Below are 56956 nucleotides of genomic sequence, written 5' to 3' on the forward strand. Positions count from 1 at the left end.
ACGACTACGACTCCGCGTGCGCCCTCGCCGACGTCCTGCTCTCGGACGACTTCGGTCCGGCGGACGTACGGGCCCTGCAGACCCGGCTCGCGGAGGAGGGGCTGCCGGTCGTGGCCGGGCAGTTCGTCGGGGACCCGTTCGTACGGACCCTGCTGCTGCTCCGGCTGCACCACCTGGACGCCGACCACGCCCGCTGGCGGCACGCGCACGAGACGCTGATCCGGCACTACGCGCCCGACCGCGACGATGCCGTGCGGGCCGGTTACCGGCTGCACCACCAGCTCGCCCTCGGGGCCGACGCGTCGGCGATCGGTTATCTCCGCGACGCGTTCCCGGTCCTGGACACCCGGACGTGGCTCGCCACCCTCCGCTTCGTCGCATCCGCGCCCTACTTCCACGCCCACGACGCCCAGGGCCGCGACTTCACCGGGCAGGGCGACCGACGGGCGGCGGTCGCGCTCGGGCGGACCGACGCGGCGCACACCGTGCCGGACGGAGCGGACCCGGCGCTGCATCTGCGGGTACGGCGGCTGCTGCACGCGGTGTGGCAGCTGTCCGACCCGCTGGTGCTGCCCGACGCCACGGTCTGCGACCGGCTGCGGTTCGAGCTGGAGCAGCTGTCCAATCTGCGGCCGGCGGCCAACGAGCTGCTGTGGCGGGCTTCCCGGGAGTGGCCCAAGGACGCCCTCGCCGGACGGCCGCTGCGGCTGCCGGTGGACGACGACGACCAGAACGCTGGGGGTGCGTGATGCGACGCGGATTCTGGGTCTGGCTGCGGGAGCACGTCTGGGAGATCCCGCTGCGCCGGTATCTCGCCCTGCTGCTCGCCGCCGCGCTGGTGGCCGGGCTGACCGTCGGCATCCGCACGGCCATGCGCGAGGACAGGTCCTGCGCGCCCGGGGTCGAACGCCTCGAAGACAGCGACGAGTGCGTGGGCGTGTCGACGACGGCGTACGACTTCGGGCAGCCGCGGCTGCGCGAGACGCTGCGGGCCATCGAACGGGAGAACCGTTCCCTCAAGGCGGGCACCTACGTCACCGTCGCCCTCTTCGAGCCGTTCACCGCGACCGACCGCGACACCGTCAACCACGTCCTCCACCAGCTCCAGGGGTCGTATCTCGCGCAGTACCAGGCCAACCACTCGGCCAACGGGCAGACCCCGGCGATCCGGCTGGTGCTCGCCAATCCGGGGGCGACCGGGGAGCACTGGGATCACACCGTCGACGAGCTGGAGCGCCTGGCGAAGGGCCCGGAGCGGCTGCGGGCGGTGACGGGGATCGGGCAGAGCACCGACAACACCAAGAAGGCCGTACTGGAACTGACCCAGCGCGGAATCCCCGTGATCGGCTCGTCCATCACCGCCGACGACCTCGCCAACGGGAAGCACGGCACCGACCCGTTCCCCGGCCTGGCCCGGGTCGCCCCCACCAACACCGACGAGGCCCGTGCGCTCGCCTCCTTCGCCAAGGTGACGGCGGGGCGGGCGCTGCTGGTCTACGACAAGCCGGGCGACCCGTACACGCGCACGCTCCAGGAGTCGTTCGCGCGGCTCATCGAGGGCTCGCCGTACGAGCCGCAGCCGTTCACCCCGCCCGCCGACCGCAGCCAGGAAGGCACCACGGCCAACACCTTCCGGCAGATCACCCACCTGGTGTGCGACACCTCCCGGGAGACCGACACCATCCTGTTCGCCGGCCGCCACACCCAGCTGCGGCAGTTCGTCAACGCGCTCGGCCAGCGCGGCTGCCAGGACCGGAAGTTCACCGTCCTCACCGGCGACGAGGGCTCCTACCTCACCGGCGACCACGACCTCGACCGCGGCGCCCTGCGCAACCTCTCCGTGCGCTACACCGCCCTCGCCCACCCGGACGCCTTCACCGAGGACCCGGTGAAGAGCGGCGGCTCGGCGGCCGACACGAAAGCGCTGAACGGGCTGCTCGCGAGCAGCAAGCGGGAGCCCGTCGGGCCGATCGGTCCGATCACGCTGGAGGACGGTCAGCTGATCATCGCCTACGACGCGATGCGGCTCGCGATCCACGGCATCCGCGAGGCCACGCCGGACGGACGCACCGACCCTCCCCTGACGGACGTGGGGCTCCAGTGGCCGCAGGTGAAGGGCTCACTGCGGGTGAACGGGGCCAGCGGGTGGATCTGCCTGGACGTGCACGGCAACCCGTACGACAAGGCCGTACCGATCGTCGAGCTGACGCCGCAGGGGCAGGCGGAGTTCGTGAAGATCGCGTGGCCGGAGGGGAAGCCGCCGGGGAAGGAGTGTCTGCCGCCGTCGTAGTCACGGGGACGACTGCAGATATTCGATCAGCCGTTCGAAGCGGACCCGCCAGCGTGACTCCGACTCCCCCTCGCCCTCGAACTCGTGGGTGAAGCGGAGCACGCTGGCCTCGTCGCCGTCCCGCTCCAGATGGAAACGGATCCGGCCGGCGCCCTCCACCGTGTACTCGGCGACCCGGTCCACGTCCCACGCGGTCACCCTCCCGGACCCCAGCTCACGGAGGGTGACCGCCCCGCCGAGCCGGTGTTCCAGCTCGTCGGCGGGGGTGAACCAGGCCGCGAGCCCCTCCGGGGTGGAGAACGCGGCCCAGACCGACTCCATGGCCATCGGGAGCCGCACCAGGAAATGCAGGATGTGCGTGTTCCCGTGGGTCTGGCTGGTGCCCTGTTCGATGGATCCGGTCTTTCCGGTCATGACACCAGCGTGGCCCCTGGCGGGGGGATGTGCACGTGGTCAGGGGCGTTGCCCCGGCTCGTCGACGACGGCGCGACGCAGCACGGCCGTATCACTGAGGACCGTGCCCTTCTTCACGTCCGAGAAGTCCTCGCTGGCCACGCTCCGCTCACCCAGGAACTCGTGGGTCTCCTTGTCGAAGATCCACTCGTCCCGGCTGGGGTTGTCGGGGTCCTCCCGGGCGATCGCGACGCCCTTGCGGCCGGCGGCGTCGACCGCGTTCTCGATCACCGTCACGCCGGGGATCCTGGCAACCGCGCGGTAGAGCGCCGCGCTCTGCTCCGGCGGGACGATCGCATGCCGGATCAGGTCGCCGACGAACACGAACATGGCCTGGTAGGGCTCCTGATCGCTGTCGCGGGAACTGACCTCGCGCAGCCAGTCGTACATCTCGTCGGGGTCGGTGGGCAGGGTCGCCAGGTGCTTGTAGTTGGGGGCGTACTCGTAACCCCGCTCGCCGGGCTGGGCGTCGGGGTCCCGCGGCCACTCGCCGCGGCCCGTCTCCCGCATCAGCCCCTCGCGCGTGCCGTCCGCGGAATGCCATACCTCCAGCCGGTGCAGCGGCTGGATCTTCGTCTTCATACCCTCCCCGGTCTGGGAGTAGGAGACCTTGCTGTCGGTGTACACGAACTGGTCGTCCCGGATCTCGCCGTACCGCCCGTCCTGATGCTCCGCCGCCAGCGCGATGTCCTCCAGCAGCGCCACCGCCTCCTTCGACGGGGGTGGGGCGGACTCGCCGGACGGCGTGGCGAGGGTGAGGGTGACCGCGGTGACGGCTGCCACGGTCCCGGCGATCAGTGCGGGGCGCAGCCATGGCCTGCGAACGGATCGTTCCTGCCGGATCTCGGTCATCAGATGCTCCTTGAGCAGTCGGTGACGGCCCGGCGGAAGGTCTCGTTCGGGAAGCTGGTTCATCGGTTTCCCTCCCTGATGGGCCTGACCGCGGTGGTGCGGTCACCCTTCATCTGTCCGCGCCCCGAAGGCGGTTCCATATGTTTCGCGAGCTTTGTTCGGGCACGGGAGAGCCGCGACCGTACGGTCCCCACCGGCACCCCCAGCGCCTCCGCCGCCGCCCGGTAATCCAGCCCCGCCCACACGCACAGCGCCAGCACCTCCCGCTCGGCCCGCCGCAGCTTCGACAAGGCTGTGCGTACGGCGGCCAGCTGTACGGCGTCGTCCAGTCGCCCGGCGACCTCGTCGGCGAAGTCCCGCACCGCCTCCTCGCGCGGCAGCCGCGCCATCGCCGCCGCGTGTCGTCGCGCGGCACGGCGGGTGTTGCGGGCCACGTTGGTGGCGATGCCCAGCAGCCAGGGACGTGGCGAACCGCCGTCCTCGTCCAACCGCTCCCGCAGCCGCCAGGCGTCCAGGAAGGTCAGCGAGACGACGTCCTCGGCGACCGTCCAGTCCGCCGTGAGCCGGTAGGCGTGGTTGTAGACGGAGCGTGCGTATGCGTCGAAGAGTTCGCCGAAGGCGTCGTGGTCCCCCGCGCGGATGCGTTTCCGCAGATTCGTGTCCACGTCTCTGTGCCTGTCCGTACGACGAAGGCCGGTTCCCGTGACTCAGGTCACAGGAACCGGCCTTTCACCGTACGGGAGTTCAGAACCCGGCGGACCGCAGGACGCCCAGGCCGACGTCGGCGTAGGAGTGCTTGCCGGAGACGAAGATGTTCACGCCGTAGTAGTTGAACAGCCAGCAGCCGAAGGCGAGCAGGGCCAGGTAGGCGGCCTTGCGGCCCTTCCAGCCGGCGGTGGCGCGGGCGTGCAGGTAGCCGGCGTAGGCGACCCAGGTGATGAAGGACCAGACCTCCTTGGGGTCCCAGCCCCAGTAGCGGCCCCATGCGTCGCCCGCCCAGATGGCGCCCGCGACGATGGTGAACGTCCACAGCGGGAAGGCGGCCGCGTTGATGCGGTAGGAGAACTTGTCCAGCGAGGCCGCGGCGGGCATCCGCTCCAGGACGGAGGTCGCGAAGCGGCCGGGCTTGCCGCCGCGGGCCAGCTTGTTCTCGTAGGAGTCGCGGAAGAGATAGAGGACCGTGCTGACCGCGGCCAGGTAGAACACCGCGCCGCAGAAGATCGCGGTGGAGACGTGGATGTACAGCCAGTACGAGTGGAGGGCGGGAACCAACTGGTCGCTGGCGGTGTACAAGACGGTGACGGCGAGACCGAGGTCGAGGAGGACCGTGGTGATCAGGAACAGCCCGATCCAGCGGACGTTCTTCTTCAGCGCCAGCAGCAGGAGGTACACACCGACGGCGACGGTGGAGAAGGTGATGTTGAACTCGTACATGTTGCCCCACGGCGCCCGCTCCACCGAGAGGGCCCGCGAGAGCACCCCGCCGAACTCGAGCAGAAAGGCGAGCACGGTGAGGGAGATGGCGATACGGCCGTAGAGGTCGCCCTTCTCGGTCCCCCCGTGCGCCCCGGGACCGTCCGGCACGTCCCGCGCCCCGGCCTGCGCCCGCACCGTGACCTGCGGCCGCTCGAGGACGGCGGTGCCGCCGGCCTTCTTGACGGTCACGGCCGGGCCGCCCGCCTTGGCCGCCGCCGTCTTGGCGGGGGTGAGCGCGGCGGCGGTGCGGGCGACCTTGCTGCGGCTGCCGAAGAGCCATTCGGCGATGTACGCGAAGAAGGCCAGGGTGTAGACGGCCATCGCGGAGTAGATCAGCGTGTTGCTGAGATTCGCGAGGCTTTCGTTCGTCGCGGCGGCGAGAGTCACTTCGGGTCAGACCCTTCGGCAGGTACGGGGGATTCTGAGGGGTCGTCGGCATCGGGCGCACCCGGTGCCTTCTCGTAGAGGATCGCGGCGAGGTCGCCCAGCTCCTCGGGCACCTTGGCGGACTCGCTGCGGCCGAGCCCGGCCATCTCCACCACGGTGACGCCGTCCGGGCCCTCGGTGGCCCGCACCCACACCCGTCGGCGCTGCACGAACAGGGAGGCGGACAGACCCAGGATCGCCACGACGGAACCGGCGAGCGCCCACAGGCCGCCCGGCTCCTGCACGACCTGGAATCCGGCCCACTCCCTGACCTCCCGCTCGAAGGTGATCGAGCCGGCGCCGTTCGGCAGCGTCAGGGTGTCGCCGGGCCTCAGCTGCTTCTTCAGCAGCTCGCCCTTGGCGTTCTTGAACTCCTTGAGGTGGGTCTTGTCCAGCTGGTACACGCTCTGCGGGAGTCCGGAGTTCACGCCGAGGTCGCCGTGGTAGGCGGAGACCGCGAGCACCGGGTTCACCAGCGCGGGGAACTGCGACAGCATCGTGCCGCCGCCGTAGGTCGGCAGGAAGAACAGGTTGAAGCCGAGCTGCTCGCTCTTGCCCTTGGCGTTCTTGTAGCCGTCCATCACCTTGACCACACCGGAGGAGGTGACGTTGCCGTCGAGCGGCAGGAGGGGCACGGCGTCCTGGTAGACGATCTCGCCCTTGCCGTCCCGGACGGTGACGACGGGTGCGTAGCCGTGGCTGACCAGGTAGACCTTGGCGTCGCCGATCTCCAGCGGCTCGTTGACCTCGACGGTGGTCCGGCGCTCCTTGCCGTAGGCGCCGATGCTGTAGGTCAGGTCGGCCTGGTAGGTGCGCGGGGTGCCCCGGTTGGGGCCGGAGGTCTCGTAGGTGCCGGTGAAGTTCTTCAGGTCGAAGCTGAACGGCTCCAGGTCGTCGTTGCTGAAGAGGCTGCCGGACTTGAAGTCGTCGTACATGGGGAGCGCGTTGGAGAACCCGTCCCCCTCCACCATCAGCCTGTTGCCCTCGGACTTGAACAGCTGGCCCCAGCCGAAGGCGATGAGCAGCACGATCAGCGCGATGTGGAAGGCGAGGTTGCCGGCCTCGCGCAGATAGCCCTTCTCGGCGGCGACCGCGTCACCGGCGACATGGGCGCGGAAGCGGCGGCCCTTGAGCAGCGCGAGCGCGGCCTCGCGGACCTCCTCCGGCTTCGCCTCCGTACGCCAGGTGGTGTGGGCGGGCAGCCGGGTCAGCCGCTTGGGGGCGGCCGGCGGGCGGCTGCGCAGCTGGCCGACGAACTGCCAGGTGCGCGGGACGATACAGCCGATGAGGGAGACGAACAGCAGGATGTAGATCGCGGAGAACCACACCGAGCTGTAGACGTTGAAGAGGCCGAGCTTGTCGTAGAGCGGCGCGAGGGTGGTGTGCTGCTCGCGGAAGTCCTCGACCTTGGTGGCGTCGATGCCGGTCTGCGGGATCAGCGAGCCGGGGATCGCCGCGAGCGACAGCAGCAGAAGCAGCAGAAGCGCCACCCGCATCGAGGTGAGCTGCCGCCAGAACCAGCGGAACCAGCCGATCACGCCCAGCGCGGGCAGGTTCGGGGCCTCCTCGCGGGGCGCGGTGGACAGCCGGGCACCGGCGGCACCGTGGTCCTGGACCTGGTCGTCCTGGCCTTTGTCCCGGCCCTTGTCCTGGCCCTCGGGGGCGCTGGTTGTCGTCTTGCTCATGGATCAGATCCCCACAACGAAGCCGTCGGACCAGACCTGCATCTCCTGGACGATGCGGTCCCACGCGCCGGTCAGCAGCAGCACACCGGTCGCGATCATCATGGTGCCGCCGATGCGCATCACCCAGACATAGTGGCGCTTGATCCAGCCGAAGGCGCCGAGGGCCTTGCGGAAGGCGACCGCGGCGAGCACGAAGGGCAGGCCGAGACCGAGGCAGTAGGCGACGGTCAGCAGGGCGCCGCGGCCCGCGCTCGCCTGCTGCATCGCCAGCGCCTGCGCCGAGGCGAGGGTCGGGCCGATGCACGGCGTCCAGCCGATGCCGAACAGCGCGCCCAGCACGGGCGCCCCCGCGAGCCCGGTCACCGGCCGCTTGTGGAAGCGGAACTCGCGCTGGGTGAGCCAGGGCATCAGGCCCATGAAGAAGACACCCAGGACGATCATGAGGACGCCGAGCACCCGGGTCAGGACGGTCTGCTGCTCCCGCAGGCTCTCGCCGAAGTAGCCGAACAGCGCCCCGCCGGAGACGAAGACGGCGGTGAAGCCCAGCACGAACAGCGAGGCACCGGCGACCATCCGGCCGCGCCGGGCCTCGGCGAGATCGGTGCCGGTGACTCCGGTGACGTACGACAGATAGCCGGGGACGAGCGGCAGGACGCACGGGGAGAAGAAGGAGACGAGTCCGCCGAGGACGGCGATCGGCAGGGCGAGCAGCAGCGCCCCGTTCAGCACGGTCTGGTTCGGGTCGGTGACCGCGGCGAGAGTGGCGGTCACGTCACTTCTCCGCCAGGACCGGCTCGATCATGCTGCGCAGCTTCTCTTCGCTCAGCGCCTGCAGAGCCCGCGCCGCGATCTTCCCCTCGCGGTCGACGACCAGCGTGGAGGGGACGAGCTGCGGGTTGAGCGTGCCCTTCTCGAAGCGCAGCAGCAGCTTGCCCGTGGGGTCGTAGAGGCTGGGGTAGGTGATCCCCTGCTCCTTCTCGAAGGCGACCGCGGGGGTGGTGCTGGTGTCGCGGGTGTTGATGCCGACGAACTCGACGCCCTGGTCCTTGACGTCCTTGTAGACCTTCTCGAAGTGCTTGGCCTCGACCCGGCAGGGCCCGCACCAGGAGCCCCACACGTTCAGCACGAGCACCTTGCCCTTGAAGTCGGCGGTGCTGAGCGGGTCACCGTGGATGGTCTTGCCGGACAGCTCGGGCGCCTGGCCGCGCTCGCCCTTCGCGGCCTTGGCGATGCCGTCGTTCCCGGTGACGAAGTTGGTGTTGCCGCCGCCGCCCGAGGTTCCCCCGGACGTACAGGCGGACAGCGTCAGCGCGGTGACGACGGCACCGGCGGCGAGCAGGGTGGTACGGCTGACGGCACTCATGTGAAAAGTTTCGCATGCCCGTTCAGGGGATCTTGGGCACCCCCCTTACTGACGCAAACCCCCATTTCAGAACCGCTTCCAGCCCCCGGCCGGCGCCTGCCCCACCTCCAGCGTGCGCAGCTTGGCCAGCACCTCGGGCCGCTGCACGTCCAGCCAGTCCGTGAACTGCCGGAAGGAGACCAGCCGTACGTCCTCGCCCTTCTCCTTCTCCCGGGCGATGTGCTTCAGCGCCTCCTCGACGGCGTCCATGTAGATGCCGCCGTTCCACTGCTCGAAGTGGTTGCCGATGAAGAAGGGTGCGCGATTTGTCTCGTACGCCCGCTTGAATCCCTGTATGTACGCCTGCGCCGACTGCTCCCGCCAGCCCGGGTAGTTGTGGGCGGGCGCGTTCGTGGAGTTCAGGGACTGGTTGGCGAGCATGTTGTAGTCCATGGACAGGACCTCGAACGAGCGCCCGGGGAAAGGTATCTGCTGGAGCGGAAGGTCCCAGATGCCCTGCTTCTTCACCGGCCAGACCTGACGCCCGCCGGGCGAGGAGGCGTCATAGCGCCAGCCCAGCTCCCGCGCGACCGGCAGCAGCCGCTCCTGCCCCAGCAGACAGGGCGTACGGCCGCCGACCAGCTCCTTGTCGTAGTCGAAGGGCAGCGGCGGCAGATCGGTCCACCCGCTGTTGGTCTTCCACTCCTTCACGAACGCCTTCGCCTGGTCGATCTCGCTGCGCCACTGTTGCGACGTCCAGTGGGCGACCGAGCCGTGGCCCTCACCGCAGAAGTGGCCGTTGAAGTGGGTGCCGATCTCGTGCCCCTCGAGCCAGGCGCGGCGGACGTTCTTCAGCGTGTCCTTGATGTGGTCGTCGGTGAGATAGCCGATGTCGGAGGCGCCGCGCGGGTTGTTCGGCGGGTCGTAGAGCCGCTTCTTCGACTCGGGCAGCAGATACAGCCCGGAGAGGAAGAAGGTCATGTGCGCGCCGTGCTCCTTCGCCAGGTCGAGGAAGCGCGGGAAGAGCCCGTTGCCGACCTCGCCGGCCCCGTCCCAGGAGAAGACGACGAACTGCGGCGGGGTCTGCCCCGGCTCCAGGGGCTCCGGGGCCGGGGGCTGGTGGGGCTGCTTGCCGGTGTAGGCGGTGGAGCCGTCGCCGATGGGGCGGACGGGCGGGGAACTCGGCTTGTTTCCGCCCTTGCCGGAACCCCCGGCATGCCCGACCCCCTCTGAGGGGGTGTGGTTGATCCCGCATCCGGCGATGCCGAGCGCGGCGGCGGCCCCCGCCCCGAGTCCGATCGCTCCCCTGCGGCTGATGTGACGCATGCCATCCCCGTCCGTCGTGCGCTGTGGTGGTCACCCACTCAGAGGGCATGACGAACGGGGAGGTTGCCCCGGATTATCCGCTTTTCGTAACGCTTTCCGTCACAGGGAGTCTGCCGACAAGAGGCCATACGCCCCGAAGACCTACGCCCCGAAAGCCTTGTCCTTCCCCTTCACCGGCTTGGCACCGGCGAGGAGATGGGCGGGCACGAGATCGCGGGCGGGCTCGGAGTACCCGACGGAGACGATCCGGTCGCCCTCGTAGGTGAAGGACGTCAGCGAGGCGAGGGTGCACTGCCGGCGGCGCGGGTCGTGCCACAGCCGCCGCCGCTCGACGTACGATCGCACGATCCAGATCGGCAGCTGATGGCTGACCAGCACGGCCTCGTGCCCGCGGGCGGCGTCCTTGGCGGCGTCCAGCGCGCCCATCATCCGCACGACCTGGTCGATGTACGGCTCGCCCCACGACGGCTTGAACGGGTTGACCAGGTGCTTCCAGTTCTCGGGCCGCTTGAGGGCGCCGTCCCCGACACCGAAGGTCTTGCCCTGGAAGACGTTGTCGGCCTCGATCAGCCGCGCGTCGGTGGCGATGTCCAGTCCGTGCGCCTTGGCGATCGGCTGCGCGGTCTCCTGCGCCCGCTCCAGCGGCGAGGAGCAGACGTAGGTGATGTCCCGGGAGGCCAGGTGCTCCGCGACCCGGTCGGCCATCCGCCGCCCGAGGTCGGACAGGTGGTACCCGGGCAGCCGCCCGTACAGGATCCCGTCCGGATTGGCGACCTCGCCGTGGCGCATCAGATGGACGACGGTGATCTCACTCATCGCTCGGTCGCCTCCGCCGCCGCTCGGGCCGCCGCCGGAAGGGCGTCGGCGATCCGCTGGACGGCCCGCTCGTCGTGGGCCGTGGACACGAACCAGGACTCGAAGGAGGACGGCGGCAGGTAGACGCCGTTCGCCAGCATCGCGTGGAAGAACGCGGTGAAGCGGAACGACTCCTGCGCCTTGGCGTCGTCGTAGTTGCGCACCGGGCGGTCGGTGAAGAAGACGGAGAACATGTTGGAGGCGTTCTGCAGCGTGTGCGCGACGCCCTCCTTCGTCAGCGCCTCGCTCACCAGCGCCTGGATGTGCTGCGAGACGGCGTCGACCTTGGCGTACGCCGCGTCGTCGAGCAGCCGCAGCTGGGCGAGGCCCGCGGCGGTGGCGACCGGGTTCCCGGAGAGGGTGCCGGCCTGGTAGACGGGCCCGGCGGGCGCGAGATGCGCCATGACGTCGGCTCGGCCGCCGAAGGCGGCGGCGGGGAACCCACCGCCCATGACCTTCCCGAAGGTCATGAGGTCGGGGACCACCCCGTCGACCCCGAACCAGCCGGCGCGGCTGGTCCGGAACCCGGTCATGACCTCGTCGGAGATGTAGAGAGCACCGTTCTCGGCACAGACGTCCTTGAGGCCCTGGTTGAACCCGGGCATGGGCGGCACGACGCCCATGTTGCCGGGCGAGGCCTCGGTGATGACGCAGGCGATCTCACCGGGGTGGGCGCGGAAGGCCTCCCGTACGGCGTCGAGATCGTTGTACGGCAGCACGATGGTGTCCCCGGCCTGCGCACCGGTGACCCCGGGCGTGTCGGGCAGCGCGAAGGTGGCGAGCCCGGACCCGGCGGAGGCGAGCAGCGCGTCGACGTGCCCGTGGTAGCACCCGGCGAACTTGATCACCTTGGACCGCCCGGTGAACCCACGGGCGAGCCGGATGGCCGACATGGTCGCCTCGGTCCCACTGGAAACGAGCCGCACCTGCTCGACGGGAGCGACCCGTGCGACGATCTCCTCGGCGAGCGCGACCTCGCCCTCACCCGGCGTACCGAAGGAGGTACCGCGGGCGACGGCCTCCTGCACGGCGGCGATGACCTCGGGGTGCGAGTGCCCGAGGATCATCGGCCCCCAGGAGCACACGAGGTCCACGTACTCGCGCCCGTCCGCGTCCGTCAGATACGGCCCCCTGCCGGACACCATGAACCGGGGCGTCCCGCCCACGGCCCGGAAGGCGCGCACCGGGGAGTTCACGCCGCCGGGCGTGACGGCCGCCGCACGGTCGAACAGGGCCTGCGAGACAGGCGCTTCGTATGAATAAGGCAGTTCGCTCATGACCTGCGACTTCCCCGACTTCTCGGTCTCCGGTTGCTGGGTGACCTCCTCAGGGTAGGCGGCGGGAGAACCGAGCGTCCGCCCCACCCATCTGCGAGACTGGGCATGGCTTGGTCAGAGGGGCCGACTCCCGCCGCGAGGAACCTGGGGACTGGTGTTTCCCCGCACGTTTCGGCGCGCGGCCGTGGGGGAGGTCACTGACACGATGATCGGGTTGCGCGGCGGGGGCCACGCGTCCTAGAAAAGCAGTCGGGTGGAGATATGCATCGCGGTGGCGGACTGGGCGAGGGGACTGATGACCTGGGTCCTCGACGTGCCCGGCGGGGAAGGCACCGACGCGACGCGGAGGACACGACCGAAGCACGTCAGCAGGCGCGGGATCTACCGAGTGAACCAGAGCGGGTCGACCGCCGTATGGACGGACGGATCGACCGCCTCCGGGCGGGGAGCAGGAATGGTGGTCGGGTGGGGGTGACGTACAAGTACTTCGGCGCGCCGGACGGCGCGACCGCGGCCCGCGTCCCGATCTCGATGCGCCCCGAGGAACTCGGCGGCGACGAGCTCGGCATGAACGGCATGTTCACCAAGATCAAGCCGGAGACCATGGCCGCGATGGTCCTCACGGGCATCGAAGGCGTCCCGCTCCACAAGGTCCCGCCCCTGGAACTGGTGGTCCTCCACCCCGACTACGCGGTCGTGAAACTCCCCATGACGGTCGTCGACCCGCTGCGCGGCATCGGCGAGGAGGCGGTCGGCGCGGCGGCCTTCATCTGGTCGACGGTCCCGGACCGGGGCGGACCGCGGGACGCGTTCAACGTGTACCAGCTGCTGCACGAGTGGCAGGACTTCTCACACCGGCTGCACGAGGCGGGGCATCAGCCGTACTGCCTGGTGTGGCCCTGACCTGCGGTTTTCTCGGTCGGCGGGCGGGGTTTCCGGACCCCGCCTTCGTCATGTGCCGGGAGGGGCCGTCAGGCCGCCAGGGCACATTGAGGGCACGGGTCGAACCGTGCAGGAGCTTCAGCGCTACACCCTGCTGGAGACCGTCTACCGCCCGACGCAGGTGATCAGGGTCGTGCGCCAGCTGCGGGATGCAGGCACTGTGACGACCGAACCCCGTTCCATAAGCGCCAAGACACGGGTGTCAGCGGCGGTGAACCCGCCAAAGGCCGGCAAGACAGCAGAGCAGGGCGCCCTCTGGTGAACCGGTCCGCCAGGCCACCCTGGTCGGGTCTCACCGGATGTGCTTCGCCGGCTTGGTGCCGGCGTTGAGCAGGTACTCCAGGGGGCCGCGGCGGAAGAAGCGGGACCAGATCGCGGCGAACACGATCGCCCCGAGGATGAACATGAGCAGCGGCACCCAGGACTGCTGGGTGCTGGTCCCGGCGGGCACGGACAGCGCGGACTGTGCGAGGAAGTGGCCGACGTAGGCGGTCAGGGACATGGTGCCCACGGCGATGACCGGTTTGGCCAGCCGGCGCAGTCGCGGCAGGCGGTCCATCGCCACCGTTGCCCCGACGATCACGAGGATCGCGACCCCGACGCTGCCGATGATGTCGAACGTGGTGCCGCTGTGCGGCCCGGCCGTCAGGAGCATCGACGCCGGCATGTCGGGGAACGACCCGCTGTCGAGGGGTACCGATCCGCTGTCGAGGGGCATGGAACCGGAGCCGCCGGATGATGACCCGTCTTCGGCCGTGCTCCGCAACGCGTCCTTGCCGGCGAGCAGCAAGGACATGCCGTACGCGGTGACGGTGAGGGTGGCACCGAGCGCGGCCAGGCGGCGCTGGACAGTGCCGGAGGACAGGTCGAGGCGGCCCAGTGCCATGCCCGCGGTCACGAACGACATCCACGTGAGCGCCGGGTAGAAGCCGGTGAGCAGCAGATCGAGCACTCCCACCTCGCTGAGGCGGCGGAGCGGGTCGTAGGCGTTGATGCTCTGCTGGACCGACTCGCTCAGCAGCGAGGTCAGGGCGAAAGCCAGCTGCGGTGTGACGAGGGCGAACGCAGCCGCGATGATCGCGAGGGTCCTGGCGCGCAGTCGCACCAGGGGCAGGGCGAGGAGGAAGTAGACGCCGTAGAAGCCGAGGATGATCACTCCCCCGTACTCCATCGCCATCACGGTGCCCAGCGCCAGCAGGACGACGGCGCGGATCGCGATCCGGGCTTTCGCCTGCCGGCCGGCCAGACCGGTCTTGGGCTCGAGGCGGCCGGCGAGCAGCATCAGTGAGAACCCGGCGAGGGTGGCGAACAGGACCGACGAGTGACCGTCCGCCAGGTACCGGATCCAGCTGGCGACGCCGTCCGTGGCCGACAGCGGGGGGCCGATGTGCACGACGTACATGCCGAACACCGCCAGCGCGCGGGCCAGGTCCACCCCGACGAGGCGTCCCATGGAGGCACCGGGCGAGGCCGGCGCGGCGGACTCGAGGGAGGTTCGGGACGGCGGAGGCGAGTTCTCCTGCGGAGCTGATGTCTCCTGCGGCGCTGATGTCTCGTGCGGCGGCTGTGTCTGTGTCATACGGAGAACTTCGCGTGCACGTCAGGGGGCGGACCATCCGGCGGTCTTCGGTGAGGCCCCCGCCGATCGGCGGGTACCGCCCTGCCGACCGGCGGAGTCTCGGTCCCCGGCCGGTCCGGTACGACCGGACGGCTGTCTTCTTCAGCCACTCGGCGGGGATGGACCCGACGGTTGCCGGATGGGCGCGGGGCGGACGGGCTTCCAGGCTGGAGGCATGGCACACCGTGCGCGACGCAACGAGCGCGAGGACGTCCTCGGATCATCGGCCGACGTGACGGACCGTGACGCCGCCCCTGCGGGACCGCTGATGTGGTGCCCGGCACACTGCAGAAGAAAGGAATGTCGTGAACACCGCATCCGCCCCGACGACGGATGGAACTCCCCTGTCCACCCGAGAGACGATCAAGGCCCTGTACGCGTACGTCCGGCCGCACCGGTGGGCCGTCGCCCTCGGCCTGCTGTGCGCCCTCGTCGGGGCCGCCGGGGGGCTGCTGCAGCCGCTGGCCACGAAGACACTGGTGGACCGGCTCGCCTCCGGTGAGACCATCACCGGAATACTGATCGCGCTCACCGTCCTGGTCCTCCTGGGCACGGCGGTCGAGGCGTTCGGCGCGTACGTGCTGGAGCGGACGGCGGAGTCGGTGGTCCTGGCCGCGCGGCGCACCCTGGTGGGGCGGTTGCTGCGGTTGCGGATCGCGGAGTGGGAGCGGGTCCCGCCGGGTGATCTGATGTCCCGGGTCACCTCGGACACGACGTTGCTGCGGGCGGTCAGCACCCAGGCGGTCGTCTCCGCGGCCACCGGCGCGGTGGCCTTCGTGGCGGCGATCGTGATGATGGCGTTCCTGGACGTCGTACTCCTGGTTGTGACGCTCGGTGTGGTCGTGCTGGTCGGCGGGGCCACCGCGCTGGTGATGCCACACATCGCACGCGCCACCGAGCGGGCGCAGGAGGCGGTCGGGGAGATCTCCGTCGCGCTGGAGCGGTCCCTCGGGGCGTTCCGCACGGTGAAGGCGTCCGGTGCCGAGGAGCGGGAGACCGCCCGGGTGGAGGCGGCGGCGCGGCGGGCGTGGCGGCACGGCGTGAAGAGCGCGAAGTGGGAGGCCGTGGCGGGCTCGGCGGACGAACTCGCCGTCCAGCTGGCCTTCCTGGCAGTGCTCGGGGTCGGCGGGGCGCGGGTGGCGTCCGGGGAGATTCCCGTGTCCACCCTCATCGCCTTCCTGCTGTACCTCTTCTACCTGATCGAGCCGGTGTCCAAGCTGGTCGACGCCGTGTCCCACTATCAGGAGGGGGCCGCCGCGATCTCCCGGATCGCGCAGGTGGAACACCTGTCGACAGAGCCGGCCGGCCGCCGGACGGGCACCCTGCCCCGGCAGATGGCAACGGTGTCGGGTCCGGCGTCGGTCCGCTTCGAGGACGTGTCCTTCCGCTACCGTCCGGGCCTGCCGTACACCCATCGGCAGGTGAGCTTCGATGTGCCGCGCACCGGGATGACGGCCTTCGTCGGCCCCTCGGGCGCGGGTAAGTCGACGGTGTTCGCGCTCATCGAGCGGTTCCACGAGGCCACCGGCGGCCGAATCCTGGTCGACGGAAAGGACGTGCGGGACTGGTCCCTGGCCGAGCTGCGGTCCGCCATCGGGTACGTGGAACAGGACGCCCCGGTGCTGGCCGGCACACTCAGGGAGAACCTGGTCTTCGCCGCGCCCGCCGCGACGGACGACGACATCCGCGACGTCCTGGCCCGGACGAAGCTCGACGCCCTCGTCGAGCGCCTGCCCCACGGCCTGGACACCCCGGTCGGGCACCGCGGCTCGAAGCTGTCGGGTGGCGAGCGGCAGCGCGTCGCCATCGCCCGCGCCCTGCTGCGGAGGCCCCGGCTGCTGCTCCTGGACGAGGCGACCTCGCAGCTGGACGCCGTCAACGAGCTCGCGCTGCGGGACGTCGTCACGGAGGTGGCCCGGGAGACCACCGTGCTGGTGGTGGCCCACCGCCTGTCGACGGTGACCGGCGCCGACCGGATCGTCGTCATGGAATCCGGCCGGGTCCGCTCGGTGGGCACCCATGAGGAACTGGTGGCCCAGGACCGGCTGTACGCGCGGCTGGCGGCCACCCAGCTCCTGACCCCCGCGCGATGACCCACCAGAACAGCAGGAAGTTCCGGTCGGTCAGTCCGCGCCGAGCGGGATCCGCAGCCGCACCCGGTAGCCGCCCTCGGCTGTCGCGCCCGACTCCAGGGTTCCGTGCAGGATGTCGGCCCGTTCCCGCAGGCCGATCAGGCCCTGCTGCGAGCCGGGCAGGGACAGGGAGGGACGCGTGGGCGCGGTGTTGGTGACAGTCACCCCGACGTCGTCGCCGTCCTGCCACAGTTCGACGCGGGCCGCGGCGCCGGGGGCGTGCTTGCGTACGTTGGTCAGCGCCTCCTGGACCGTGCGGTAGATGGCTCGTTGGGCGGGGGTGCCCACGGCGGGCGGGAGCTCGCCGGTCAGTTCCGCGTGAGTGCCGCTTGATTCCACCAGTTTGTGGAGGTCGGCGAGAGTGGGCTGAGGCGTCAGCTCGGTGGCGCGACCGCCGGAGGCGCGCAACAGCGTGACCATGGTGCGCAGTTCGTCGAGCGTGGTGACGCTCAGCGAACGGATCGTGCGGGCGGCCTCCTTGGCGTCCGCGTCCTTGGTGGCGACCTGGAGGGCTCCGGCCCGTACGGCGATCAGGCTGACCTGGTGGGAGACCACGTCGTGCATCTCCCGGGCCAGCTGGGCGCGTTCACGGGCGAGCACGGCCTGGGCGTGCAGGGCCCGCTCGTGTTCCCTGGCCTCCTCGATCTCGTCCAGCCGCCGCGCCAGGTCCCGTTGTGCCTGGAGGAGCTGGCCGAAGAGGACCGGGGCGGCGGAGGTCGCCAGGCCGTACACGAAGAAGACCAGCGTCATGGTCCGGTCGGCCTCGGCCAAGGGCCACGGGGTACTGCCCGCGACGGCGGCCAGGGCGACGCACACCGCGAGGAGACGGCGGTTGCGGGAGCGCTCGGCCAGGGTGAACAGCGCCACGAGCACAGCGACGGCGACATCCTGCATCAGCGCGATGGGCAGGGTGAGCAGGAACACGGCGAGCGGGAACCGGCGCCGGAAAGCCAACGCTGCGCAGCCGACCGCGGCCAGCGAGACCCCGAGGCCCGTGTGCTCCCACATGTTCAGCCATACGTCCACGGCCGCCACCGCCACCAGAAGGACGTCGACGACCGGAGTGGGAACCCGCTTCCCAGCAGCTGCGGCGCGGCTCATCGTCCGGCCTGCGACTGCGGGCGCTCGTCGAGCAGTCCGGCCTGCGACTGCGGGCGGTCGTCGAGCAGTCCGGCCCGCTGCGCCAGCAGCGCGGCCTGCACCCGGCTCGTCACCCGCAGCTTCGTGAGGATCGCGCTGACGTGGTCCTTGACCGTACCGGCGCTCAAGTGGATGCGCGCCCCGATGTCCGCGTTCGACAGGCCCTCAGCCACCAGGACAAGGACATCGCGTTCCCGGGCGGTGAGCAGCCGGACGCGGGCCGCCTCCTCGTCGACGGCCGCCCCGCCGGGGTGGTTGCGCAGCAGTGTCCGCGACGCCTTGGGGGACAGCACGATGCCGCCCGCGGCAAGGGTGCGCACCAGGTGGGCGAGCTGCTCCGGCTCGGTGTCCTTGAGGAGGAAACCGGCTGCCCCGGAGTGCAGCGCGGTCAGGATGTACTCGTCGGCGTCGAACGTGGTCAGCATCGCCACCACCGGCGGATCCGGCATCGCGCGCAGCTCGCGCAGGACGGTGAGCCCGTCGACGTCCGGCATCCGGATGTCCAGCAGGACCACGTCGGGCCGCTCCCGGCGCACGGTTTCCACGGCACCGCCCCCGCCGGCGGTCGCGACGACCTCGATGTCCTCGGCCGCGCCCAGAATGAGTTCGAAGCCGGAACGGACCAGTGCCTCGTCGTCCACCACCACTACCCGGATCACGCGCTCCGCCTCATCTTCGTCCATGCTGCCCGGCCCATGCCGACTCGACCCTAAAGCCACTGCACAGACCCGACAGCCAGACAGACGGCAGCCCCAGCCACCCGGCGGGGCAGCTCCCTCCAATCGGCAGGGACATCACAGCCTTCTGCCGGCTCATCAAGGCCCCATGGGCGCCAAATCCGGGCATGAATACCTGCCCCGGCACGTGTCCCGAGGGCACATCCAGGGCACATGAGCCCGGGAAACTGCGTTGACCGGTGAGAACCACCGAGAGGAGTTTCGGCAGGTCAACGCCGTTCCACCCGAGAAACCCCAGGTCAGCACCTCGCCCGTCCCACTCGCTGCACGAGTGGCAGGACTTCTCGCACCGGCTGCATGAGGCGGGGCATCAGCCGTACTGCCTGGTGTGGCCCTGAGCCGGGTGCACGCTTCGTCGCGCCGCGCAGGCGGCGTTCTTCGGACGGGCTAATCCGGCGCGCCGGAACCGCCGCTGCCGCAGAGGCTGAGGGCTAGGGCCTGTCTTCCGGATCAGGCCGGCTGCAAGAAGCGGTGCGTCTTGGCCGACCCGAGCGGGGTCTGGTGCGTGCAGCTGCAAGGCGGAGGAGGGAGTCGACGCGGAGCGTCGGCGACCGACGACAACGCGGCAGATGCACGTGCCAGGGCCCGCGACGCCGGTCTGATCCGGAAGACAGGCCCTAGGGCCCGCGACGCCGGGCCGATCCGAACGACAGGGCCCAGGTCCCCGCGCGAGATCGGAGTCCGTGCCTGTGAGTACCGCAGTCCTGCGCATCGCGGTCGTCGGCGACTGCCCCCTCGTCCGGCACGGCATCTCGCATCTGATCGACACCGCTCCCGACCTCCAGCTGGTCGCCACCGCGTCGTCGGTCCAGGACGCGGACGGCAGTCTGACGGGCGCCGACGTGGTCCTCATGGACCTTCTGCAACCGCGGAGGCGGCTCGCCGCGACCGTGGCGGAGCTGCGGAAGCGGGGGCACGCGGTCATCGTCGCGTCGTCCTCCGCGGAGATCGACGCGGTGGAGATCATCCGGGCCGGTGCCGGCGGATGTCTGGGCCGGCAGGCCGAGGGGGACGAGTTGCTGACCGCGATCCGGGTCGTGGGGTCGGGCCGTACATACGTGTCCGCCGGGGTCGACGCCCTGCTGAAAGAGACCCCTCGTCTCACCGACCGCGAGCAGGAAGTGCTGCGGCTGCTCGCGCGGGGCTGGACCGATCAGGAGATCGCCGCGGAACTCCGTATCAGCAAGCACACCGTGCATTCGCATCTCGACCGGATCGGCGAGAAGACGGGCACCCGACGCCGGTCCGACCTCACCCGGCTCGCCCTGGAGCAGGGCCTCACCGAGAGGGCGTAGACCTGCGCTGACGTGCTGCTTTGTGGGTAGTCCTACCCACCCTGGCGTGGGTAGGTGTCCCCCTTGACCCACGCACGTCAAAGCCACAGGTTGGTGAGGTAAGTCACACCACCGCGTCCCTCCGCATTCCGATCGCGGCGTGCGGCGCGGGACCGAAAGCTGGAGACATCATGCGCAAGCGCGCCACCATCATCGCCATCGCAGCGGCATTCCCCCTGACAGTCGGCAGCGCTCTCGCGGGGGCGGGCCCGGCCGCGGCCGACCCGGCCAAGGCGACAGTCACGGTCACGGGAGAGGTCGAAGACTGCGCTAACGGCAACTCCCCGAACCGGGTGACGATCGAGACGGAGGACGGCGACGAAACCCGCACGGACAAGAGCGGCGTAGCCGAGACGAACGAGTACTCGGTCAAGTTCACGAAGATCTCCAAGAAGGGCGACGCGGCGGTGGCCACCGTCACGTGCAAGGGCGGCGGCACCTACACGGACGAGTTCACGATCAAGCGCCCGAAGGGCACGGGTACCACCCAGACAAGGGACCTCGAGGCGCCGTAGAGCCCCCGGGACCCGGCCCGCCGCGCGCGTCAGCAGGAGCGCCTGTTTCACCGTTCGTCGATATCCCGCAGTCGCCACCTTGGCACCTGCTTCGACGAGTGTGAATATGGACGCATGTCGTCCACGGAAGTTCCCGCAGCGCCGATCCCCGTCGCCCCGTGCTGCCCGCCCCTCACCGAGCGCCCCTTCACCGCCGAGGAGGCCGAGACCGCCGCGCGGATGTTCAAGGCCCTCGGTGACCCGGTGCGGCTGCGGCTGTTCTCCTCGGTCGCCTCGCACCCCGGCGGCGAGGCGTGCGTGTGCGACATCTCCGACGTCGGCGTCTCCCAGCCGACCGTCTCGCACCACCTGAAGAAGCTGAAGGAGGCCGGCCTGCTCACCTCCGAGCGGCGCGGCACCTGGGTCTACTACCGGGTCGAGCCGTCCGTCCTCGCGGCCATGGGCAAGCTGCTCGTCGTCGCGCCCGTCGCCGCCTGATGCCCCGCCCGAGCAGCGTCACGGTCGCGCCCATGACCGACGCACACGCCGACGCCGTCCTCGCCATCTACCAGGCCGGGATCGACGAGGGGAACGCCACCTTCGAGACCACCGCGCCGACCTGGCAGGAGTTCGACAGCGCGAAGCTGCCCGAGCACCGCTTCGTCGCCCTCGACGAGCGCGGCGCGGTGCTCGGCTGGGTCGCCGCCACCCGCGTCTCCGACCGGTGCGCGTACGCCGGGGTCGTGGAGCATTCGGTGTACGTCGACCCCGGCGCCCGGGGGCGCGGAGTCGCCTCCACGCTGCTGAAGGCCCTCGTCGACTCCACCGAGGCGGCCGGCGTCTGGACCATCCAGTCCGGCGTCTTCCCGGAGAACACCGCCAGCCTCGCCCTCCACGAACGCGCCGGCTTCCGCGTCATCGGCACCCGCGAGCGCATCGGCCGCCACCACGGCCGCTGGCGCGACGTCGTCCTCCTGGAGCGCCGCAGCCCCCTGGTCGACTGAGCGTTCAGGCACCGCCCGCGGCGACCACCGTGAAGCCGATCACCGACCCGCCCCCGTCCCGCGCTCGCGCGAACGGCGTGCCCCCGTGCGCCATCGCCACCTCGCGGACGATGGACAGGCCCAGCCCGGAGCCGGGCAGCGACCGCGCGTCGGCCGCGCGGTAGAAGCGGTCGAAGATGCGGTCGAGGTCGGTGTCGCTGATGCCGGGGCCGCGGTCGAGAACCTCGACCCGGACCGGGCCGGCACAGCCCTGACCGGGGCCGGACAGCACCAGCTCGATGGGGGCCGTCCCCGCCCGGTCGAACTTCGCCGCGTTCTCCACCAGGTTGGACATGGCCCGGGTCAGCATCCCCGGCCGCCCCTCCACCGTCGTGTCACCGCCGACCCGCAGCGTGATCTCCCGGCCGGTACGGCGCCGGGCCAGCCCCACCACGTCCTCGGCGAGGTCGGCCAGGTCCACCCGCTGCGGCGGCTCGGTGTCGGACTGGCCGGCCGCGAGATCGACCAGCTCGTTGACCAGGTCGGTCAGTTCCCGGGCCTCCTGGCCGAGGTCGGCGACCAGTTCGGCGCGGGTGGCGGGCGGGAGTTCGTCGATCCGGCGGAGCAGGGAGATGTTCGTCCGCAGGGACGTGAGGGGCGTACGGAGTTCGTGGCCCGCGTCCTGGACCAGGCGGCGCTGGTCCTCCTCGGACTGGGCGAGCCGGCCGAGCATCCGGTCGAAGGCGCGGCCGAGCCGCCCCACCTCGTCGTGCCCGGTGACGGGCACCTCGATGCCGAGCCGCCGGGTGCGGGCGACGGCCTCGGCGGCGTCGGTGAGGATGACCAGGCGCCGGGTGATCCGCCGGGCCAGCCACCACCCGAACAGCCCGGCCCCGACGACCACGGCCGCCATCAGCAGCACCGTCCGCTGCTGGAGCGCCCGCAGCAGATCCTCGGTGTCACTGAACTCCTGCGCCACCTGCACCGCGCCCCGCCCGCCCCCGAGCGCGACGGTGGCGACGCGGTACACGTCGTCGCCGACGTCGACGTCCTCGTGCACGACGAGCTGCCCGGCGGTGCGCGCGGCGGCGACCTCCCGGTCGGAGCCCGTCACCGGCAGCCCCGGGTTGCCCTTGTCGACGATGCCGCCGTCCGGGCCCAGCACCTGTACGTCCGTACGGGCAGGGCGTACGAGGTCATGGCCCGGCGCCGAGGAGGAGAAGTCCGCCGGGCTCATCCGGTACTGCCGCACCTCGCCCCGCAGATCCCGCACGACCTCGTCGAACACCGACACCTGGTCGACCCGGACCAGCCGGGCGGCGGCGGTGTAGGAGAGGAACCCGACCAGGACGGTCACCACGGCCGTGACCGTCGCGAAGGACACCGCGAACGTGGTGCGCAGCGACACCAGCCGCGGCCGCCACCCCACTCAGTCCTCCCGCAGCACGTAACCCACGCCGCGCACCGTGTGGATCAGCTGCGGCGCGCCGGGCTGGTCGAGCTTGCGGCGCAGATAGCCGACGTAGACGGCGAGGTTCTTCGAGCCGGGCCCGAAGTCGTAGCCCCAGATGCGGTCGTAGATCGTGGCGTGGTCGAGGACGACCCCCGCGTTGCGCACCAGCAGTTCCAGCAGCTCGAACTCGGTGCGGGTCAGCTCCAGTTCGCGCTCGCCCCGCCAGGCGCGCCGCGCCCGCGGGTCCATCCGCAGCCCGGCGCCCTCGATCAGCCGACCCGCCTCGGGGGCCTTCACCGGCGGGGGAGGCGGATCGGCCGGCCCGTCGGTCTGCGGGGCGGTGCGGCGCAGCAGGGCGCGCAGCCGGGCGAAGACCTCCTCGACGTCGAAGGGCTTCACCACGTAGTCGTCGGCGCCGGCGTCCAGGCCCGCGATCCGGTCCGCGGTCTCCACCAGCGCCGTCAGCATCAGGATCGGCGTCCGGTCGCCCTCGGCGCGCAGCACCCGGCACACCTGGAGTCCGTCGATCCCCGGCATCATCACGTCCAGGACCAGCACGTCCGGCGGGGTGCGGTGCGCCTGCGCCAGTGCCTCGACGCCGTCGGCGACCGCGGTGACCCGGTACCCCTCCAGGGTCAGGGCCCGCTCCAGGGCGTGCCGGATCGCGCGGTCGTCTTCGGCGAGCAGAACAGTCGGGGCCACGCGTCCCAGTGTGGCAAAGCCGTACGGCCGTACGACCGGACGGCCGACGCCCGGCCCCGCTTCTTACCGCCCTCTCACCCGGCCCGCCGCAGCGCGGCCAGCTGCTCCTCGAACGGCACGACGGTCAGCCCGTCACCGCCCTGCTGCCTCGGCACCGCCGGAGCCCCGGCGCCCACCGCGCCCATCAGCGCCGCCAGCTCCCCCGCGGCCCGCTCGATCCGCCCGTCCAGGCCTTCCGCTCCCCAGTCCTCCGAGGCGGCGTAGACCCCGGTCGGGACGACCACGGCCCGCAGGTAGGCGAAGAGCGGACGCAGGGCGTGCTCCAGCACCAGCGAGTGCCGGGCGGTGCCGCCGGTCGCGGCGATCAGCACCGGCTTCCCGGCCAGCGCGTCCTTGTCGATCACGTCGAAGAACGACTTGAACAGTCCGCTGTACGAGGCGGAGAAGACGGGCGTGACCACGATCAGTCCGTCCGCCCCGGTCACGGCGTCGATCGCGGCGGCCAGCTTCCGCCCCGGGAAGCCGTTGGTGAAGTGGTGCGCGATCTCCACGGCGAGATCGCGCAGCTCCACGACCTCCACCTCCGCCGAGGTCCGCTCGGCGGTGGCCGCCGCCAGCCGGTCGGCCAGCAGCCGGGTGGACGACGGGACGCTCAGCCCCGCCGAGACGATGACGAGCTTCATGCCAGGACCTCCTTCTTGGCGGCGGCGAGCAGGGACTGGTGGGTCGGCGCCTCCGGCACGCCCGCCGGCCGCCGGGCGGCGAACTCCTTGCGCAGCACGGGCACGACCTCCTCGCCCAGCATGTCGATCTGCTCCAGCACGGTCTTCAGCGGCAGCCCCGCGTGGTCGACCAGGAACAGCTGGCGCTGGTAGTCGCCGGCGTACTCGCGGAAGGTCAGCGTCTTCTCGATCACCTGCTCCGGCGTGCCGACGGTCAGCGGGGTCTGGTCGGTGAAGTCCTCCAGGGAGGGCCCGTGCCCGTAGACCGGCGCGTTGTCGAAGTACGGCCGGAACTCGCGCACCGCGTCCTGCGAGTTGCGCCGCATGAACACCTGGCCGCCGAGGCCGACGATCGCCTGCTCGGGGGTGCCGTGCCCGTAGTGGGCGTACCGCTCCCGGTACAGCTCGACCATCCGCTTGGTGTGGTCGGCCGGCCAGAAGATGTTGTTGTGGAAGAAGCCGTCGCCGTAGTACGCGGCCTGCTCGGCGATCTCCGGCGAGCGGATCGAGCCGTGCCAGACGAAGGGCGGTACGCCGTCCAGCGGGCGGGGCGTGGACGTGAAGCCCTGCAGGGGCGTACGGAACTTCCCCTCCCAGTTCACGACGTCCTCGCGCCACAGGCGGTGCAGCAGGGCGTAGTTCTCGATGGCGAGGTTGATGCCCTGCCGGATGTCCTGCCCGAACCACGGATAGACGGGTCCGGTGTTCCCGCGCCCCATCATCAGGTCCACGCGCCCGTCGGCCAGGTGCTGGAGCATCGCGAAGTCCTCGGCGATCTTCACCGGGTCGTTGGTGGTGATCAGCGTCGTGGACGTGGACAGGATCAGCCGCTCGGTACGGGCCGCTATGTAGCCGAGCATGGTCGTCGGCGACGACGGCACGAACGGCGGGTTGTGGTGCTCACCGGTCGCGAAGACGTCGAGCCCGGCCTCCTCCGCCTTCAACGCGATGGCGACCATGGCCTTGATCCGCTCGCGCTCGGTCGGCGTACGCCCGGTGGTCGGGTCCGGCGTGACATCCCCGACACTGAAGATCCCGAACTGCATGGCCGCTCACCCTCCAAGTGGTTGACCGTTCAACTATACGCACAGAACGGCAACGGAGGGCCCCCTATTCCCCACGTCGAGGGGCTCCGGCAGAGGGGCGCGGGGCTGTGTCGATATGCGGCTCCGCCGCGTGGGCCCGACCAGCCCCCGACCACCCGCACCCGGCAACGAACGTCAGAAGTAGTACGCATCCCCCGTATCCAGCACCAGCACCCGCTGCCGGTCGTTCTCCCGGTTCCGGTCCACCGTGCCGCCACCCCACACCGTGTCGAACTCCATCAGCACCTCGGCCGGCGCCCCGCTCAGCCGCACCCGCAGCCGCACCTGCTCCCCCAGCTCATCCGCCGCCAGCGCGGCGACCTCGCACATCACCCCCCGCGGCCCCGACCGCGCACACCCCTCCGGCAGCTCCTGCCGGTCCTCCAGCGCCGCCGACCAGCGCAGCCGTACGGTCGCCTCCGGTACGGCGGACGGCCCGTGGTTGCGCGGCACGAACCGCACATCGAGCCGCCCGCCCGTCAGCTCGGCCGCACCGTGATACGCCAGATCGGCCTCGCCCTTGTGCGCCCGAGCCTCGCCCTTGTGCGCCCCGGCCGCGCCCGGCGCCGCACCGAACAGCAGCGCCAGCACCGCCGTACCCGTCACGAACCCTCGCCTGCGCACGCCACCACTCCTCACACACCGCCCTGCGCGTCCCCCAGCGCATGTATCCCCCGAAGCCCGCCCGGCAGGCGCCGTCCATCAGGTGACAGCGCACCGATGCCCGCGTGCGAGGCTGACCGGCATGACGATCCTCCGCTCCGCCGCCCTGTTCGTCGTCGCCGCCCTCTTCGAGATCGGCGGCGCCTGGCTGGTCTGGCAGGGACTGCGGGAACACCGCGGCTGGCTGTGGGTGACCGGCGGCGTGCTGGCCCTGGGCGCCTACGGCTTCGTCGCCACGTTCCAGCCGGACGCCCACTTCGGCCGCGTCCTCGCCGCGTACGGCGGGATCTTCGTCGCCGGGTCGATCCTCTGGGGCGTGATCGCGGACGGGTACCGGCCCGACCGCTGGGACATCACCGGCGCGCTGATCTGCCTCGCCGGCATGGCGGTGATCATGTGGGCGCCGCGCGGCAACTGACCGCCCACACCCGCACCGCCGCCCCGTCCACGCCACGGAACTCCACGCCGCGGGCGCACCCCCGCCACGTACCCTGACGGGAGCCCGACCGCACGAACGCCAGACCGAGGAGCAGCCCCATGGCCACCGCCGCCCCGTCCGCCGCGTCCCGCATCGCCGTCGTCACCGGTGCGAGCAGCGGAATCGGCGCCGCCACCGCCCGCCGGCTCGCCGCGGCCGGGTACCGCGTCGTCCTCACCGCCCGCCGCAAGGACCGGATCGAGGCGCTGGCCGAGGAGATCAACGCGGCGGGCCACTCCGCGGCCGCCTACCCGCTGGACGTCACCGACCGCGCGGCGGTCGACGAGTTCGCCACCGCCTTCAAGACCGTCGGCGTGCTGGTCAACAACGCGGGCGGCGCCCTCGGCCTCGACCCGGTGGAGAGCGGCGACCCCGCCGACTGGCGGCAGATGTACGAGACCAACGTCATCGGCACCCTCAACCTCACCCAGGCCCTGCTGCCCAAGCTGGAGGCGAGCGGCGACGGCACGGTGGTCGTCGTCTCCTCCACCGCCGGGCACGGCACCTACGAGGGCGGCGCGGGCTATGTCGCCGCCAAGCACGGCGCCCACGTCCTCGCCGAGACGCTCCGCCTGGAGATCGTCGGCCGTCCGGTGCGGGTGATCGAGGTCGCGCCCGGCCTGGTGAAGACCGACGAGTTCGCGCTGACCCGGTTCGGCGGCGACGCCGAGCGGGCGGCGAAGGTGTACGAGGGCGTGCCGGACCCGCTGACCGCCGACGACGTGGCCGACACCATCACCTGGGCGGTGACCCGCCCCAGCCACGTCAACATCGACCTGCTGGTGGTGCGCCCGCGCGCCCAGGCCTCCAACACCAAGCTGCACCGGGAAACACCGTGACGGACACGGGTCCGGCACCCGAGTCGGAGCAGCAGCGGGCGGCCCGCCGGGCCCGCGAGAAGTACGGCGAGCGCCACATGTGGATGTGGCTCGCCTACTTCCTCTTCGGCATCCACTTCATCGCCTTCGTCATGATCTACGCGGTGACGCACGCCCCGAACAAATAGGCCGACCCGTAGGCTCGACGACCGTGGACAGACACATACCCTTCGCCGGTCTGCACAACTTCCGCGACCTGGGCGGCTATCCGACCACCGACGGCCTCCGCGTCCGCCCGGGACGCCTGTACCGCTCGGACTCCCTCGGCAAGCTCGCACCCGGCACCCCCGACTGGGACCGCTTCCTGTCCCTGGGCATCGGCACGGTGATCGACCTGCGCCACCCCTGGGAGATCGACGCCCGCGGCCGTGTCCCCGAGCACCCGTCCGTCACGTACCACAACCTCAGCATCGAGCACCGCCCGTACAACCAGGCCGCGTTGACCCCGGACATCGACCCCGGCCCCTATCTCGCCGAGCGCTTCATGGAGGTCGCCGAGGACGGCACGAAGGAGATCCGCCAAGCGCTGGAACTGATCACCGAAGCGGCCCGCTCCGGCACCCCCCTGGTCTTCCACTGCGCCTCGGGCAAGGACCGCACGGGCGAACTGGCGGCGCTGGTCCTCGGCCTGCTCGGCGTCGACGAACCGACGATCGTCGAGGACTTCAGCCTCACGGAGCTGGCGACCCCCGCCCTGCTGCGGGAGTGGTCGGCCCGCAACGACGGCCGCACCCCGACCTGGCCGGCCTTCGGCCGCGCCCCGGAATCGGTGATGCGCCTGTTCCTGACGGCCCTGAAGGCCCGCTACGGCTCGGTCGAGGGCTACGTCGAGCAAGCCCTCGAGATGAACGCGAAGGAACTGGCGGCGACCCTCCGCACCCACCTCCTCGACAACCGCCCGACCACCAGCCCGCCCCTCACCTACCACCAGGCCACCGAGACGGACGCCCCCGCCCTCGTCCGCCTCCGCGACACGGCGGCCCTCTGGCAACTGGCCCGGGGCATCGACCAGTGGAAGCCCGGCGAGAAGGACGAGGCCCACTTCCGCACCCGCATCCGCGAGGGCGAGGTCTGGCTGGCGTACGCCGACGGCCACCTGGCGGGCGCCTACGAACTGTGGTGGACCGACCCGGCGGCCTGGGGCCCCCGCCCCCCGGACGCGGGCTACATCCACCGCCTGATGACGGTCCCCCACACCGCCCCACCCGGCACCGGCCGCGCCCTCCTCACCCACGCCGAGTCCCGCATCGAGGCGTCCACCCGCCCATACAGCCGCCTGGACTGCCTGACCACCAACCCCCGCCTGCGCGCGTACTACGAGTCGGCGGGCTACACGGTCGTCGGCGAACAACAGGCCAAGACGGACGGCTCGGGCAGCCCGTACGCGGTGACGCTCCTGGAGAAGCGGCTCGGCTAGCCCTTCACGCAGACGACCTGCTTGAGCTTCGCGACGACCTCGACGAGGTCCCGCTGCTGGTCGATGACCTGCTCGATCGGCTTGTAGGCACCCGGGATCTCGTCCACGACGCCGGAGTCCTTACGGCACTCCACGCCCCGTGTCTGCTCCTCCAGGTCCTTCGTGGTGAACCGGCGCTTGGCCGCGTTGCGGCTCATGCGCCGGCCCGCGCCGTGGGACGCGGAGTTGAAGGACATCTCGTTGCCGAGGCCCTTCACGATGTACGAGCCCGTGCCCATCGAGCCCGGGATGATCCCGTACTCGCCGGAGCCGGCCCGGATCGCGCCCTTGCGGGTCACGAGCAGGTCCATGCCCTCGTACCGCTCCTCCGCCACGTAGTTGTGGTGGCAGCTGATCTCCTGCTCGAAGGTCGGCTTGGCCTTCTTGAACTCCTTGCGGATCACGTCCTTCAGGAGCGCCATCATGATCGAGCGGTTGTACTTCGCGTACTCCTGCGCCCAGAACAGGTCGTTGTGGTAGGCGGCCATCTGCGGGGTGTCCGCGATGAAGACCGCCAGGTCGCGGTCGACCAGGCCCTGGTTGTGCGGGAGCTTCTGGGCTATGCCGATGTGGTGCTCGGCGAGTTCCTTGCCGATGTTGCGGGATCCGGAGTGCAGCATGAGCCAGAGAGCGCCGGTCGAATCGAGACAGACTTCGACAAAGTGGTTGCCGCTTCCAAGCGTTCCCATCTGCTTGGCGGCCCGCTCCTCACGGAACTTCACCGCGTCCGCGACACCGTCGAACCGCCCCCAGAAGTCGGACCACCCGGCCGTGCCGAACCCATGCAGCCGCCCCGGATCGACCGGATCGTCATGCATGCCCCGCCCCACCGGAATCGCCTGCTCGATCTTCGAGCGCAGCCGGGACAGGTCCCCCGGGAGGTCGTTGGCGGTCAGCGACGTCTTCACCGCCGACATGCCGCACCCGATGTCGACCCCGACCGCCGCCGGGCACACCGCGCCCCGCATGGCGATGACGGAGCCGACGGTCGCGCCCTTGCCGTAGTGGACGTCCGGCATGACCGCCAGGCCCTTGATCCACGGCAGGGTCGCGACGTTGCGGAGCTGCTGGAGGGCGCCCTCCTCGACCGTCGCCGGGTCGGTCCACATCCGGATCGGCACCTTCGCGCCCGGCATCTCCACGTACGACATACGCCTCATCCCCCGTAAAACGGAACGAACACAACGGAATTCTCGAATCGCAAAAACCGGTGCCAAGGTTGATGAACAGGGCAACGAACCGGCATCCACGGCTGCGCGTGCGATACACATTGTGTCCAGGGCAGTCATCGGCCCGCCAACCGATTTACCACCGTCGAGAGGAGCCTGACCGTGCAGCGGAAGGCGTACGTACCCGGCACCGCCGCGCTCCTCGCGGCCCTGCTGGCCGGCTGCACCGGCGGCTCCGACGGCGGCGGCACCACGGACGGCACCAACCCCGACGGCGGCGGCACCGCCACGGCGGCCGCCGAGCCCGGCCGCTACCGCTCCCTGCCGGACGCCTGCGGCGCGGTCAGCCAGGACACCCTCGACTCCCTGCTGCCCGGCATCCCGCAACTCGCCGACGAGGAGCAGCGCGAGAAGGCCTACGAGGGCGAGGCCATGCCCACCTTCGACAACGACCGCAAGGTCGGCTGCCGCTGGAAGGTGTCCTCCGCGACGGCCACGAACCATCTGTTCGTGGACCTGGAGCGGGTGGTGTCGTACGACACCACGGTCAGCGACGACACCCAGGCGCAGCAGCTGTTCGCCGCGCAGCAGGTGGAGGCGGATCTGCCGGAGCCGGCGGCGTCCGTGTCGGAGGCTTCCGGGACATCCGGCGCGTCCGGGGCATCCGGGGACTCCGAGGGCTCCGAGGACTCCGGGGCGTCCAAGGCCTCGGGCAGTCCGTCGGGCCGTCCCTCCGGCGGTCCGTCCGGCAGCCCTTCCCAGGGTGCGTCACGCGCTCCGAGCGGTTCCCCCTCCGCCTCCGCGTCCGGCTCCCCCAGCGCCACCCCCACCGGCCTCCAGCCCCGCACCCTCGACGACCTCGGTGACGAGGCGTTCCTCGACGACGAGCTGAGCAGCAGCGGTTCGACGGCCAAGCAGCGCACGGTGACTGTGGCGTTCCGCACGTCGAACGTCATCGTCACCATCCAGTACGAGGAGCAGGCGGCCACCGTCGGCATGGTCCCGGACAGCGAGGAAATGCAGGACAGGGCCCGGAAACTGGCCTCCCAACTGGCCGACTCGCTGGCCGGTTGACGCCCCGTCCCGCCCATCGGCACATCCGCCGAACCGGAACCGCACGGTTCCTTCACCGCGTACCGTGGCCCCTCGGACCCGATCCGACCGCAGGAACACGAGCGTCATGAGTGAAGGAACCATGCAGCTACGAGCACAGCGAGCCGACCGGAGTGACCAGCGTGAGCAGCGTGATGGGCGAGCCGGGCGGCGCGGCCGCGTCCTTGTCTCCGCGGCCGCCGTCCCCGTGATCCTGCTCGCCGCCGGCTGTTCCTCGGACTCCGGCTCCGACGACGAGGCCAAGGCGTCCGCGAGCCCGAGCGCGACCGCGAGCCCGTCGCCGACGGTGCAGGCGGCGGCGTACCGGACGCTCCCGGAGCCGTGTGACGTGCTGTCGAAGAAGACGCTGGGCGAACTCGTGCCGAAGGGCACGAAGTCGGGCAAGGAAGGCAACTCCGACGACACCGCGTCGCGCGGCAGCTGCTCCTGGAACAGCCTCGACAACAACGGTGTGGACGGCTCCCAGTTCCGCTGGCTGAACGTCTCCCTGCTCCGCTTCGAGTCCGACGTGACGCGCGGTTCGGGCGAGGAGCTGGCCCAGGAGTACTACGAGAAGCAGGTCACCGACGCCCGCTCGGTCACCGGTGCGAAGAACACCAAGTCCGAGCCGCTGACCGGCACGGGCGACCAGGCGACCGCGGTGCGCTACGACCTGAAGAAGAAGGAGGGCTCCTTCAGGCAGCAGACGATCGTGGCGCGCGTCGAGAACGTGGTCGTCACCCTCGACTACAACGGGGCGGGCCTGGCCGGCGAGAAGTCCCCGGACTCCGACGACCTGATGAAGGACGCGCGGAAGGCCGCCAAGGAGGTGGTCGCCGCGGTGGCCGAGGCGAACGAGGAGGACACCTCGGCGAAGGCTCCGGGCACGGGTTCGTCCACGGGTTCCTCCACGCCCCCGAAGACGACCAAGTCGCCCTCCAAGTCGTCCACTTCGTCGAAGACTCCGGCCAGGAAGAGCTGACCCGGCGGGTCACGAAAGCGCAGCCCCACCCGGACCGGCCACCCGTTCTCCACACACGTGTGCCACTCTGTTGCGCGCAACAACACGCAGTGGGAGGGGAGTACGGGTGGCCGCGCCCATACAGCTGACACGGATGCACCGCGTTCTCATCGGCGTGGTCGTGACCGGTGCCGTGATCATCGCGGGCATCGGTTTCGCCGGTTCGTACGCCGCCGTGCGCGAGCTCGCCCTCAAGAAGGGCTTCGGGGACTTCAGTTACGTCTTCCCCATCGGTATCGACGCGGGCATCTGTGTCCTGCTCGCCCTGGATCTGCTCCTGACGTGGATCCGCATCCCGTTCCCGCTGCTCCGGCAGACGGCCTGGCTCCTGACGGCCGCGACGATCGCCTTCAACGGCGCGGCGGCCTGGCCGGACCCGCTGGGTGTGGGCATGCACGCGGTGATCCCGGTCCTGTTCGTGGTGGCGGTCGAGGCCGCCCGCCACGCGATCGGCCGCATCGCCGACATCACGGCCGACAAACACATGGAGGGCGTCCGCCTCACCCGCTGGCTGCTCTCCCCCGTCCCGACCTTCTTGCTGTGGCGCCGCATGAAGCTCTGGGAACTGCGCTCCTACGACCAGGTCATCAAGCTGGAGCAGGAACGCCTCGTCTACCAGGCCCGCCTCCGCTCCCGCTTCGGCCGCAGCTGGCGCCGCAAGGCCCCGGTGGAGTCCCTGATGCCCCTCCGCCTGGCCCGCTACGGCGTCCCGCTGGCGGAAACGGCTCCCGCGGGCCTGGCAGCGGCAGGCATAGAACCGGCGCTGATCCCGCCAGCCCCGCAACTCGAAGCCGCCGGCGGCGGCACCGACGTAGCAGCGGGCAGCCATGCCGACGTAGCTGCGGGCAGTCGTGCCGCTGGGGCGGCACGGGTGAGCGCAGCCGCACCCCTCAGCGGGCAGCGCCCCGAGCTGGTCAGCAACCCCGACGCGCCTGTACCCGACCAGAACCCCTGGCTACACGCCCGAGACCCGCAAGCCGTCCAGTACCACGGCGGCTACGACCCCAACTACGACCCGGACGCCGCCTACGCCCAGTGGTACGAGGAGCAGCGCCAGGCCGAGGAGTACGAGGACCAGTACCAGGAGGAGCCGGAACCCCTGCCCTCCCCGGAGGACACCGGCAGCTTCCCCATCCCGGTCGGCCCGAACCGCACCCGCGAGCTGGGCGAGGGCGGCGGCACCCCGGAGCCGGACGAGGAGGCGTACTACCAGGTCTTCCGTCAGTCGATAGACGGCAGCTTCCCCACCCCCGGCGTCCTCGGCGACAACATCGAGGCGACGTACGGCACGAAACTCTCCCCGAGTGCCCTGAAGGCCCTCTCGGACCGCTTCCAGAAGCGCTTCAACGCGGAACTGGAAGAGGACCACATCGCCTAGCAACGCACGAAAAAAAGGGGCCCTCGCCAGAGGGCCCCTTTTGTTGCCGTTACTCGCCGAGCAAGCGCCGCACCCGCTCCTGCCCCACCGCCAGCAGCAGCGTGGGCAGCCGCGGACCGGTGTCCCGGCCCACCAGCAGGTGGTAGAGCAGCGCGAAGAACGACCGCTGAGCGGTCTTGATCTCCGGCGGCAGCTCCTTCGGCGTCGCGTCGGCGGAGAACCCGGCCTGGACCTTCGGCACGCCGTAGACGAGGTGGGTGAGCCCGTCCAGCGACCAGTGGTCGGCGAGCCCGTCGAGCAGCAGCCGGATGGACTGCTGCGCCTGCTCGTCGAGCGACTTCAGCAGCTCGGCGTCGGGCTCGTCCCGCACGATGGTCCGCTGGTCGGCGGGGACGTGGGTGTTGATCCACGCCTCGGCCTTGTCGTACCGGGGCCGGGCCTCGTCCAGCGAGCCGAGCGGCCGGGACGGGTCCAGCTCGCTGAGGATGCGCAGCGCCTGGTCCTCGTGGCCGGCGGTGATGTCGGCGACGGACGCGAGGGTCCGGTACGGCATCGGCCGCGGCGTCGTCGGCAGCTCACCGGCGGCGGTGCGCACCGCGCGGGAGTGCGCGGCGACGTCGGCGGGCAGCGCGGTGCCGTCGGCGACCTTGGCGTCGAGCTTGTCCCACTCGTCGTAGAGCCGCTGGATCTCCTGGTCGAAGGCGATCTTGAAGGACTGGTTCGGCTTGCGCCGGGCGTACAGCCAGCGCAGCAGCTGCGGCTCCATGATCTTCAGCGCGTCGGACGGGGTGGGCACGCCACCCTTGGACGACGACATCTTGGCCATGCCGGAGATACCGACGAAGGCGTACATCGGGCCGATCGGCTGCTTGCCGCCGAAGATCCCGACGATCTGCCCGCCGACCTGGAACGACGACCCGGGCGACGAGTGGTCGACGCCGGAGGGCTCGAAAATGACGCCCTCATACGCCCAGCGCATCGGCCAGTCGACCTTCCAGACCAGCTTGCCGCGGTTGAACTCGTTCAGCCGGACGGTCTCGGAGAAGCCGCACGTGGTGCAGGCGTACGTCAGCTCGGTGGTGATGTCGTCGTAGGAGGCGACGGTGGTGAAGTCCTTCTCGCAGTTGCCGCAGTACGGCTTGTACGGGAAGTACCCGGCGGAGCCGGAGCTGCCGTCGTCCTCGGACGCGGCGCCGGAGCCCTCGGCGGCCTCCAGCTCGGCCTCGTCGACCGGCTTCTGCCCCTGCTTCTTCGCGGCCTTGGGCTTGGTCCGGTACTGCGCGAGGACCGCGTCGATGTCACCGCGGTGCTTCATGGCGTGCAGGATCTGCTCCCGGTACGCCCCCGAGGTGTACTGCTCGGTCTGGCTGATCCCGTCGAACTCGACGCCCAGCTCGCCCAGCGCCTCGATCATGGCCGCCTTGAAGTGCTCGGCCCAGTTCGGGTACGGCGAGCCCTTCGGCGCCGGGACCGAGGTCAGCGGCTTGCCGATGTGCTCCGCCCAGGACTCGTCGATGCCGGTGACGCCGGCGGGCACCTTGCGGTACCGGTCGTAGTCGTCCCAGGAGATCAGATGCCGGACCTGGTACCCGCGCCGCCGGATCTCGTCGGCGACCAGGTGCGGGGTCATGACCTCGCGCAGGTTCCCCAGGTGGATCGGGCCGGAGGGCGACAGCCCGGACGCGACGACGACCGGTTTGCCCGGGGCCCGACGCTCCGACTCCTCGATGACCTCATCCGCGAAACGGGAGACCCAGTCGGTGGTCTCGGTGCTCTGAGCCACGATCGGCACGTCCTCTTTTGCTGAAGGCTTGATGGTGAACCCATTCTCCCAGACCCCCTCGTGCCCGGGAAAACCGCTTTACCCCCATGGGATACTGGCCGTGTCTATCCATCCCCACGAGGAGAACGGCACCCTTACCTATGGCCTCGGTCACGTCCCTCAGCGACTCCGTCCAGCAGCACCTCGCCGACGCTCTCGCTTCCGCCCTCCCGGAAGCCGACGGAGTCGACCCGCTGCTGCGACGAAGCGACCGGGCCGACTTCCAGGCCAACGGCATCCTGGCCCTGGCCAAGAAGGCGAAGGCGAACCCGCGGGAGCTGGCGACGCAGGTCGTCTCCCAGGTCGCCACCGGTGACGTGATCCAGGACGTCGAGGTCTCCGGCCCCGGCTTCCTCAACATCACGATCGCCGACAAGGCGATCACGGAGAACCTGGCCGCGCGGTACGCGGACGAGACGGGCCGCCTCGGTGTGCCGTACGCCGACACCCCCGGCACCACGGTGGTCGACTACGCCCAGCCGAACGTGGCGAAGGAGATGCACGTCGGCCACCTGCGTTCCGCGGTGATCGGCGACTCGGTGGTGCAGCTGCTGGAGTTCACCGGCGAGAACGTGGTCCGGCGCCACCACATCGGCGACTGGGGCACCCAGTTCGGCATGCTGATCCAGTACCTGGACGAGCACCCGCACGAGCTGGACCACAAGGCGAGCGACGACCTCCAGGCCTCCGGCGAGGAGGCCATGTCGAACCTCGACCGGCTCTACAAGGCGGCGCGGAAGAAGTTCGACTCCGACGAGGAGTTCAAGACGCGCGCCCGGCGCCGGGTGGTCGACCTCCAGGCCGGGGACCCGCACACGCTCGCCATGTGGCAGAAGTTCGTCGACGAGTCGAAGATCTACTTCTTCTCCGTCTTCGACAAGCTGGACATGGAGATCCGCGACCCCGACATCGTCGGCGAGTCCGGGTACAACGACATGCTCGCGGAGACCTGCCGGCTCCTGGAGGAGTCGGGCGTGGCCGTCCGCTCCGAGGGTGCCCTCTGCGTCTTCTTCGACGACATCAAGGGCCCGGACGGCAACCCGGTCCCGCTGATCGTCCAGAAGTCGGACGGCGGCTACGGCTACGCGGCGACCGACCTGTCCGCCATCCGGGACCGCGTCTTCAACCTGAAGGCGACCTCCCTCGTCTACGTCGTCGACGCCCGGCAGTCCCTGCACTTCAAGATGGTCTTCGAGACCGCCCGCCGGGCCGGCTGGCTGAACGACGACGTGAAGGCGTACCAGCTGGCCTTCGGCACGGTCCTCGGCAAGGACGGCAAGCCGTTCAAGACGCGTGAGGGCGAGACGGTCCGGCTGGTGGACCTCCTGGACGAGGCGGTCGACCGCGCGTCGACCGTCGTACGGGAGAAGGCGCAGGACCTGTCCGAGGAGGAGATCGCCGAGCGGGGCGCCCAGGTGGGCATCGGCGCGGTGAAGTACGCGGACCTGTCGACGTCGGCGAACCGGGACTACAAGTTCGACCTGGACCAGATGGTCTCGCTGAACGGCGACACGTCCGTCTACCTCCAGTACGCGTACGCCCGGATCCAGTCCATCCTCCGCAAGGCCGGCGAGGTCCGCCCCGCCGCCCGCCCGGAGCTGGAGCTGCACGCGGCGGAGCGGGCGCTGGGCCTGCACCTGGACGCGTTCGCGGAGACGGTGGACGAGGCGGCGACGGAGTACGCCCCGCACAAGCTGGCGGCGTACCTCTACCAGCTCGCCTCGCTCTACACCTCCTTCTACGACAAGTGCCCGGTGCTGAAGGCCGAGAGCCCCGAGCAGGTCGAGAACCGCCTGTTCCTGTGCGACCTCACGGCCCGCACCCTCCACCGGGGCATGGCCCTGCTGGGCATCCGCACGCCGGAGCGCCTGTAACACCCCGGGGGCCCGGGGCCTACGCCGCTCCGAGCCCCCGCGCAAGCCTGCGCAGCCCCTCCCCGATCTCCTCCGGCGTCTGCGTCACGAAGCACAGCCGGAGGGTCGAGCGGTCGGGCTCGCCGGCGTGGAAGGGGGCGCCGGGCACGTAGGCGACGTTGTGCTCGACCACCCGCGGCAGCAGAGCGGTGGTGTCGTACGACTCCGGCAGCCGGGCCCAGACGAACATGCCGCCCTCGGGCCGGGTCCAGGCCGATCCCTCGGGCAGGGCGTCCGGCAGCCCGGCGAGCAGAGCGTCGCGGCGCTCGCCGTAGACGCGGGCCACGCGCGCCACATGGGCGTCCAGGTCGCGGTCGGCCAGGTACCGGGCCGCGGCGAGCTGGTTGACGGTCGGGGTGTGCAGATCGGCGGCCTGCTTGGCGACCGCGCAGGCCCGGCGCAGCCCGGCGGGCGCCCGCAGCCAGCCGAGCCGCAGCCCGGGCGCCATGACCTTGGAGAAGGAGCCGAGCAGCACGGTCCGGTCGCGGGCGTCCTCGTAGGAGGCGATCCACGGCACCCGCTCGCCCTCGAACCGCAGCTCCCCGTACGGGTCGTCCTCGATGATCCACAGTCCCCGGCGGGCGGCGACGGCGGCGATCGCGGAGCGGCGGTCGGCGGGCAGGGTGCGGCCGGTCGGGTTCTGGAAGGTGGGCACGGTGTAGAGCAGCTTGGGCCGCTCCCGCACCACCAGCTCCTCCAGCGCCTCGGGGTCCATCCCGTCCGCGTCACCGGGCACCGCCACGATCCGCGCGCCCGCGAGGCCGAAGGCCTGAAGCGCCGCCAGATAGCAGGGGTTCTCGACGAGGACGACATCCCCCGGCTCGAGCAGCGCGGTGGCGAGCAGGGACAGTGCCTGCTGCGATCCGGTGGTGACGAGCAGGTCGTCGGCGTCGGTGGCCAGCCCGCGCACGCCGGTCCGGGCGGCGAGCGCGGCCCGCAGCGCCGGCTCGCCCTCGGTCGTGGAGTACTGCAGCGCCTGCGCGGGCGTCTCGGCGAGGACGTCCCGGTAGGCCGCGGCGACGCCCTCCGCGTCGAACAGCTCCGGGGCCGGCAGCCCGCCCGCGAAGTTGATCACTTCGGGACGGGCGGTGACGGCCAGGATGTCCCGGACCGGCGAACCGCCGATCGCGCCGACGCGTGCGGCGAGCGGCGGGACGGGCGCGGCGGACGGGGACGCGGCAGCGAGTGTCACGGTGCGGCTCCTCAAGTCGGATCGGATCCTGACCGCACCCTAGAGAACTACCTGCCGCCTACAACCAAAATTCCGTGATCCGGACGCCTACCCGCCGTTCTCCACCGCCGCCTCGCTCCAACCGGATCCGCCCAGCGGGAAGTCGTACGCGGGACGGCCGTTGTTGCCGCTGGTGCGGAACGGCTTGTCGCCGTCGCCGATCAGCAGCTTGCCGCCCCGGGAGCCGCTGGACCAGGTCAGCTCCAGATACCAGCGCACGTCGTACGCCGAGGCGTCGGCCGTGATCTGGAAGAACTCCGGGTCCGACTCGCTCACCGTGAACGGGAAGTCCCGGCCGCCCGCCGCCGCCTGGACCGTGGGCCGTGCCGCGTCCAGCGCGATGGTGAACGGCCGCTTGGGCACATCGCCGCCGCAGCCGACGCCCATCGCGTAGTCGTTCCAGGGCAGCGGCGCGCTCCGGCCCACCACCCGCACCTTCAGGCTCTGGACGAGCACGGTCTCCTCGCCGGTGCCCTGCACGGCGAGCGTCACGTACTGCTCCCCCGACGACACCGCCCTCTCCGCCGCCACCCAGGCGGGCGCGTCCTGTTCCACCGGCGGCGGAGGCACCTCGTCCGGCGGGCTGTCGATCAGATAGTGCTGGGAGCAGGGGTCCTCCCAGGCGTACGGGCGGGTGGTGACGGTGAACGGGACGCCGGACGCGGGCTCGTCGTCCTTCGCGGGCGCGGCACCGGCGCTCCCGGAGGGGGAGGAGGTACCGGAGGCGGAGGGGCCGCCGCCCTTCTCCTCCCGGGAGTCGGACACCGACGGCGAGACGGCCGTGGACGGAGTCGGCGTCGGCGTCGCGGACACCCGCGGCCCGCCACCGGACGAGGCGGCACCGACCGAACCACGCCGCCCCTCGTCCGGATCTCCCGCGGACGGCAGACTCACGGCGAGCGCGACGGCCCCGAGCACGGCGACCGCGGACACACCGCCGAGGAGGGCGGTACGGCGCGGACGGCGGGGCTGCGCGGCGTTCGGCTCCGCCGGTTCCTCGGCGTTCGCCTCTGCCGGTTCCTCGGCGTTCGCCTCTGCCGATTCCTCAGCGCTCTGTTCCTCCATGGAGGGTGCCGCTTTGCGCCGCCGCCCCGCGTCCGCCACCACCCACCGCCGATGCAGCTCGACCAGCTCTTCCGGCGACGCCTTGCAGACGCGGGCCAGCCGCTCCACGGGCGCGTACTCGGTCGGCACGGCATCCCCGTTGCAGTACCGGTGCAGTGTCGACGTGCTCATGTGAAGCCGTTTGGCGAGCGTCCCGTAGCTGAGCCCGGAGCGCTCCTTCAACTCCCGCAGCAGCGCCGCGAAGTCCTCCGACACCGTTCCTCCGCTCCCCCCATGTCCCATCCCCGCGTTCCAGGGAATGGCCGTTCCCCCAGGTCAGAGCCGTGCGAGCGTTCCATCGTCCCTGATTCTCCGCCGGGTCTGGCAACCGGGACGGATCGCCCCGCAGGCTTCGGTCATCCAAGCACGCCGCTCCCGGCACTCGGTCGAGCGGCCCGCTTCAACTCACCGACGAGCAAAGGAATCAGCCATGCGCACCTTCCGCCGTACCCGTCTGCTGGCCGCCACCGGCGCCGCCCTCACCGCACTCGCCCTCACCGCGTGCGAGGACGGCACGGGCGCGAGGAACGAGGGCGCGTCCGCGCCGGCCACGGCGGCGAGCCCGTCGGGACCGTCGGACACGCCGGGGGCGACGGGGGCGGCTCCGGACACGACGAACACCGCACAGCCGGAGAACAGCCCGAAGCAGACGCCGGCGGCCTCCACCCCCACACCCGCCGCCGATGACGACGAACCGGTCCGCACCTACTGCAACGGCTCCAACACCAAGGTCACCGCGCAGCCCGTCCCCCGCCCCCTGAACCACATGCTGCTCACGGTCACGAACACCGGCTCGAAGCCGTGCAGCCTGATGTACTACCCGGTGCTCCGCTTCGACGAGATGCAGTGGGTGCCGCAGGCCCGGCCGGAGACCAAGCCGCAGGCGGTGCCGACGCTGGCCCCGGGCGAGTCCGGCTACGCGGGCGTGCTGCTCTCCGCGGCGGACGGCAGCGGCGACGGCGGCACGACGGGCCGCAAGCTGACCGTCGCCTTCCAGGGCGGTACGCCGAACAGCGGCGGCGGCGCCTCCGCGACCCCGCCGCTGCCCGCCGAGGGCGTCCACTACGACAGCTCGCTGTCGGTGACGTACTGGCAGTCCTCGATGGAGGACGCCCTGAACTGACCCTGAACCGAGGGTCTCAGTCCAGCTTCCGGGCCACCTCGGTGGCCCAGTAAGTGAGGATGTTGCGGGCTCCGGCCCGCTTGATGCCGGTCAGCGTCTCCAGGATGGCCCGGTCCCGGTCGATCCAGCCCTTCTCGGCGGCGGCCTCGATCATCGAGTACTCACCGGAGATCTGATAGGCGGCGACCGGCACGTCCACCGCGTCCGCGACCCGCGCGAGGATGTCGAGGTAGGGCCCGGCCGGCTTGACCATCACCATGTCGGCCCCCTCCTCCAGGTCGAGGGCCAGCTCGCGCAGCGACTCCCGCACATTGGCCGGGTCCTGCTGGTAGGTCTTGCGGTCGCCCTGAAGCGACGAGGCGACGGCCTCCCGGAAGGGCCCGTAGAAGGCGGAGGCGTACTTCGCGGTGTACGCGAGGATCGCCACGTCCTCCCGCCCGATCTGGTCGAGGGCGTCCCGGACGACCCCGATCTGCCCGTCCATCATCCCGCTGGGTCCCACGACATGGGCCCCGGCGTCGGCCTGCACCTGCGCCATCTCGGCGTACCGCTCGAGCGTGGCGTCGTTGTCGACCCGCCCGTGCTCGTCCAGCACCCCGCAGTGCCCGTGATCGGTCGTCTCGTCGAGACAGAGATCGGACATGACGAGCAGCTCGTCGCCCACCTCGGCCCGCACGTCCCGAATGGCGACCTGGAGAATCCCGTCGGGATCGGTCCCGGGCGTCCCCTGGGCGTCCTTCTTGGATTCCTCCGGAACGCCGAACAGCATGATCCCGGAGACTCCGGCCTCCACCGCCTCGGCAGCGGCCTTCTTGAGACTGTCCCGCGTGTGCTGCACGACCCCCGGCATCGCGGCGATCGGCACCGGCTCGCTCACACCCTCCCGCACGAACGCGGGCAGGATGAGGTCGGCCGGATGCAGCCGGGTCTCGGCGACCATCCGCCGCATGACAGCACTCGTACGCAGCCGCCGCGGACGCGTCCCGGGAAAGGATCCGTACTTCGTCATGCACCTACGCTACGCCCGCCCCAAGAGCACCTATGCCGACGCGATGTCGGCGCCCTCCGCCTAGCCTGCGGGCCCTGCGAGCACACACAGCCGCGTAGCCTGCGGGCATGCGTGCCGCCTGGGGCGGCACGGGTGGGCGCTGGGGGTACCCCCTGCTCGAAGAGCTTGGGGGAGGCACCCCGTTCCGCCGGGCTGCGGCACCCACCCCGGCCGGCCGCAACACCCCGCACCCACGAACCCAGCCCGCATGCACCCCCCACCCCCCAGGTCCATCCTGAAAAAGGAACCTGCACCGCACTCACGCAGCCCGCGGAGCCCCCCATGACCGCTCCCCACCCCACAACCCCCCACCCCACCCCCGACCTCTTCGCCCTCTCCGACATCCACGGCCCCGTCCTCCGCCCCCCGGACAACGGCTACGCCGCCGAACTCGCCGGCTTCAACCTCGCCGTCCAGCACAGCCCGGAGGTGGTCGTCGGAGCCACCGGCACGGACGACATCGTCGCCGCGATGCGCTGGGCCGCCGCGACCACCACCCCCGTCGCCGTCCAGGCCACCGGCCACGGCGCCAACTCCCCCGTCGACAGCGGCCTCTTGATCAACACCGCCCGGCTGACGGACGTACACATAGACGAGACGACCCGCACGGCGACGATCGCCCCGGGCGCCAGGTGGCGCCACGTCCTGGAGGCCGCCGCCCCGCACGGCCTCGCCGCCCTCACCGGCACCTCCACCGACGCGGGCGCGGTCGGCTACACCGTCGGCGGCGGCCTGCCGGTCCTCGGCCGGGCGTACGGCTACGCGGCGGACCTGGTCCGCTCCTTCCAGGTCGTCACGGCGGACGGCACCCTCCGCACGGCGAGCCCCGACGAGGAACCGGACCTGTTCTGGGCGCTGCGTGGCGGCAAGGGCAACGTGGGAGTGGTGACCCAGCTGGTCACCGACCTCCTCCCGCTCTCACACATCCTCGGCGGCGGCATCTACTGCGCCGGCGAGCACGCCGAGCCCCTGCTGCGCGCCTGGGTGGACTGGACGACGACGGTCCCGGACGAGATGTGCAGCGCGTACACGCTGCTGCGCCTCCCGCCGCTCCCGGACATCCCGGAGCCCCTGCGCGGCGGCTTCTGGGCGCGTGTGGCGATCGCCTGGCCGGGCGACCCGGAGGAGGGCGAGAACCTGATCGCCCCGCTGCGCGCGGCGGCCCCGGTGGCGGTCGACACGGTCTCCGTCATTCCCTACACGGAGATCGACGCCATCCACATGGAACCGCGGAACCCGCTCCCGGCCCGGGAGTCCTGCGCCCTGATGCACGCCATGACCCCGGAGGCGATCACGACGTTCCTCCAGGCGTGCGGCCCGGCGGCACCCCCGGACTATCCGCTGCTGATGGTGGAGCTGCGCCACATGGGCGGCGCACTGGCCCGCCCCTGCGCGTTCGAGGACGCGATCTGCGCCCGTGACTCCGACTTCCTCCTGGAGACGGTGGGCGTCCTGATCAGCCCGGAGGCGGCGGAGACCATCGAGTCGGCCACCGCCGCGATCCAGGCCGTCATGGCCCCGTACGGCACCGGCCGCACCATGGTCAACATCCACGGCACCCCGGGCGACGAGGCCGACCGCGCCCGCGCCTGGACCCCGGAGGTCTACGACCGCCTCCGCCGGACGAAGGCGACCTACGACCCCCACAACCTGCTCCGCTTCGGCCACACGGTGGGGACACTCACGCGGCCGTGACCCTGAGGGTCAGGTCGTCGTACGACGCCTGCGCGCCCCCGGCCGCCGCTCGCTCGGCCGCGTCACCGGATCCCCGGCCTCCAGCGCGGCGGCCCGGCGCCGCATCCCGAACTCGGCCAGCGCCTCGGCCAGCTTGTGCACGGACGGCTCGGGGGCCATGACGTCCACCCGCAGCCCGTGCTCCTCGGCGGTCTTCGCCGTGGCGGGGCCGATACAGGCGATCACCGTCACGTTGTGCGGCTTGCCGGCGATACCCACCAGGTTCCGCACCGTCGACGACGACGTGAACAGCACCGCGTCGAAGCCACCGCCCTTGATCGCCTCCCGCGTCTCGGCGGGCGGCGGCGAGGCGCGCACGGTCCGGTAGGCGGTGACGTCGTCGACCTCCCAGCCCAGCTCGATGAGCCCGGCGACCAGGGTCTCGGTCGCGATGTCGGCGCGCGGCAGGAAGACGCGGTCGATCGGGTCGAAGACGGGGTCGTACGGCGGCCAGTCCTCCAGCAGCCCGGCGGCCGACTGCTCGCCGCTCGGCACCAGGTCCGGCTTCACGCCGAAGGCGATCAGCGCCTTGGCGGTCTGCTCGCCCACCGCGGCGACCTTGATCCCGGCGAAGGCACGGGCGTCGAGCCCGTACTCCTCGAACTTCTCCCGCACGGCCTTGACCGCGTTCACCGAGGTGAAGGCGATCCACTCGTAGCGGCCTGTCACCAGTCCCTTGACCGCGCGCTCCATCTGCTGGGGCGTACGCGGCGGCTCGACGGCGATGGTCGGCACCTCGTGCGGCACGGCACCGTAGGACCGCAGCTGGTCGGAGAGCGACGCCGCCTGCTCCTTCGTACGCGGCACGAGCACCTTCCAGCCGAACAGCGGCTTGGACTCGAACCACGACAGCTGGTCGCGCTGGGCGGCGGCGGAACGCTCACCGACCACGGCTATCACCGGCTGCCCGCCCTCCGGCGAGGGCAGCACCTTGGCCTGCTTCAGGGTCTGGGCGATCGTGCCGAGGGTCGCGGTCCAGGTCCGCTGCCGCGTCGTCGTACCGGCGATCGTGACGGTCATCGGGGTGTCCGGCTTGCGGCCGGCGGCGACCAGTTCCCCCGCGGCCGCCGCCACGGAGTCGAGCGTCGTCGACACGACGACCGTCCCGTCCGACGCCCCCACCTCCGTCCAGCACCGGTCCGACGCCGTGCGCGCGTCCACGAACCGCACGTCCGCGCCCTCGGCGTCGCGCAGCGGCACACCGGCGTACGCGGGCACGCCGACCGCGGCGGCGACACCGGGCACCACCTCGAAGGGCACCCCGGCGGCGGCGCAGGCGAGCATCTCCTCGGCGGCGTACGCGTCGAGTCCGGGGTCGCCGGACACCGCACGCACGACCCGCCTGCCGCCCCGCGCGGCCTCCATGACAAGATGTGCGGCATCCCGTTCTGCGGGGACCCCAGCGGTTGTTGACGTGCCGTCAACAACCGTCAGCTGAGGCGTGCCTGTGCCCGGATGCCGGTCCGCGGAAGGATCCGTGGAGTCCGTGTCCGTGTTCACCACGGCGACGCCCGGCCTGGCGTGGACGCGTACGACGTCGAGCACCTCGTGCCCGGCGACGAGGACGTCCGCGTTCGCCAGCGCCTCGACGGCGCGCAGTGTGAGCAGTCCCGGATCTCCGGGTCCGGCACCCAGGAAGGTGACGTGCCCGTGTTCCGGACCGGCGGGAAGGGTGGTGGGGCTCAATGTGCTCGCTCCCCCATCAGACCGGCCGCGCCCGCGGCGAGCATCTCGGCAGCGAGTTCGCGGCCGAGTGCCACTGCCTGGTCGTGCGTCTGGGGCACGGGACCGGTGGTGGACAGCTGCACCAGCGTGGTGCCGTCGGTCGTGCCGACGACGCCCCGCAGGCGCATTTCCTTGACAATCTGCCCGTCGGCCAACAGGTCGGCCAGCGCGCCCACGGGGGCGGAGCAGCCGGCCTCCAGGGCGGCGAGCAGTGACCGCTCGGCGGTCACGGCGGCCCGCGTGAACGGGTCGTCGAGCTCGGCGAGCGCGGCGATGAGATCCGCGTTGTCCGCGGTGCACTCGATCGCCAGGGCCCCCTGGCCGGGGGCGGGCAAAACGGTGTCGACCGACAGGAAGTCGGTCACTTCCTCGCTGCGGCCGATCCGGTTCAGCCCGGCGGCGGCCAGCACCACGGCATCCAGCTCACCGGCGCGGACGTATCCGATCCGGGTGTCGACGTTGCCGCGGATCGCCACGCACTCGATGTCGAGTCCGTGGGCGCGGGCGTACGCGTTCAGCTGCGCCATGCGGCGCGGCGAACCGGTGCCGATGCGCGCCCCGCGCGGCAGGTCGGTCAACTTCAGCGCGTCCCTGGCGACGATCACGTCCCGCGGGTCCTCGCGCACCGGTACGGCGGCCAGGACCAGCTCCTCGGGCTGCGCGGTCGGCAGGTCCTTCAGCGAGTGCACCGCGAAGTCGACCTCGCCCTTGAGCAGCGCGTCGCGCAGCGCGGTCACGAACACACCCGTGCCGCCGATCTGCGCCAGCGCCTCGCGGGAGACATCGCCGTAGGTGGTGATCTCGACCAGCTCGACGGGGCGCCCGGTCACCTGACTGACGGCCTCCGCCACCTGCCCGGACTGGGCCATGGCGAGCTTGCTCCGCCTGGTCCCGAGCCTCAGCGCCTTCTCACTCATCGTGGCCCTCGGTTCTTCTCGGTGCTGTCCTCGGCGCGGGAGACGGAGGCCACCGTCTCCGGGTCGAGGTCGAACAGGGTGCGCAGCGCGTCCGCGTACCCGGCGCCGCCGGGCTCGGCCGCGAGCTGCTTGACCCGAACGGTCGGGGCGTGCAGCAGCTTGTCGACGACCCGGTGCACGGTCTGCCGGATCTCGCCGCGCAGCTTGTCGTCCAGGCCGGGCAGCCGCCCGTCCAGCCGGGCGATCTCCGCGGCGACGACATCGGCGGCCATGGTGCGCAGCGCGACGACGGTCGGCGTGATGTGCGCGGCCCGCTGCGCCGCGCCGAAGGCCGCCACCTCGTCGGAAACGATACGGCGGACCTGGTCGACGTCGGCCGCCATCGGGGCGTCGGCGGAGGCTTCCGCCAGCGACTCGATGTCGACCAGCCGCACCCCGGCGAGCCGGTGCACGGCCGCGTCGATGTCGCGCGGCATGGCGAGGTCGAGCAGGAAGAGCACGGGCTCGGGGCGCTCGGCGGCCACGGGTTCGGGCTTGCGCCGCTCCGGGATCCGGCCGACGGCCGACGCCGTCGCGGCGAGCGCGCCGATCAGCTCCGCGTCCGCGTCGGGCCCGCGCCGGGCGGTCTCCCGCCGGCCGGCCGCGCCGCCCACGACCCAGGCGGCGTGCTGCTCCAGCGTCGCCGCGTCCATCCCGGCCACGGCGGCCTCGCCCATCACGGAGAACCCGGGCGCCGCGGAGAGGTCCAGCGGGCAGCCGTCCTCGGTGCCGACGCTGGTCGGCGGCAGCGGGGTGGGGCGTACGTCCGCCCCCTTCTCGGTCGTACGACGGCCCTCGGCGGCCTCGGCGACCGGCTCGCCGGTGCGACCGCGCACCGCGGCGGCGACCGCCTCCGCGCCGAGCACCAGACCGGTCGCGCCGGTGCAGGAGACGGCGACGTCGGCACGTGTCAGCTCGGCCGGCACCGCGTCCATCGGTACCGCGCGGGCGAGCACGTGCGCGTCCTCGGCCTCGGTGAGGATCTGGGCCAGGCGCTCGGCGCGCTCCTGGGTGCGGTTGGCGATGACGACCTCGGCGACCCCGGCGCGCGCGAGCGTCGCGGCGGCCAGCGAGGACATCGAACCGGCGCCGATCACCAGCGCCTTCTTGCCGCGCGCCCAGTCCTCGACCGGCGCGCCCACGGCCAGCTGCTCCAGGCCGAAGGTGACCAGGGACTGTCCGGCGCGGTCGATCCCGGTCTCGGAGTGCGCGCGCTTGCCGACCCGGAGGGCCTGCTGGAACAGGTCGTTGATCAGCCGGCCCGCGGTGTGCAGCTCCTGGGCGCGGGCCAGGGAGTCCTTGATCTGGCCGAGGATCTGGCCCTCGCCGACGACCATGGAGTCCAGTCCGCAGGCCACCGAGAACAGGTGGTGGACGGCCCGGTCCTCGTAGTGCACATAGAGGTAGGGAGTGAGCTCGTCGAGCCCGACCCCGCTGTGCTGGGCGAGCAGCGTGGACAGCTCGGCGACACCGGCGTGGAACTTGTCCACGTCGGCGTAGAGCTCGATGCGGTTGCAGGTGGCCAGCACGGCGGCCTCGGCGGCCGGTTCGGCGGCGACGGTGTCCTGCGCCAGCTTGATCTGGGCGTCCGTGCTCAGCGCCGCCCGCTCCAGCACGCTGACCGGGGCGCTGCGGTGGCTCAGTCCGACGACGAGGAGGCTCATGCCGGCATCACGGCGGGCATGTCCCCGTCGGGTCCCTGGTCGGCGGAGTCACCGCGGTTCGCGGCGGCCGGTACGGCGGTCTCGCCCGCGGCCTCCTCACCGGCCTTGCGCTGCTCGTGGAAGGCGAGGATCTGGAGTTCGATCGAGAGGTCGACCTTGCGCACGTCGACGCCGTCCGGGACGGACAGCACGGTCGGCGCGAAGTTCAGGATGGAGGTGACCCCGGCGGCCACGAGCCGGTCGCAGACCTGCTGGGCGGCACCGGCGGGGGTGGCGATGACACCGATCGACACGCCGTTGTCCTGGATGATCTTCTCCAGGTCGTCGGTGTGCTGCACCGGGATCCCGGCGACGGGCTTGCCGGCCATGTTCGGGTCGGCGTCGATCAGCGCGGCGACCCGGAAGCCTCGGGAGGCGAACCCGCCGTAGTTGGCGAGCGCGGCGCCGAGGTTACCGATACCGACGATCACGACCGGCCAGTCCTGGGTGAGGCCGAGTTCGCGGGAGATCTGGTACACGAGATACTCGACGTCGTAGCCCACGCCACGCGTCCCGTAGGAGCCCAGGTACGAGAAGTCCTTGCGCAGCTTCGCGGAGTTGACCCCCGCCGCGGCCGCCAGTTCCTCGGAGGAGACCGTCGGCACCGAGCGCTCGGAGAGCGCGGTCAGGGCGCGGAGGTACAGCGGAAGCCGGGCGACGGTGGCCTCGGGAATCCCTCGGCTACGGGTCGCCGGTCGGTGAGTTCGGCCAGTTGCCACGGTGCTCCTGCGGGTAGAGCGGGGCTGCAGGCGGTCATACGTCCCCAGACCGCCCCGTCGACAGCAGGCTATGTCTTTGTGAACGCGTGCACAAAGATGGTGTCCGATTTGCCCGGCCAACGTGACGGGGGTCACGACCGATTACCTTCCTCACGATCCACGCCCCCGAGACCACAACAGCCATCGATCCTAAGCCGTGAGCGCCTTGCGAAGCCGCTCCTCGTTCACGCGCCAGAAGGTGTGCTGCTCGCCGTCCACGAGCACCACCGGGATCTGCTCCCAGTAGCGATCGTGCAGGTCAGGGTTGTGCGTGATGTCCTTCTGCTCCCACGGCACCCCCAGCTCCCCGCAGACCTTCTCGATCACGATCTGTGCGTCATCACACAGATGGCAGCCGGGCTTGCGGATCAGGGTGACGAGACGGTCCTGGGGGGCGGGTTCGGCCCTGCGCCGGAAGATGGGACTCATACCGGCCATTGTCCCGCTCCTCTGGCCCACGCTTAACGGCTCGGTCGCGGAGAGTTCACAGCCTCCAAACCTCACGCCGGACGGAACCTCCGAACAAACTGGCTATGCTCACGCCATGGCCGCTCTCGGATGGCTCACTCCCCGTAGGCGCTCCGCCACGGCGCGGAGCGTATTGGCAGGCGAGGCCTCGGCGGAGGCCGCGCGCAAGTCCACCGAGGTCTCCGAGGTCTCCGGCAAGGAGCCGGAGTTCCCGGTGCCCGGCGACGAGAAGGCCGCCGCCTTCTTCGACCTGGACAACACCGTCATGCAGGGCGCCGCCCTGTTCCACTTCGGGCGGGGCCTGTACAAGCGCAAGTTCTTCGAGACCCGCGACCTGGCCCGGTTCGCCTGGCAGCAGGCCTGGTTCCGGCTGGCCGGCGTCGAGGACCCCGAGCACATGCAGGACGCCCGCGACTCCGCGCTGTCCATCGTCAAGGGCCACCGCGTCGCCGAGCTGAGGTCGATCGGCGAGGAGATCTACGACGAGTACATGGCCGAGCGGATCTGGCCGGGCACCCGGGCGCTGGCCCAGGCCCATCTGGACGCCGGCCAGCGGGTGTGGCTGGTCACGGCGGCGCCGGTGGAGATCGCCACGGTGATCGCCCGCCGCCTCGGCCTCACCGGCGCGCTCGGCACGGTCGCCGAGTCCGTCGACGGCGTCTACACCGGCAAGCTGGTCGGCGAGCCCCTGCACGGCCCTGCGAAGGCCGAGGCGGTGCGCGCGCTGGCCGCCGCGGAGGGCCTGGACCTGACCCGCTGCGCCGCCTACAGCGACTCGCACAACGACATCCCGATGCTCTCGCTGGTCGGCCATCCGTACGCGATCAACCCCGACAGCAAACTGCGCAAGCACGCCCGGCGGATGGACTGGCGGCTGCGCGACTACCGCACCGGCCGCAAGGCCGCGAAGGTCGGCATCCCGGCCGCGGCGGGCGTCGGCGCGGTGGCCGGCGGCACGGCCGCGGCGATCGCGATGCACCGCCGCCGGCGCTGAGGCTTCCCTTTCCTTCTGGGGAGACCTCCCCCTCTTCTTCCCTCCGGGAGGACCCTCCCCTTCCGGAGCAGTCGGCCGACACGCCACGCCGAGCGGGCCAATCCACCAGTCGTACCCACCCGGACGCCCGGCCAGTCCCTCCTTACCGCACCCGGCCACAACACGCCTCGGACCCACCCGGAACTCGAATCATTCCGGTCAACAACCGGTCACTCTGCGGAACTTGATCGGGCGTCAATCGGTTACAGAAGCGACGTAATCGATGATTTGAGCAACTGGGCGTAGCAGCGCCTGCACGAAGCGTTATTCTCCTCAGACGCAAACCGGTACCCCTCCGTCGCTACGACGGGTGAAAGGTTCCGCACTGCACGTGATGGAAGCTCTGCCTCTGGGAGTCTCGTGTACCCACACGTCGGGGTTGACGCCTCGGGCCTGGCTACGCTGCGCGCAACGGTCCAAGAACTGTTGCGCGACTTCGTCCCCACCGCGTACGCCGTCCCCGCCTTCGCCTCCGCCGCGCCCGTGGGCCCGTGCTACGCACTGGCCGACGGCAGCGCCGCGGTCGGCAGACGAGGACGGTCCACCGGCGCCGCCACCGCGCGCCGCCCGGCCGCCGACAGCGACAGCGCCCGGATGATGGACCTCGTGGAGCGCGCCCAGTCCGGCGAGGCCGAGGCGTTCGGCCGCCTCTACGACCAGTACAGCGACACCGTGTACCGATACATCTACTACCGCGTGGGAGGCAAGGCCACCGCCGAGGACCTGACCAGCGAGACCTTTCTGCGCGCCCTGCGCCGCATCGGCACCTTCACCTGGCAGGGCCGGGACTTCGGCGCCTGGCTCGTCACCATCGCCCGCAACCTGGTCGCCGACCACTTCAAGTCGAGCCGTTTCCGCCTCGAAGTGACCACCGGCGAAATGCTCGACGCCAACGAGGTCGAGCGCTCCCCCGAGGAGTCCGTCCTCGAGTCCCTCTCCAACGCCGCCCTCCTCGACGCCGTACGGCGGCTCAACCCCCAGCAGCAGGAGTGCGTGACGCTCCGCTTCCTCCAGGGCCTCTCGGTCGCCGAGACCGCCCGTGTCATGGGCAAGAACGAGGGCGCCATCAAGACCCTCCAGTACCGCGCCGTACGCACCCTCGCCCGGCTCCTCCCGGACGACGCGCGCTGAGCCGCCCCGCGCGAGCACCCTCCGCTGCCTCCAACTCACCGTCGGTGAAAGTCCGTTGACTTCGCGGTCCCCTCGTCCGCCGTCCGTAACCCAAGTGCCGCGCCGCTCGTTGTGCGGGATGCAGGCTCCCTGTGGTCACTCCCCGGCCGTCTCCGATCACTCGATCGTGTGGATGTGACCGGGGTGTGCAACCCTCAGGACCCCCTGGGGAGTCGACCGTCATGACGAGAGGAGGTGCCGCCAGTGATCGCGAACGTATCGGCGCACCGGCGGGCGAACGCCTTCGCCCAGGCTCTGGAGGAGCAGCCCGACCGGGACACGGCGGACGAGCAGCCGGAGGCACCGGCACCGGCTGCCGCGGAACCGACCGAGCAGGGCCGCCTGTTGGCCCTCGCGACCAGTCTCGGCGAGCTGCCCAAACCGAAGCTGGACCCCGAGGTCAAGGTCGTCCAGCGGGCCCAGTTGGTGGCCGCGATGGAGGCCATGCTGCAGGAGGGCGGCGAGGCGGACCCTTCGGTGCCCGAGCAGCGTCGCGCCCGAGGCGCTCACCGGGCGACCCCGCTGGGAAGGCTCCGGCCGCGCACCCGGCTGGCCAAGGGCCTCACCGCCGGCGGCCTCAGCGTCGGTGTGGCCGCCGGGGCCTTCGGCGGAGTCGCCGCTGCCAGCTCGGACGCCCTGCCCGGTGATTCGCTCTACGGCCTCAAGCGCGGCATCGAGGACTTCAAGCTGGGCCTCGCCGACGAGGACGACGAGCGCGGTCAGATGTATCTCGACCAGGCCTCCACCCGCCTGAGCGAAGCCCGTCGGCTGATGGAACGCGGTCGCGGCGGCCACCTCGACCACGAGTCCCTCGGCGAGATCCGCCGCGCCCTGTCCGGCATGCGCCACGACGCCTCCGAAGGCCACCGGCTGCTCAGCGCGGCCTTCGAGCGCGACCCCGACTCGCTCGGCCCCATCCAGGCGCTCTCCGCCTTCTCCCGCTCGCATCGCGAGGCCTGGGGCGCCCTGCGCGAGAGGCTGCCGCTCCAGCTCGGAGACGTCAGCGAACAGGTGTCGTCGGTCTTCGACGCCATAGACCAGGACGTCGCCCCGCTGCAGTCGCTGCTCCCCCAGCCCCCGTCCCAGGGCGGCGGCACGGACAGCGGACAGCGGGGCCCGGGTGCCGGCGAGTCCACCGGATCCTCCGGCACCGGCAGTTCCTCCGCGCCCAGCACCGGCAGCGGCGCCACCGACACCGGCCACTCGGGCAGCACCGGCCTGCCCAGCCAGTCGGCGGACTCCGGCATCGACGGCGACGGCCTGCTCGGCGGCAACACCGGCGGCCTGCTCGACCCGCCGGCGAACACCGGCAGCGCCTCCCCGTCCCAGAGCAGGACACCGACCCCCGAGCCCGACGTCACGCTCAAGCCCCTCCTCCCCGACCTCCTGCCGGGCCTGGGGATCGAGGCGGAGGAGGCGGAGTAGGCCGAACCAGGCCGCCGTATCAGGCAGTACGACGACGGGGGCGCCCCTCCACCAGGGCGCCCCCGTCGTCGTACGTCGAGAGCTACTGGTCGTCGTACCCCGAGAGCTACTAGAAGAAGACCGACCGCCGCTGCACCAGCAACTTGTACAGCGTGTGCTGGATCTGCTCCCTGACCTGGTCCGTCAGGTTGAACATCAGCATCGGGTCCTCCGCCGCCTCCGGCGGATAGCCGTCCGTCGGGATCGGCTCGCCGAACTGGATCGTCCACTTCGTCGGCAGCGGGATCGCGCCGAGCGGGCCGAGCCACGGGAAGGTCGGAGTGATCGGGAAGTACGGGAAACCCAGCAGCCGGGCCAGGGTCTTGGCGTTGCCGATCATCGGGTAGATCTCCTCCGCCCCGACGATCGAGCAGGGCACGATCGGAGCGCCCTGCCGCAGCGCCGTGGAGACGAAACCGCCCCGGCCGAAGCGCTGAAGCTTGTAGCGCTCGCTGAAGGGCTTCCCGATGCCCTTGAAGCCCTCCGGCATCACCCCGACCAGCTCGCCCTGCGACAGCAGCCGCTCGGCGTCCTCCGCGCACGCCAGGGTGTGCCCCAGCTTGCGGGCCAGCTCGTTGACGACCGGCAGCACGAAGACCAGGTCGGCGGCGAGCAACCGCAGATGCCGCCCGGCCGGATGGTGGTCGTGCACGGCGACCTGCATCATCAGGCCGTCCAGCGGCAGCGTCCCGGAGTGGTTGGCGACGATCAGCGCCCCGCCCTCCGCCGGGACGTTCTCGATGCCCTTCACCTCGACCCGGAAGTACTTCTCGTACACCGGCCGCAGCAGTGACATCAGAACCTGGTCGGTCAGCTCCTCGTCATAGCCGAAGTCGTCCACCTCGTAGTCCCCGGTGAGCCGGCGGCGCAGGAAGGCCAGCCCGCCCGCGATCCGCCGCTCCAGACCGCCCGTGTCCGCGGGCTCCGGTGGCTGCTCCGCACGGGTCACGGGGACATCCTCCCGCGCCGCCGCCCGGGTGGGCAGGGCCTGGACCTCACCGACCTCGTGCCCCCGCGCCGGATCCCCGCCGCCGCGCCGGATCCCCGCACTCCGGCGCCGCGACGGCCGCTGTACGGCGCTCCCGCGGGACCGGTCGTCGTCGAACGGAATGACCTTGGCGTCCGCCATCGTTGCTGCGCTCCTCAGTAGGCGCTCTGCGTCGGGGGGTGGGTGCCGCCGGGGGCGGCGGGCAGCGCGGCGGCGAGCCGGTCGACGGCGCCCGCCAGGGCCTCCGGCGGCAGCAGCCCGGGCCCGTGGCCGCGGACGAAGTCGGCGAACGTCTCCGCGGTGGTGTACTTCGGCCGGAACCCCAGCGTCTCCCGCATCTGGGCGGTGTCCACCACCCGGCCGTGGGTGAGCAGCCGGATCTGCTCGGGCGAGAAGTCCGTCATGCCCAGCGTCCGCACCAGGGACCCGGCCCAGGTGACCGCGGGCAGCAGCAGCGGCACCGTGGGCCGGCCGAGCCGCCGCGAACACTGGGAGAGCAGCAGGACGCCGTCGCCGGCGATGTTGAAGGTGCCGCTGTTCAGGGTGCCCCTGGCCGGCTCGTGCGAGGCGAGCCGCAGCACCTCGATGACGTCGTCCTCGTGCACGAACTGCAGCCGTGGGTCGTAGCCGAACACCGTCGGCAGCACCGGCAGCGCGAAGTACGAGGCGAGCGGCGAGTCGGCGCTCTTCCCCAGGATGTTGGCGAACCGCAGCACGCACACGGCCACGTCCGGCCGGCGCCGGGCGAACCCGCGGACGTACCCCTCGACCTCGACCGTGTCCTTGGCGAAGCCGCCGCTGGGCAGTGACTTCGGCGGGGTGGTCTCGGTGAACACGGCCGGATCGCGCGGCGCCGACCCGTACACGTTCGTGCTGGACTTCACCACCAGCCGCTTCACCGCCGGGGACTTCTGGCAGGCGCCGAGCAGCTGCATCGTCCCGATGACGTTGGTCTCCTTGACCGTGGCCCGGCTGCCGCCCGCCAGCCCCGTCGCCGTGACATCCATGTGGACCACGGTGTCGGCGCCGGTCTCCGCGAGCACCCGGGCGATCGTGGGCTGCCGGATGTCCGCCTGGACGAAGTCGGCCCCGCCCAGATGGTGCTCGGGCGGCACCGCGTCCACGGCGACGACCCGGTCCACCTCGGGATCACGCTGGATACGCCGTACGAACCGGCCCCCCAGCTGGCGGGCCACTCCGGTCACGAGCACGACCTTGCCCAAGATCAGCGCCTTCCCTCGTACTGCCGTACCTGCCGTACCCTGCCCGCGTTCCCCGCTGTCGGCCAACTTAGCGGGTCCGTGTTGCCCTGTGATGACCGCCTGAAGCGTGACGCGGCGGAAAAACGTGAGAGAAATGCGTGTGGCCCCCCACCGGATGTGGTGGGGGGCCACACATACGCTTCCGCGCCGTTGTGGTGCGTCGCCTTACTTCTTGTTACGACGCTGAACGCGCGTGCGCTTGAGCAGCTTGCGGTGCTTCTTCTTGGCCATCCGCTTGCGCCGCTTCTTGATAACAGAGCCCACGACTACCCTCGCTCACTTCTCATCACTCGGTGTTTGGGCGCCATGGGCCCACACGACCTACGAGGGGCTAGCCTACCCGCCCGAGCGCTGAGGTCGTAATCGAGGTGACCGGGGAGATCGAAAAGTGCCCTGTAGTGATCCCCCCGGACCGCCGTCAGGCCGATTCCACCCCCACGTAGCTGTCGCGGAGGTACTCGTGAACCGCGTTCTCCGGGACCCGGAAGGACCTTCCGACCCGGATCGCGGGCAGATGACCGCTGTGCACCAGCCGGTACACGGTCATCTTCGACACTCGCATCACCGAGGCGACTTCCGCCACGGTAAGGAACTGAACCTCGCTCAGAGGCCTCTCGCCAGCTGCAGCCATGACACACCTGAACCTTCCGCACTCGACGGCCACCGGCTTCCCCTTCCGGTGACTCTTCGTCGCTGCGTGCTCACTCCCCAATGTAGGGGCGGGTGATGCAAGTGGGGAAGAGGTGCACCCATCGGCGGCCTACTGTGACAGACACGCTCGATTGAGTACGTAGCGGGTAAGCGGGCGGTAGTAATCAGACCGCACAGCGTCATCAACCGGAACGACGACGGCCACGCACCCCTCCGCCTGCCCCACGAAGAGCGCGGGGTCGTCGGTGTCAGCGAGACCAATGGCCTCAAACCCCAGCTGACCTGCTCCGCAGACCCACCCGTGGTCCCCGATCACCAGCTCCGGAAGCGGCCCGCCGGCCTCGGCGGCAGCGGCCAGCGCGGTACGAACCGGGAGCGGGGAGTGGGTGTGCGCGCCGGTCGCACAACCGCGGCCGGAGGCGCCGGGTTCCCGCACCAGCGCGACTCCTCGTACGTAGTCCAGGTTGTGCGTGCGTAGGCCGAACCGGGTCAATATGTCGACACAGCGACCCTTCGCCGGGGTGAGGACAGCACATCCCGCCGCCGACAGGGCGTCCGCCAGGGCGGCGTAGAACCCGAGCAGCCGATGCGGGTGCCCGGTGCCGAGCAGCACCGGCGCCCGCCGCCGGGCGGCGGCCCCGATCCGCTCGGCGAAGGCGTCCAGGGCGGCGAGCGTCAGCTCCGGATCAATCACATCCGACCCGGAAACGCACCCCAAATCCCCAGAAACCCCGCACCTTTCAGCCATCAACCCGACCAAATCCGGCACCCGCCAGGCCCCCACCGGATCAACTCCGATCACCACCCGAGGATCCCGAGCCGCGAACAACCGATAGCTCCGCAGGCTCTCCTCCCGCCCCGTAGCCACCCGCCCGGCCAGCCCGGCCGCCACCAGATGCTCCCGCAGAACCCCGGCACTCACCATGCACCGATGCTGCCGGAGGAACCGATTCTCCGCCCCCCAAATCCCCGAGGACCGCGCGGTTGGCGTAACCGGCCTGGCGCATGTGAAGCCGCGGGCATGCGTGCCGCCTGGGGCGATGGGGGTCCCCCCTGCTCGAGCGAAGCCGAGAGCTTGGGGGAGGGTGGGCGCGGCGGCACCCCGTTCCGCCGGGCTGCGGACCTACCCCCCGCCCAGCCCCACGCCGAGCACCGCACAAACCGGCCGCCGCACCAAGAACCCCTACGCCAACAACCCCCGCAACGGAAACACCGCCCGCCGCGCAGCCAACACGGCCTGGTCCAACCGGTCCGCGGGGTCGTACCCGTCCTCCCACTCCCGAAAGACCACCGGCCACCGCCCATCAGTCATCCGCCCCGGCCCCAACTCCCGAGTCCGAGCGA

Annotated in this window: 56 protein-coding genes (2 of these 56 only partly in view); 22 read left to right on the forward strand and 34 right to left on the reverse strand. The window is 71.1% G+C overall.

The window, feature by feature from the left end:
- Together ACZ42A_RS10210 and ACZ42A_RS10215 are read left to right on the forward strand one after the other, a co-directional pair.
- Positions 1-749, forward strand: partial view of a hypothetical protein gene (locus tag ACZ42A_RS10210; protein WP_468526696.1) — the final stretch only. It extends 1348 nt beyond the left edge of the window; only the last 749 of its 2097 coding nucleotides appear in the window; its start codon lies beyond the left edge, outside the window; the stop codon is at positions 747-749.
- Entirely contained in the window at positions 749-2290 is a 1542-nt protein-coding gene (locus ACZ42A_RS10215; protein ID WP_468526697.1) for an ABC transporter substrate-binding protein, read from the forward strand. Before ACZ42A_RS10210 ends, ACZ42A_RS10215 begins: the two co-directional genes overlap by 1 nt.
- Here the strand turns inward: ACZ42A_RS10215 and ACZ42A_RS10220 are convergent, their stop codons facing one another.
- The 10 genes from ACZ42A_RS10220 to hemL all read right to left on the reverse strand — a co-directional run bounded on the left by ACZ42A_RS10220 (position 2291) and on the right by hemL (position 11982).
- Positions 2291-2704 carry an SRPBCC domain-containing protein gene (locus tag ACZ42A_RS10220; protein WP_468526698.1) on the reverse strand — a complete coding sequence of 138 codons (414 nt, stop codon included), beginning with the start codon at positions 2702-2704 and terminating at the stop codon, positions 2291-2293.
- 39 nt (positions 2705-2743) lie between these two features.
- Positions 2744-3658 carry a CU044_5270 family protein gene (locus ACZ42A_RS10225; RefSeq protein WP_468526699.1) on the reverse strand — a complete coding sequence of 305 codons (915 nt, stop codon included), beginning with the start codon at positions 3656-3658 and terminating at the stop codon, positions 2744-2746.
- Positions 3655-4260 carry an RNA polymerase sigma factor gene (locus ACZ42A_RS10230; protein ID WP_468526700.1) on the reverse strand — a complete coding sequence of 202 codons (606 nt, stop codon included), beginning with the start codon at positions 4258-4260 and terminating at the stop codon, positions 3655-3657. The genes ACZ42A_RS10225 and ACZ42A_RS10230 overlap by 4 nt, the downstream gene beginning before the upstream one ends.
- A gap of 79 nt (positions 4261-4339) precedes the next feature.
- Entirely contained in the window at positions 4340-5458 is a 1119-nt protein-coding gene (gene ccsB, locus ACZ42A_RS10235) for a c-type cytochrome biogenesis protein CcsB (RefSeq protein ID WP_468526701.1), read from the reverse strand.
- Positions 5455-7182 (reverse strand): cytochrome c biogenesis protein ResB, encoded by a 1728-nt coding sequence (resB, locus tag ACZ42A_RS10240; protein WP_468526702.1) that lies wholly within the window; start codon positions 7180-7182, stop codon positions 5455-5457. The genes ccsB and resB overlap by 4 nt, the downstream gene beginning before the upstream one ends.
- 3 nt (positions 7183-7185) lie before the next feature.
- Positions 7186-7953 (reverse strand): cytochrome c biogenesis CcdA family protein, encoded by a 768-nt coding sequence (locus ACZ42A_RS10245; protein WP_468526703.1) that lies wholly within the window; start codon positions 7951-7953, stop codon positions 7186-7188.
- Between the two features lies 1 nt (position 7954).
- Positions 7955-8545 carry a TlpA family protein disulfide reductase gene (locus ACZ42A_RS10250; RefSeq protein ID WP_468526704.1) on the reverse strand — a complete coding sequence of 197 codons (591 nt, stop codon included), beginning with the start codon at positions 8543-8545 and terminating at the stop codon, positions 7955-7957.
- A gap of 66 nt (positions 8546-8611) precedes the next feature.
- A complete protein-coding gene (locus tag ACZ42A_RS10255) occupies positions 8612-9850 on the reverse strand; it encodes a polysaccharide deacetylase family protein (protein ID WP_468526705.1) in 1239 nt (412 codons plus the stop codon).
- A 141-nt stretch (positions 9851-9991) separates the two neighbouring features.
- Positions 9992-10666, reverse strand: a complete 675-nt coding sequence (locus tag ACZ42A_RS10260) for a histidine phosphatase family protein (protein ID WP_468526706.1) — start codon at positions 10664-10666, stop codon at positions 9992-9994.
- Complete coding sequence (hemL, locus tag ACZ42A_RS10265) at positions 10663-11982, reverse strand: glutamate-1-semialdehyde 2,1-aminomutase (protein ID WP_468526707.1); 1320 nt, start codon at positions 11980-11982, stop codon at positions 10663-10665. Before hemL ends, ACZ42A_RS10260 begins: the two co-directional genes overlap by 4 nt.
- Positions 11983-12447: 465 nt before the next feature.
- Here hemL and ACZ42A_RS10270 point away from each other — a divergent pair, with 465 nt between their 5' ends.
- Positions 12448-12885, forward strand: a complete 438-nt coding sequence (locus ACZ42A_RS10270; RefSeq protein WP_003974483.1) for a hypothetical protein — start codon at positions 12448-12450, stop codon at positions 12883-12885.
- Between the two features lie 106 nt (positions 12886-12991).
- Complete coding sequence (locus ACZ42A_RS10275; protein WP_468526708.1) at positions 12992-13186, forward strand: hypothetical protein; 195 nt, start codon at positions 12992-12994, stop codon at positions 13184-13186.
- A 30-nt stretch (positions 13187-13216) separates the two neighbouring features.
- On the opposite strand, the gene ACZ42A_RS10280 is transcribed toward ACZ42A_RS10275, so the two are convergent.
- Positions 13217-14377, reverse strand: a complete 1161-nt coding sequence (locus ACZ42A_RS10280) for a DUF418 domain-containing protein (protein ID WP_468526709.1) — start codon at positions 14375-14377, stop codon at positions 13217-13219.
- A 470-nt stretch (positions 14378-14847) separates the two neighbouring features.
- Between ACZ42A_RS10280 and ACZ42A_RS10285 the strand changes: the two genes are divergently transcribed.
- Positions 14848-16635 (forward strand): ABC transporter ATP-binding protein, encoded by a 1788-nt coding sequence (locus ACZ42A_RS10285; RefSeq protein ID WP_468526710.1) that lies wholly within the window; start codon positions 14848-14850, stop codon positions 16633-16635.
- 30 nt (positions 16636-16665) lie between these two features.
- Here ACZ42A_RS10285 and ACZ42A_RS10290 read toward each other — a convergent pair whose 3' ends face one another.
- A complete protein-coding gene (locus ACZ42A_RS10290; RefSeq protein ID WP_468526711.1) occupies positions 16666-17775 on the reverse strand; it encodes a sensor histidine kinase in 1110 nt (369 codons plus the stop codon).
- The gene (locus ACZ42A_RS10295; protein WP_468526712.1) at positions 17772-18497 is read right to left on the reverse strand and encodes a response regulator; all 726 of its coding nucleotides are present in this window, start codon (positions 18495-18497) and stop codon (positions 17772-17774) included. Before ACZ42A_RS10295 ends, ACZ42A_RS10290 begins: the two co-directional genes overlap by 4 nt.
- Before the next feature lie 743 nt (positions 18498-19240).
- Between ACZ42A_RS10295 and ACZ42A_RS10300 the strand changes: the two genes are divergently transcribed.
- The 4 genes from ACZ42A_RS10300 to ACZ42A_RS10315 all read left to right on the forward strand — a co-directional run bounded on the left by ACZ42A_RS10300 (position 19241) and on the right by ACZ42A_RS10315 (position 21383).
- Positions 19241-19846, forward strand: a complete 606-nt coding sequence (locus ACZ42A_RS10300; RefSeq protein WP_468526713.1) for a response regulator transcription factor — start codon at positions 19241-19243, stop codon at positions 19844-19846.
- A gap of 170 nt (positions 19847-20016) precedes the next feature.
- Entirely contained in the window at positions 20017-20400 is a 384-nt protein-coding gene (locus ACZ42A_RS10305; protein WP_468526714.1) for a hypothetical protein, read from the forward strand.
- A gap of 114 nt (positions 20401-20514) precedes the next feature.
- A complete protein-coding gene (locus tag ACZ42A_RS10310) occupies positions 20515-20877 on the forward strand; it encodes an ArsR/SmtB family transcription factor (protein WP_468526715.1) in 363 nt (120 codons plus the stop codon).
- 32 nt (positions 20878-20909) lie between these two features.
- Positions 20910-21383 (forward strand): GNAT family N-acetyltransferase, encoded by a 474-nt coding sequence (locus ACZ42A_RS10315; RefSeq protein WP_468526716.1) that lies wholly within the window; start codon positions 20910-20912, stop codon positions 21381-21383.
- Positions 21384-21387: 4 nt separating this feature from the next.
- Here the strand turns inward: ACZ42A_RS10315 and ACZ42A_RS10320 are convergent, their stop codons facing one another.
- The 5 genes from ACZ42A_RS10320 to ACZ42A_RS10340 all read right to left on the reverse strand — a co-directional run bounded on the left by ACZ42A_RS10320 (position 21388) and on the right by ACZ42A_RS10340 (position 25948).
- A complete protein-coding gene (locus ACZ42A_RS10320; protein ID WP_468526717.1) occupies positions 21388-22791 on the reverse strand; it encodes a HAMP domain-containing sensor histidine kinase in 1404 nt (467 codons plus the stop codon).
- Positions 22792-23517 carry a response regulator transcription factor gene (locus tag ACZ42A_RS10325; RefSeq protein WP_468526718.1) on the reverse strand — a complete coding sequence of 242 codons (726 nt, stop codon included), beginning with the start codon at positions 23515-23517 and terminating at the stop codon, positions 22792-22794.
- A gap of 74 nt (positions 23518-23591) precedes the next feature.
- Complete coding sequence (locus tag ACZ42A_RS10330; protein ID WP_468526719.1) at positions 23592-24200, reverse strand: FMN reductase; 609 nt, start codon at positions 24198-24200, stop codon at positions 23592-23594.
- Positions 24197-25285 (reverse strand): LLM class flavin-dependent oxidoreductase, encoded by a 1089-nt coding sequence (locus ACZ42A_RS10335; protein WP_468526720.1) that lies wholly within the window; start codon positions 25283-25285, stop codon positions 24197-24199. Before ACZ42A_RS10335 ends, ACZ42A_RS10330 begins: the two co-directional genes overlap by 4 nt.
- A 174-nt stretch (positions 25286-25459) precedes the next feature.
- Entirely contained in the window at positions 25460-25948 is a 489-nt protein-coding gene (locus ACZ42A_RS10340; RefSeq protein WP_468526721.1) for a hypothetical protein, read from the reverse strand.
- A gap of 121 nt (positions 25949-26069) precedes the next feature.
- Here ACZ42A_RS10340 and ACZ42A_RS10345 point away from each other — a divergent pair, with 121 nt between their 5' ends.
- The 4 genes from ACZ42A_RS10345 (at position 26070) to ACZ42A_RS10360 (ending at position 28760) form a co-directional block, all read left to right on the forward strand.
- The gene (locus tag ACZ42A_RS10345; protein WP_468526722.1) at positions 26070-26405 is read left to right on the forward strand and encodes a YnfA family protein; all 336 of its coding nucleotides are present in this window, start codon (positions 26070-26072) and stop codon (positions 26403-26405) included.
- 119 nt (positions 26406-26524) lie between these two features.
- On the forward strand, positions 26525-27304 hold the full coding sequence (locus tag ACZ42A_RS10350; protein WP_468526723.1) for an SDR family NAD(P)-dependent oxidoreductase: 780 nt from the start codon (positions 26525-26527) through the stop codon (positions 27302-27304).
- Positions 27301-27471 (forward strand): hypothetical protein, encoded by a 171-nt coding sequence (locus ACZ42A_RS10355; RefSeq protein ID WP_468526724.1) that lies wholly within the window; start codon positions 27301-27303, stop codon positions 27469-27471. Before ACZ42A_RS10350 ends, ACZ42A_RS10355 begins: the two co-directional genes overlap by 4 nt.
- A gap of 23 nt (positions 27472-27494) precedes the next feature.
- Positions 27495-28760 (forward strand): GNAT family N-acetyltransferase, encoded by a 1266-nt coding sequence (locus ACZ42A_RS10360; RefSeq protein WP_468526725.1) that lies wholly within the window; start codon positions 27495-27497, stop codon positions 28758-28760.
- Here ACZ42A_RS10360 and ACZ42A_RS10365 read toward each other — a convergent pair.
- Positions 28757-29950: an RtcB family protein gene (locus ACZ42A_RS10365; protein ID WP_468526726.1), complete on the reverse strand. Its 1194-nt coding sequence runs from the start codon at positions 29948-29950 to the stop codon at positions 28757-28759. The genes ACZ42A_RS10360 and ACZ42A_RS10365 overlap by 4 nt on opposite strands.
- Positions 29951-30130: 180 nt before the next feature.
- Here ACZ42A_RS10365 and ACZ42A_RS10370 point away from each other — a divergent pair, with 180 nt between their 5' ends.
- From ACZ42A_RS10370 to ACZ42A_RS10380, 3 genes are all read left to right on the forward strand, one after another.
- Positions 30131-31042, forward strand: coding sequence for a DUF3558 domain-containing protein (locus ACZ42A_RS10370; protein ID WP_468526727.1), 912 nt, complete (start codon positions 30131-30133; stop codon positions 31040-31042).
- Positions 31043-31148: 106 nt separating this feature from the next.
- Complete coding sequence (locus ACZ42A_RS10375; RefSeq protein WP_468526728.1) at positions 31149-32042, forward strand: DUF3558 family protein; 894 nt, start codon at positions 31149-31151, stop codon at positions 32040-32042.
- Positions 32043-32175: 133 nt separating this feature from the next.
- Entirely contained in the window at positions 32176-33459 is a 1284-nt protein-coding gene (locus ACZ42A_RS10380) for a DUF2637 domain-containing protein (protein WP_468526729.1), read from the forward strand.
- A gap of 49 nt (positions 33460-33508) precedes the next feature.
- Here the strand turns inward: ACZ42A_RS10380 and lysS are convergent, their stop codons facing one another.
- On the reverse strand, positions 33509-35251 hold the full coding sequence (gene lysS, locus ACZ42A_RS10385) for a lysine--tRNA ligase (RefSeq protein WP_468526730.1): 1743 nt from the start codon (positions 35249-35251) through the stop codon (positions 33509-33511).
- A gap of 131 nt (positions 35252-35382) precedes the next feature.
- Here lysS and argS point away from each other — a divergent pair, with 131 nt between their 5' ends.
- Positions 35383-37155 carry an arginine--tRNA ligase gene (argS, locus tag ACZ42A_RS10390; protein ID WP_468526731.1) on the forward strand — a complete coding sequence of 591 codons (1773 nt, stop codon included), beginning with the start codon at positions 35383-35385 and terminating at the stop codon, positions 37153-37155.
- 19 nt (positions 37156-37174) lie between these two features.
- Here the strand turns inward: argS and ACZ42A_RS10395 are convergent, their stop codons facing one another.
- Both ACZ42A_RS10395 and ACZ42A_RS10400 read right to left on the reverse strand, forming a co-directional pair.
- Positions 37175-38386, reverse strand: coding sequence for an aminotransferase-like domain-containing protein (locus tag ACZ42A_RS10395; RefSeq protein WP_468526732.1), 1212 nt, complete (start codon positions 38384-38386; stop codon positions 37175-37177).
- An 87-nt stretch (positions 38387-38473) separates the two neighbouring features.
- Positions 38474-39745, reverse strand: a complete 1272-nt coding sequence (locus tag ACZ42A_RS10400; protein ID WP_468526733.1) for a helix-turn-helix domain-containing protein — start codon at positions 39743-39745, stop codon at positions 38474-38476.
- Positions 39746-39959: 214 nt separating this feature from the next.
- Between ACZ42A_RS10400 and ACZ42A_RS10405 the strand changes: the two genes are divergently transcribed.
- Entirely contained in the window at positions 39960-40652 is a 693-nt protein-coding gene (locus tag ACZ42A_RS10405) for a DUF4232 domain-containing protein (RefSeq protein ID WP_468526734.1), read from the forward strand.
- A gap of 16 nt (positions 40653-40668) precedes the next feature.
- On the opposite strand, the gene hemB is transcribed toward ACZ42A_RS10405, so the two are convergent.
- Positions 40669-41661: a porphobilinogen synthase gene (gene hemB / locus ACZ42A_RS10410; RefSeq protein ID WP_468526735.1), complete on the reverse strand. Its 993-nt coding sequence runs from the start codon at positions 41659-41661 to the stop codon at positions 40669-40671.
- 321 nt (positions 41662-41982) lie between these two features.
- On the opposite strand from hemB, the gene ACZ42A_RS10415 reads away from it, so the two are divergent.
- On the forward strand, positions 41983-43395 hold the full coding sequence (locus ACZ42A_RS10415; protein ID WP_468526736.1) for an FAD-binding oxidoreductase: 1413 nt from the start codon (positions 41983-41985) through the stop codon (positions 43393-43395).
- Between the two features lie 9 nt (positions 43396-43404).
- Here the strand turns inward: ACZ42A_RS10415 and ACZ42A_RS10420 are convergent, their stop codons facing one another.
- From ACZ42A_RS10420 to ACZ42A_RS10440, 5 genes are all read right to left on the reverse strand, one after another.
- On the reverse strand, positions 43405-45120 hold the full coding sequence (locus tag ACZ42A_RS10420; RefSeq protein ID WP_468526737.1) for a bifunctional uroporphyrinogen-III C-methyltransferase/uroporphyrinogen-III synthase: 1716 nt from the start codon (positions 45118-45120) through the stop codon (positions 43405-43407).
- The gene (gene hemC, locus ACZ42A_RS10425; RefSeq protein WP_468526738.1) at positions 45117-46076 is read right to left on the reverse strand and encodes a hydroxymethylbilane synthase; all 960 of its coding nucleotides are present in this window, start codon (positions 46074-46076) and stop codon (positions 45117-45119) included. Before hemC ends, ACZ42A_RS10420 begins: the two co-directional genes overlap by 4 nt.
- Entirely contained in the window at positions 46073-47779 is a 1707-nt protein-coding gene (locus tag ACZ42A_RS10430; RefSeq protein ID WP_468526739.1) for a glutamyl-tRNA reductase, read from the reverse strand. The genes hemC and ACZ42A_RS10430 overlap by 4 nt, the downstream gene beginning before the upstream one ends.
- A complete protein-coding gene (locus ACZ42A_RS10435) occupies positions 47776-48537 on the reverse strand; it encodes a redox-sensing transcriptional repressor Rex (RefSeq protein WP_468526740.1) in 762 nt (253 codons plus the stop codon). Before ACZ42A_RS10435 ends, ACZ42A_RS10430 begins: the two co-directional genes overlap by 4 nt.
- Before the next feature lie 189 nt (positions 48538-48726).
- Positions 48727-49005: a glutaredoxin family protein gene (locus tag ACZ42A_RS10440; protein ID WP_468526741.1), complete on the reverse strand. Its 279-nt coding sequence runs from the start codon at positions 49003-49005 to the stop codon at positions 48727-48729.
- 115 nt (positions 49006-49120) lie between these two features.
- Between ACZ42A_RS10440 and ACZ42A_RS10445 the strand changes: the two genes are divergently transcribed.
- The 3 genes from ACZ42A_RS10445 to ACZ42A_RS10455 all read left to right on the forward strand — a co-directional run bounded on the left by ACZ42A_RS10445 (position 49121) and on the right by ACZ42A_RS10455 (position 52672).
- Positions 49121-50038 carry an HAD family hydrolase gene (locus ACZ42A_RS10445; protein ID WP_468526742.1) on the forward strand — a complete coding sequence of 306 codons (918 nt, stop codon included), beginning with the start codon at positions 49121-49123 and terminating at the stop codon, positions 50036-50038.
- Positions 50039-50437: 399 nt separating this feature from the next.
- Positions 50438-51208, forward strand: coding sequence for an ECF subfamily RNA polymerase sigma factor, BldN family (locus ACZ42A_RS10450; RefSeq protein ID WP_468526743.1), 771 nt, complete (start codon positions 50438-50440; stop codon positions 51206-51208).
- Positions 51209-51451: 243 nt separating this feature from the next.
- A complete protein-coding gene (locus ACZ42A_RS10455) occupies positions 51452-52672 on the forward strand; it encodes a DUF5667 domain-containing protein (protein ID WP_468526744.1) in 1221 nt (406 codons plus the stop codon).
- 109 nt (positions 52673-52781) lie between these two features.
- Here ACZ42A_RS10455 and ACZ42A_RS10460 read toward each other — a convergent pair whose 3' ends face one another.
- The 6 genes from ACZ42A_RS10460 to ACZ42A_RS10485 form a co-directional block, all read right to left on the reverse strand.
- Entirely contained in the window at positions 52782-53840 is a 1059-nt protein-coding gene (locus ACZ42A_RS10460; RefSeq protein WP_468526745.1) for a lysophospholipid acyltransferase family protein, read from the reverse strand.
- Positions 53841-53854: 14 nt separating this feature from the next.
- The gene (locus ACZ42A_RS10465) at positions 53855-54922 is read right to left on the reverse strand and encodes an NAD-dependent epimerase/dehydratase family protein (RefSeq protein ID WP_468526746.1); all 1068 of its coding nucleotides are present in this window, start codon (positions 54920-54922) and stop codon (positions 53855-53857) included.
- Positions 54923-55126: 204 nt separating this feature from the next.
- Positions 55127-55225 (reverse strand): 30S ribosomal protein bS22, encoded by a 99-nt coding sequence (locus ACZ42A_RS10470; protein WP_003948845.1) that lies wholly within the window; start codon positions 55223-55225, stop codon positions 55127-55129.
- Between the two features lie 154 nt (positions 55226-55379).
- On the reverse strand, positions 55380-55592 hold the full coding sequence (locus ACZ42A_RS10475; protein WP_158074536.1) for a helix-turn-helix domain-containing protein: 213 nt from the start codon (positions 55590-55592) through the stop codon (positions 55380-55382).
- A 129-nt stretch (positions 55593-55721) separates the two neighbouring features.
- On the reverse strand, positions 55722-56537 hold the full coding sequence (locus ACZ42A_RS10480) for a phosphatase (protein WP_468526747.1): 816 nt from the start codon (positions 56535-56537) through the stop codon (positions 55722-55724).
- Positions 56538-56795: 258 nt separating this feature from the next.
- Positions 56796-56956, reverse strand: partial view of an acetoin utilization protein AcuC gene (locus ACZ42A_RS10485; protein ID WP_468526748.1) — the end only. It continues 1012 nt past the right edge of the window; the window shows 161 of its 1173 coding nt (coding positions 1013-1173); its start codon lies beyond the right edge, outside the window; the stop codon is at positions 56796-56798.

The organism is Streptomyces sp. NPDC030838 (assembly GCF_055572035.1).

Coding starts and splice junctions, on each gene's coding strand:
- ACZ42A_RS10430 (WP_468526739.1), bottom strand. CDS start 47,779: ATGAGCCTCCTCGTCGTCGGACTGAGCCACCGCAGCGCCCCGGTCAGC.
- ACZ42A_RS10480 (WP_468526747.1), bottom strand. CDS start 56,537: ATGGTGAGTGCCGGGGTTCTGCGGGAGCATCTGGTGGCGGCCGGGCTG.
- ACZ42A_RS10295 (WP_468526712.1), bottom strand. CDS start 18,497: ATGGACGAAGATGAGGCGGAGCGCGTGATCCGGGTAGTGGTGGTGGAC.
- hemL (WP_468526707.1), bottom strand. CDS start 11,982: ATGAGCGAACTGCCTTATTCATACGAAGCGCCTGTCTCGCAGGCCCTG.
- ACZ42A_RS10375 (WP_468526728.1), top strand. CDS start 31,149: ATGAGTGAAGGAACCATGCAGCTACGAGCACAGCGAGCCGACCGGAGT.
- ACZ42A_RS10475 (WP_158074536.1), bottom strand. CDS start 55,592: ATGGCTGCAGCTGGCGAGAGGCCTCTGAGCGAGGTTCAGTTCCTTACC.
- ACZ42A_RS10345 (WP_468526722.1), top strand. CDS start 26,070: ATGACGATCCTCCGCTCCGCCGCCCTGTTCGTCGTCGCCGCCCTCTTC.
- ACZ42A_RS10310 (WP_468526715.1), top strand. CDS start 20,515: ATGTCGTCCACGGAAGTTCCCGCAGCGCCGATCCCCGTCGCCCCGTGC.
- ACZ42A_RS10330 (WP_468526719.1), bottom strand. CDS start 24,200: ATGAAGCTCGTCATCGTCTCGGCGGGGCTGAGCGTCCCGTCGTCCACC.
- ACZ42A_RS10440 (WP_468526741.1), bottom strand. CDS start 49,005: ATGAGTCCCATCTTCCGGCGCAGGGCCGAACCCGCCCCCCAGGACCGT.
- ACZ42A_RS10280 (WP_468526709.1), bottom strand. CDS start 14,377: ATGGGACGCCTCGTCGGGGTGGACCTGGCCCGCGCGCTGGCGGTGTTC.
- ACZ42A_RS10350 (WP_468526723.1), top strand. CDS start 26,525: ATGGCCACCGCCGCCCCGTCCGCCGCGTCCCGCATCGCCGTCGTCACC.
- ACZ42A_RS10250 (WP_468526704.1), bottom strand. CDS start 8,545: ATGAGTGCCGTCAGCCGTACCACCCTGCTCGCCGCCGGTGCCGTCGTC.
- ACZ42A_RS10415 (WP_468526736.1), top strand. CDS start 41,983: ATGACCGCTCCCCACCCCACAACCCCCCACCCCACCCCCGACCTCTTC.
- ACZ42A_RS10260 (WP_468526706.1), bottom strand. CDS start 10,666: ATGAGTGAGATCACCGTCGTCCATCTGATGCGCCACGGCGAGGTCGCC.
- argS (WP_468526731.1), top strand. CDS start 35,383: ATGGCCTCGGTCACGTCCCTCAGCGACTCCGTCCAGCAGCACCTCGCC.
- ACZ42A_RS10380 (WP_468526729.1), top strand. CDS start 32,176: ATGCACCGCGTTCTCATCGGCGTGGTCGTGACCGGTGCCGTGATCATC.
- ACZ42A_RS10405 (WP_468526734.1), top strand. CDS start 39,960: ATGCGCACCTTCCGCCGTACCCGTCTGCTGGCCGCCACCGGCGCCGCC.
- hemB (WP_468526735.1), bottom strand. CDS start 41,661: ATGACGAAGTACGGATCCTTTCCCGGGACGCGTCCGCGGCGGCTGCGT.
- ACZ42A_RS10365 (WP_468526726.1), bottom strand. CDS start 29,950: ATGTCGTACGTGGAGATGCCGGGCGCGAAGGTGCCGATCCGGATGTGG.
- ACZ42A_RS10255 (WP_468526705.1), bottom strand. CDS start 9,850: ATGCGTCACATCAGCCGCAGGGGAGCGATCGGACTCGGGGCGGGGGCC.
- ACZ42A_RS10315 (WP_468526716.1), top strand. CDS start 20,910: ATGACCGACGCACACGCCGACGCCGTCCTCGCCATCTACCAGGCCGGG.
- ACZ42A_RS10215 (WP_468526697.1), top strand. CDS start 749: ATGCGACGCGGATTCTGGGTCTGGCTGCGGGAGCACGTCTGGGAGATC.
- ACZ42A_RS10445 (WP_468526742.1), top strand. CDS start 49,121: ATGGCCGCTCTCGGATGGCTCACTCCCCGTAGGCGCTCCGCCACGGCG.
- ACZ42A_RS10220 (WP_468526698.1), bottom strand. CDS start 2,704: ATGACCGGAAAGACCGGATCCATCGAACAGGGCACCAGCCAGACCCAC.
- ACZ42A_RS10335 (WP_468526720.1), bottom strand. CDS start 25,285: ATGCAGTTCGGGATCTTCAGTGTCGGGGATGTCACGCCGGACCCGACC.
- ACZ42A_RS10460 (WP_468526745.1), bottom strand. CDS start 53,840: ATGGCGGACGCCAAGGTCATTCCGTTCGACGACGACCGGTCCCGCGGG.
- hemC (WP_468526738.1), bottom strand. CDS start 46,076: ATGAGTGAGAAGGCGCTGAGGCTCGGGACCAGGCGGAGCAAGCTCGCC.
- ACZ42A_RS10305 (WP_468526714.1), top strand. CDS start 20,017: ATGCGCAAGCGCGCCACCATCATCGCCATCGCAGCGGCATTCCCCCTG.
- ACZ42A_RS10225 (WP_468526699.1), bottom strand. CDS start 3,658: ATGAACCAGCTTCCCGAACGAGACCTTCCGCCGGGCCGTCACCGACTG.
- resB (WP_468526702.1), bottom strand. CDS start 7,182: ATGAGCAAGACGACAACCAGCGCCCCCGAGGGCCAGGACAAGGGCCGG.
- ACZ42A_RS10290 (WP_468526711.1), bottom strand. CDS start 17,775: ATGAGCCGCGCCGCAGCTGCTGGGAAGCGGGTTCCCACTCCGGTCGTC.